Source organism: Bacillus cereus group sp. RP43 (genome assembly GCF_040459645.1).
GTDB lineage: Bacteria > Bacillota > Bacilli > Bacillales > Bacillaceae_G > Bacillus_A > Bacillus_A mycoides_C.
The window spans coordinates 461,373-517,693 of sequence record NZ_JARVHQ010000001.1; the positions used below are offsets into that span (position 1 = coordinate 461,373).

Consider the following 56,321-nt stretch of genomic DNA (forward strand, 5'->3'; position numbering starts at 1 on the left):
TTGCCCAGTAATGTTAGGTTGATCCGCTCTTACAGCTTGTTGCCTTTGTGCATAAGAGAAGAAAATCATCCCTGTAAATAGTGTAGCAATCATTACAATCATAACTATTGTTCGTTTCATCATCGTTCCCTCTTTTGTTTTCCATATGTACAAATAAATTGGGCAGAAAAAGCAGCCATTACCCATTATGCCACGTTTTCTGCCCAAAAATATACCGTTATTTTTCGCCCATATTATGCTTCTTATATTGTTGGTTATTACCTTGACGGCCCTTTTCCACACCGTGATTATGCGGACCTGCATTTCCCGTTACGCTTGCTGCGCTAATTCCAGCTTTTGAAGGGTTCTTCTTAAGTTTTGCCATATATATTCCTCCAGTTTCGTCAGATTATAAAAAGGAAAAGTGTATTTGAGTGAAGAAAATACATATATATAGCATGGGCAAATAAAAGAAAAATATTTATTTCAGAAAATTTTATCAATAAATATATTGCGAAAATTCAAACTGTATCATATATTTATTAGTAGAGGCTCACTCATTGATTGCGACTTATGTCGAAAAATTGAATGAGCATTCATTCAAGAATAGGGGGAGAATTGGATGTTCCAAATTAAAAAGGCTGCTGTTCTGGGTTCAGGCGTAATGGGTTCAGGGATTGCGGCACACTTAGCTAATATTGGTATTCCGACATTATTGCTTGATATTGTACCACCTGCGCTAACAAAAGAAGAGGAAGCGAAGGGACTTACATTAGAACATAAAAGTGTGAGAAATCGTTTTAGTAATACGGCTGTGCAAAAACTATTAAAGCAAAAACCAGCTCCTCTGACAGTGAAAGGAAATTTAGCACTGATTGAAGCAGGTAACTTAGAAGATGATCTTGAGCGTCTAGCTGATGTAGATTGGATTATTGAAGTAGTAGTTGAAAACTTAGATATTAAAAAGAAACTATTTGAAAAAGTAGATGCTGTTCGTAAAACGGGTTCTATTGTAAGCTCGAATACGTCAGGCATTTCAGTAGAAAAAATGGCAGAAGGTCGTTCAGACGACTTCCAGAAGCACTTCTTAGGCACACACTTTTTTAACCCACCACGATATTTAAAACTTCTAGAGGTAATACCGACGAAAGAAACAGATCCACAAGTATTAAGCTTCATGAAACTATTTGGCGAAGACGTTCTTGGAAAAGGCGTTGTTATCGCAAAAGACACACCAAACTTTATTGGAAACCGCATCGGTACGTACGGTTTATTAGTAACTCTTCAAGAGATGATAAAACGCGGCTATAGCATTGGGGAAGTTGATTCTGTAACAGGCCCACTTATTGGTCGTCCGAAGAGCGCAACGTTCCGTACATTAGATGTTGTTGGTTTAGATACATTCGTACACGTTGCAAATAACGTATATGAAAACGTACAAGAAGAAGAGCGTGATGTATTTAAAGTACCAGCTTTCATGCATGACATGCTTGATAAAAAATGGCTTGGAAGCAAAACAGGTCAAGGCTTCTTCATAAAACAAGGAAAAGAAATTTTAGAACTAAATCCTGAAACGATGGAATACGAAGCTCGCAAAAAATTAAAAGCTGCATCTATCGAGTTAAGTAAACAAGAAAAAGGTTTATCGAATAAATTGAAAGCGCTTGTATACGCGAAAGACCGCGCAGGAGAGTTGTTATGGAACATCATCACACCAACTCTTTTATACTCTGCAAAACTTCATAAAGAAATTGCTGACGATATCGTTGCAATTGACCAAGCGATGAAGTGGGGCTTCGGCTGGGAGCAAGGACCATTTGAAGTTTGGGATGCAATCGGCGTTGAAAAGTCCGTTCAAAAGATGGAAGAAAACGGCGTAGTTGTTCCGACTTGGGTGAAAGAAATGTTAGAGAAAGGTTTCACTACTTTCTACAAACATGATAACGGAGATAGCTACTATTACGATAATGGCGAATATAAGCTAATCGAACGTAATAAAAAGGCAATTTCTCTTAAACAATTAAAAGCGAAAAATGGCGTATTAAAGAAAAATAGCGGAGCGAGCTTAATCGATTTAGGCGACGGTATCCTTTGCTTAGAATTCCATTCGAAGAGCAATGCAATCGGTATGGATATTACGCAAATGATTAACTACGCTGTTGATGAAGTAGAAAAGAATTATAAAGGTCTTGTTATCGGTAACCAATCGAAGAACTTCTGCGTTGGTGCGAACCTAGCAATGATCTTAATGGAAGCACAAGATGACAACTACTTTGAAATTGAGTTGGTTGTGAAAAACTTCCAAGATGCAATGACGAAAATTAAATACTCTTCTAAGCCAGTTGTAGCAGCACCATATGGTATGACGCTTGGCGGAGGTACAGAAGTTTGTTTACCAGCGGCTAGCATTCAAGCTTCTAGCGAAACGTATATGGGCTTAGTAGAAGTTGGTGTTGGCTTAATCCCTGGCGGAGGCGGTAATAAAGAGCTATATATTAAACACTTAAATAAAATGCCAAACGGTGTAGAGTTTGATCTGCAAAAAGTTGCGAATAAAGTATTCGAATCTGTAGCGATGGCGAAAGTTTCTACATCAGCACAAGAAGCTGTATCGAACAACTTCTTAGGCGATAAAGACGGTATTAGTGTGAATGGTGATCACTTACTATATGATGCGAAACAAAAAGCACTTGCTTTATATGAAGCTGGCTATAAAGCACCAATCCGTAAAAAGATACCAGTTGTTGGTGAAACAGGATATGCAACTCTTGTACTTGGTGCAGAAGCAATGCATTTATCAGGTTACATTTCTGAACATGATCTTCACATTGCGAAGAAACTTGCATATGTCATTGCGGGCGGAAAAGTACCGTACGGAACAGAAGTTGATGAGCAGTATTTATTAGATGTAGAACGTGAAGCATTTATTAGCTTAGTAAGTGAGATGAAATCACAAGCAAGAATGCAGCACATGCTTGTAAAAGGAAAGCCATTACGTAACTAATAACGAGGGGAGATATCGTTCATGAGAGAAGCTGTCATTGTTGCGGGAGCAAGAACACCAATTGGAAAAGCAAAGAGGGGTTCATTAAAAACAGTTCGTCCTGACGATCTAGGGGCGTTAGTAGTAAAGGAAACGTTAAAGCGTGCGAATTATGAAGGACCAATCGACGATTTAATTTTCGGTTGTGCAATGCCAGAAGCAGAGCAAGGTTTAAATATGGCTCGTAATATCGGCGGATTAGCAGGGCTTTCTTACGATGTTCCAGCTATTACAATTAACCGTTACTGTTCTTCAGGTTTACAAAGTATCGCTTACGGAGCAGAGCGCATTATGCTTGGACACTCTGAAGCTGTATTATCAGGCGGAGCGGAATCAATGAGCTTGGTTCCGATGATGGGACACGTCGTTCGTCCGAATAGTCGCCTTGTAGAAGCGGCTCCAGAATATTATATGGGCATGGGACATACAGCAGAGCAAGTTGCTGTGAAATATGGAATTTCTCGTGAAGAGCAAGATGCATTTGCAGTAAGAAGTCATCAACGTGCTGCGAAAGCATTAGCGGCAGGGAACTTTGCTGATGAAACAGTATCTGTAGATGTGACATTACGCTCGGTTGGATCAAACAATAAACTGCAAGAAGAAACAATCATTTTCGCACAAGACGAAGGTGTAAGAGCAGAGACGACGCTAGACATTTTAGGTAAATTACGTCCAGCATTTAACGTTCGCGGTTCTGTAACAGCTGGTAACTCTTCACAAATGAGTGACGGTGCAGCATCTGTACTATTAATGGATCGTGAAAAAGCAGTGAGCGATGGCATGAAGCCACTTGCGAAATTCCGTTCCTTCGCAGTAGCTGGCGTACCACCAGAAGTAATGGGAATTGGCCCAATCGCTGCAATTCCAAAAGCGTTAAAACTAGCAGGATTAGAACTATCGGATATCGGCTTATTCGAGTTAAATGAAGCATTCGCTTCTCAATCGATCCAAGTTATTCGTGAACTTGGTTTAGATGAAGAAAAAGTAAACGTAAACGGCGGTGCAATTGCACTTGGACATCCACTTGGCTGTACAGGAGCGAAACTAACACTATCCCTTATTCACGAAATGAAACGCCGCAACCAACAATTCGGTATCGTAACAATGTGTATCGGCGGCGGAATGGGAGCAGCGGGAGTATTTGAATTACTATAAAAAAAAGTGCAGGTGGCTCGTTCAGAACAGGAGGGCGTTGGAAGCCCTGACGAAGAGGCGCTTTTTGCCTCACAGGAAGGGGTGAAACGACCGACTGTTCTAGCCACCGGAACTGGATTATAAAAAAAGTGTAAGCGGCTCGTTCAGAATGAGAGGGGGATGGAGCTTCAGACGTAGAGGCGCTCTTTGCCTCGCAGGAAGCAGCGAAGCCACCGAACATTCTAGCCGCTGGAACTGGATTATGAAAAAAAGTGTAAGCGGCTCGTTCAGAATGAGAGGGTGATGGAGCTTCAGACGTAGAGGCGCTCTTTGCCTCGCAGGAAGAAGTGAAGCCACCGAACATTCTAGCCGCTGGAACTAGATTATAAAAAGTGGAGGTGGCTTGCTCAGAACGAGACGCCGCCAATACAAATAATGGAAGCGACAAAGGTTTATAAAAAATAAAATTGAGAGCCAGCTTCTTTCAAAAAGAAAGAAGCGGCTTATGAAAATATGAAGGAGGAAATTTTCATGGAAAAAACAGTAGGAAATGCGGTTAAAGGCGGTAGCTTTTTAGTTGATGAGATTACGATTGATCAAGTGTTTACGCCAGAGGATTTTTCATCTGAGCATAAAATGATTGCAAAAACGACAGAGGACTTTATCGTAAATGAAGTTCTTCCAGAGCTTGAATATTTAGAGCAACACGAGTTTGATCGTTCTGTTCGTCTTTTAAAAGAAGCTGGGGAACTTGGTTTATTAGGCGCTGACGTACCAGAAGAGTATGGCGGAATTGGTCTTGATAAAGTAAGCTCAGCGTTAATCGCAGAGAAATTCTCTCGCGCTGGTGGCTTTGCAATTACTCACGGTGCTCACGTAGGTATCGGGTCATTACCAATCGTATTATTCGGTAACGAAGAGCAAAAGAAAAAGTATTTACCATTACTTGCAACTGGTGAAAAATTAGCTGCATACGCATTAACAGAGCCAGGTTCGGGATCTGATGCATTAGGTGCAAAAACAACTGCACGTTTAAATGCAGAAGGTACACATTACGTATTAAATGGTGAAAAACAATGGATTACAAACTCTGCATTCGCTGACGTATTTATCGTATACGCAAAAATTGATGGAGAGCACTTCTCAGCATTTATCGTAGAGAAAGAATATGCTGGCGTATCTACAAGCCCAGAAGAAAAGAAAATGGGTATTAAATGTTCTTCAACTCGTACGTTAATTTTAGAAGATGCATTAGTACCGAAAGAAAACTTACTTGGTGAAATCGGTAAAGGTCATATTATCGCGTTCAACATTTTAAATATCGGCCGTTATAAATTAGGTGTTGGTACAGTTGGATCTGCGAAACGTGCAGTAGAAATTTCAGCACAATATGCAAACCAACGTCAACAGTTCAAACAACCAATCGCTCGCTTCCCATTAATTCAAGAGAAACTTGCGAATATGGCAGCGAAAACATATGCAGCTGAAAGCTCTGTATACCGTACAGTAGGTTTATTCGAAAGCCGCATGAGCACATTATCTGAAGAGGAAGTAAAGGATGGTAAAGCAGTAGCAGCTTCTATCGCTGAATATGCAATCGAGTGCTCTTTAAATAAAGTATTCGGTTCTGAAGTACTAGATTATACAGTAGATGAAGGTGTTCAAATTCACGGTGGTTACGGATTTATGGCAGAGTACGAGATTGAAAGAATGTACCGCGATTCTCGTATTAACCGTATTTTCGAAGGAACGAACGAAATTAACCGCCTAATCGTACCAGGTACGTTCTTACGTAAAGCGATGAAAGGTGAATTACCACTTCTTCAAAAAGCACAAAAATTACAAGAAGAGTTAATGATGATGATGCCAGAAGAAGTAGGCGATGAGCCATTAGCACTTCAAAAATATTTAGTAACTAACGCGAAGAAAATCGGCTTAATGGTAGCTGGATTAGCTGCTCAAAAATACGGTAAAGCATTAGATAAAGAGCAAGAAATTCTTGTGAATATCGCTGATATCGTAAGCAATCTTTACGCAATGGAGTCAGCTGTTCTTCGTACAGAAAAAGCAATTAAAACAACTGGTCTTGAAAAGAATAAACAAAAAGTGTTATACACTGAAGTATTCTGCCAAGAAGCATTCAACGAAATCGAAGCAGATGCGAAAGAAACACTTATCGCAGTTGAAAACGGCGACATGCTACGCATGATGTTATCATCATTACGTAAATTAACTCGCCACACACCACTTAACGTAATTCCGAAGAAACGTGAAATTGCTGCGAAAATTTTAGAAGATGAGCGTTACACAGTTTAATAGATGAAAGAGAACCAGTAGCCTTGTGGCTGCTGGTTTTTTGTTGATGGATTCTTGAAAAGGATTGTTTTACATATGTATTTGTAAACAGCTTTTTTTCATGGAGGTAAAGGAGATGAATTTAATAAAGGTAGAAACAGTTCATCAAATCGCATTTTTACCGCGTCTATTTCCGATTAACTGTTACTTTGTCGAAGAAGAAACAGGATTAACGTTAATTGATGCAGCTTTGCCATTTTGTGCAAAGAAGATTCTAGAAGCGGCTCGAAAACTAGGAAAACCGATTACGAATATTGTTATAACACATGCACATGATGACCATGTAGGAGCGCTTGATGCTATAAAACAAGAACTGCCGAATGTTTCGGTCTATATTTCTGAAAGAGATGCTCGTTTACTTGAAGGGGATTTGTCACTGCAACTAGGAGAACCAGGCACGCAAGTAAAAGTGAGTGTGTCAAAAAGGATAAAGACGATTCCAGATATTCTTCTTCAAGAGGGAGATCAAATTGGTTCTCTTGTAGCAATTGCAGCTCCAGGTCATACACCGGGATCAATGGCGTTTTTAGACACGAGAAATGATGCGCTCATTGTTGGGGATGCATTTCAAACGAGAGGAGGAGTGGCGGTAGCAGGACAATTAAAATGGCTTTTTCCGTTTCCTATGTTTGGTACGTGGGATGCAGAAGTTTCATTAACAAGCGCTCAGAAATTGCTGGAGTATAAGCCGTCTATATTAGCGACAGGGCATGGGAAAATGATTAAAAATCCGTTAATGCAAATGCAACGGGCGATTGAAGAAGCGGAAAGGAATTTAACTAGAAAGAGCCTCAAATAGTTTTGAGGCTCTTTTTTGCTGGATGATATTATTTTGTGGGTTTTAAAAATGTGAATATAGCTAATAGGAAACCGAAAAACATAAATACAAAAGGGTCTTGGTTTGGGTTAGGTTCATAGCTATTTTGCACTTTTGTAAGAAAATCATGTGTCTTCATGTTTATCTCTCCTTTTATTCATAAGGTGTATTATGAAGTGAGGATCATGATGAGTAAGTAATTTTTATTTTATAATTATTATATAGAAATATAATACCTAAAACTATAGAATACAAAGCTTTCATAATATGTAAAATTACATATTATTCTTTTTGAAATTATTGTTATATTATCCTTATATTTATATTAAAGGATTTCATTAAGGTAAATGAAAAAATGGAGGAATAGTATGAGTAAAACAGTGTTGGAAGCGTATAGTGTGGAAAGAAGCATAGAGAATATAACATATAAAAATTTATTTGTAATGATAGCAAGTATTTTAGGGTTTCTATTAATGGGGGGATTATTCCTTGCTTTAGCCCTTGGAATTTTTGGAGAAGAGGTATTACGTGCTAATTTAGAGGGATATTATTTACTTCTATTTGATGCAGCTGTTGTTACTATTGTTTTATTTGCTTATAAACCAGTGCTTCATTTTATTAAGAACATTTGGGATGTATCTGTTTTAAAAAATGGGAAAACCTACTTGTATTTATTAATAGGTTTTATCATCATTGCATTCACTCAGTATGTAATGTTAGAGTTGTTTAGCTTTGAAAGTGCAGAGCAGCAACGAGATCAATTAGGGAGCTTAGGACTTCAAAATAGTCTACAAAGTATTATATATGTGTTAAGTGTTGCTATAATTACACCAATTAAAGAAGAAATTTTATATAGAGGTATTTTGTATCGATTTTTTGAAAAGAAATATAGTTTTCTAGTTGGTACCATTATTTCTTCCTTCATCTTTGGGATTCTTCATGGTGGTTTTCCGATTACGGCAATGATTATGGGGATTGTATTTGCTATGTTATATAAGAAAACACAATCTATTGTACCTAGCATCATTTTACATATTGTATGGAACCTACTTGTGAGTATAAGTATGATTGTTTCTTTATAAAATTGAATGAATATTTAGCAGAAAAGATGAATGGCCTAGCTATTCATCTTTTATTTTGTTTATATGTGGGAAAAGTTAATGAATACAATCCAAAAAGAACCAAATACTAATGATGAATGAACAAAGAAAGGCGGGTATGTTATATGCAAAATTTAACAGAGCTTGAAGTAGAAAACTTACGTCATTTAATTGGTGGACATGCGACGATTATTAACAAATTGGAACAGTATGCACAAGCTTGTACGGACCCACAGCTAAAGCAAATGCTTGAGAAGGATGCGCAAGATGCACGAAATACGAAACAACAATTAATGACTTTCCTAGGATAGGAGGAAGCGAAAGATGAATGAAAAAGATATGGTAAATGATTATTTAGCAGGATTAAATTCAAGTTTAACAAGTTATGCAAATTATATTTCTCAGTCTGATAACGAACAGTTACATCAAACGTTAATTCAAATTCGTAATCAAGATGAGATGCGTCAACGTAATATGTATGAATACGCGAAGCAAAAAAGTTATTACAAGCCGGCAGCACCTGCTAATCCAATGATTGTGCAGCAATTGAAAAGTCAATTAAGTGCGGAATAGTGTGATGAATGAAACGAGCGAATGGATTCGCTCGTTTTTTTGTTTGGTATATGTCAATAAATACATAATAAATATTTTTTCAGTTGTAACAAATATGACGAAAATTAAATATAACAATTCACAAAAAGGACAAAAACTTTGCTCAATATTTCACAAAGAATCCATGGTTTCTATCGTGAGAACCTCTATAATTAGGGGTGTAAAGAACGAAAGAAATAGACTACATGATCAATTAGGAGAGATTGCTATGAATAGAAACACAAGAAAAATTGCAATTATCGGTACTGGATTAGTTGGATCAAGCTGTGCGTATTCCATTGTAAACCAAGGGATTTGCGAAGAGCTATTGTTAATTGATATAAATCATGAACGTGCAGTTGGAGAAGCGATGGATTTATCGCACTGCATTAACTTTACAAATACAAGAACAAAAGTATATGCAGGAAGCTATGAAAACTGCAAAGATATGGACATTGTCATTATTACAGCAGGACCAGCGCCAAAACCTGGACAAAGCCGTTTAGACACTTTAGGAGCAAGTGCAAAGATTATGGAAAGCATTGTTGGGGGCGTAATGGAAAGTGGATTTGATGGCATTTTCTTACTCGCATCGAACCCAGTTGATATTATTACATATCAAGTGTGGAAATTATCTGGATTACCTAGAAATCGTGTGATAGGTACTGGTACATCACTAGATTCTTCTCGCTTAAGAACAATTTTATCTGAAATGTTACATGTAGATCCTCGTAGTATTCATGGGTATTCATTAGGAGAACATGGTGATTCTCAAATGGTTGCTTGGTCTCACGTAACTGTTGGTGGAAAGCCAATGCTGCAAATTTTAGAGGAACAAAAAGAACAATTTGGTGAAATAGATTTAGATGAAATTGTTGAGAAGACTGCCAAAGCTGGATGGGAAATTTATAAGCGTAAAGGAACTACTTATTATGGAATCGGAAATTCTCTAGCTTATATTGCTCGCTCAATTTTCAATGATGATCACCGTGTTATCGCTGTTTCAGCTATTTTAGACGGGGAATATGGCGAATACGATATTTGTACAGGAGTACCAGCAATTATTACTAGAGACGGTGTAAGAGAAGTTGTAGAACTAAACTTATCAGAAGAGGAAGAAAGTCGCTTTGCAAAATCAAACGATGTTTTACGCGATTATATGAAAACAATTGGTTACTAAATTATAGGAGAAGGTGAAACAAATGAAGGAATATATAATGTCTCGTGTGTTTAAAGCTTCTGCCGGAATAGCACAAGGTATTTTCGTATCCCTTGGAATTGGTTTACTAATCGAAAATATAGGAAGAATTGTTGATATCCCATTACTTATTACAATCGGAGTTGTTGCAAAATCACTTATGGCACCAGCAATTGGAGCCGGAATTGCTTTTATGCTCGGTGCAAACGGACTCGTAATTTTCTCAGCGATGGTAGCCGGAGCAATAGGGGCGGGTTCAATTTCAATTACTGAAGCTGGTCTCATCATTAAAACAGGTGAACCAATCGGTGCATTATTAACAGCGACTTTAGCAGTTTATATTGGTAAACGTTTAAGTGGAAAAACTGCTTTAGATATGATGCTCGTTCCATTTGCAGCGATATTAGGTTCTGGTTTAGTCGGTATTTGGTTAGCTCAAAATATTAGCCCAGTTTTAAATACAGTTGGAGCATTCATTAAAGATAGTTCAGCTGGTAGCCCATTTATCGCTTCTATCGTGATTGCTGTAGTTTGGGGACTGTTACTCATCTCTCCAGCTTCATCAGCTGCGTTAGCGATAGCGCTTAGCTTAGATGGTGTTGCAGGTGGTGCAGCACTTGCAGGATGCGTTGCTCAGTTTATTGGATTCTCTGTTATTTCAGCGAAAGAAAATAATTTAGGTGGCATATTAGCTCAGGCACTTTGTACTCCAAAAGTACAGTTGCCGAACATTACTAAAAATCCAATGATTCTCGTCCCAACTGTCGTCGCCAGTGCTATAGTGGGCCCAGTATCAGCATTAATTTTCCAACTGGAAGCAGGAAAAGAAATTGCAGGTCTTGGATTAAGTTCTCTTATCGCACCAATTAATTTAATTTCCAGCCAAGGATGGGAAGTTGTCCCAGCGATGATAATCACTTATATCATCATCCCAGTAGCTGTTTCTTATATACTTTACATTGCTCTTAAAAAAGCAGGTCGTATTCACTCAGGTGATATGACTGTACCGCAATCTTAATTTGAAAATATCCTTCACAAGAGAAAAAAGCAGACTGAGAAGCCACAGTCTGCTTTTTTACATTTTATCCCGCTATTTGCGGGCAGTAAAAATCCCACCTCAAAATTCGGCTGGAGCAAAGTAGTTAGGATGGGAGTCGGGCTGCCCGTAAACGCCCGATTGGTGAGGGCTGATAATCAGTGGGGGATGCCCCCACACTGATTATAGTTTCACTTTATGATTTTGTTTTACTGGAACGCGTACTGTTTCTTTTGCTAACAATAGTTGAACACCAAAGTATAGTACGCTTGCAAGCGTCATTCCAGAAATGGCGTCTACAAAGGCATGTTGCTTCGTAAATAATGTTGATAAAATAATAAGCGTTCCGAAGAAAGTAAGAATGTAATATTCCAAAGCATGCTGTTCTCTACGCTTAAAGGCAGCTAACATAATTACAAATGTCGTAAGGACATGAATGCTAGGGAAACAGTTTACCGGTTGATCAATACTATAAATATAGCGGACTAGTTCGGAAAATACGTCTGTTCCAACGACGGTTGGACGTGGTACAGTTGTCTGCCAAAAATAATAAATCGAAAAACAAGCAAGTTTTCCAAGAATTACACTACTTAAAGTGACATAATATTGCTTTCGATCAGCAAAACAGTAATAAATAAGTGCGCCGTATAAGTATGGAAACCAAAGTAAATAAGGAATAATAAATGCTTTCACAAATGGAATCCAATCATCTACTACAGTCGTGACATCTACTGCGTGAACAATAGATTTATTTAATACATCGTAAAGGGGACTTACGAGTACGAGTAGAAGTATATAACTTAACGGAATAAAAGATGAAAGTTTTAATTTCTTCATGACAATCTCCTATGTTTAGTAATGTAAATAAATTCAATTGATTATAATATAGAAACCCAAATTGGGCTATCGATTTTACTTACATTTTCTTGAATTTACCTTACGTTTTTGTCACTTGACTTAAAAGAGGGGGAGGCTGCTAAATGAAGCGTTCACTTTATTTCTTAGTTTTTATATTGTTATGCCTAGTGAGTACTGGGTGTGCAAATGATAATGAAGGAGAGACATTAGAATATAACGGGAGAGCACTCGTAATTGGAGTTGTTGGAGAAAAACCGAAAGATACGTTTAGGAATGTAAAGTTTGAAAATGTGAAGTTAGAAGAGATGAAGGAGAAAGCAGCAAAAGTTGATGGTTTTCTTGTCATGAAAGAATACTTTCAAGAAGCATCAAAGGAGCAGTATACGGACTTATTTTTATCATTAAAGAAGCCGGTATTTTTTGTCGGTCTAAAAGATCTGCCATACTTGATTTTTACTGAAAAAGATTTAGATTATGACAACGCCCCAAGGGACAGAGCTATGATGTATACACAAGGATTTGTAAATATGGGGAATCCTGAGGGACAATATTGGGGTATGGGATTATATAATGATACTGTTTCGGATCAAAATATTCATAATATGTATATCATAGTATTTCAAACAATTGCAGATTATTTAAGTCGATGATGAAGGAGCCTGTAAAAGGGCTCTTTTTATTTTTAAATAAACGCTTGTTTAAGAGGTATGTTCGGTAGGGGAAAAACCTATGTATTCCAATGGTTGAGGTAGAAAAACATGAAATTAATCAAACGTTTGTTTAAGATATATGTTCGGTATGAAAAAATATATGTATTTCAAAGGTTGAGGTAGAAAAATCAGAAATTAATCAAACGTTTGTTTAAGATATATGTTCGGTATGGGATGAGAAAAAAGTTTTAAAAAATTATATATTTATTTTTTCTTGATAAATGGCGGAAAAATAAGAAAAATTAGCAGGGTTATTAAAAATTATCACGAAATAAGTAAAAGTTTAGCGAATAATCGTTTGAAATAATAAAACGTTTTCTATATGATAAAGGTAAAGGTAAGTAAAAAAGTAGGTGAATTTATGACAGTAACATTTTATTCATATCCAAAGTGTGGCACATGTCAAAAAGCAAAGAAATGGTTTGAGGCAAACGATGTAGCATATGAGATGATTCATATTGTTGAAAATCCACCGTCAAAAGAAGATTTACGTAATTTACATGAGAAAAGTGAATTACCATTAAAAAAATTCTTTAATACAAGTGGAATGCGTTACCGCGAACTGGGTTTAAAAGATAAGTTAAAGGATGCAAGCGAAGACGAAATGTACGAGCTTTTAGCATCTGATGGCATGTTAATTAAACGTCCAATTGTAACAGATGGAACGAGTGTAACACTTGGTTTTAACGAAGAGCAGTTTGAAAGTGTGTGGAAAAAGTACCAATAAGGTATTTTTACATAATTAATACATTCACTGGAGGTACAGTCATGAGCATTCCAAATAATTTACGTTACTCTGAAGAACACGAATGGGTAAAAACAGAAGGTAATGCGGTTGTTATCGGTATTACTCATTTTGCGCAAGGTGAGTTAGGCGATATCGTATTCGTTGAACTTCCTGAAGTAGGTGCAACAATCCAAGCTGACGAGCCATTCGGAAGCGTAGAATCTGTTAAAACAGTTTCTGAATTATACGCACCTGTAAGTGGTAAAGTTGTAGCAGTAAACGAAGAATTAAGTGACCAACCAGAACTAGTTAACGAATCTCCATACGAGGGTGCATGGATGGTTAAAGTTGAACTTTCTGATGCAAGCCAAGTTGAGAAGTTATTAACTGCAGAAAAATATGCAGAAATGACAAACCAAGACTAATTATAGTCGACTAAAGGACAGCCTTTGTGCTGTCCTTTTTTATGTTGTGTTACATAATGAATTTAAAAACATATATATTAATTATTATGTAGGAGAACGTTTTTGAAAAACTTTTTTCATTGTTTAGCTCCAGCGGCTAGAACAGTTGGTCATTTCACTCCTTCACTTGAGGAAAAAGGCGCCTCTAGCTCAGGAGTTCCAATGCCCTCTTGTTCTGAGCGAGCCGCTTGTGCTTTCGATATTGTCCAGCTCCAGCGGCTAGATTGTTCGGTGGCTTCGCGTCTTCCAGAGAGGCAAAAAGCGCCTCTATGTCAGAAGCTCCATCCCCCTCACAATCTGAGCGAGCCGCTTGTGCTTTTCTTTTGTAAAAATAAACAGGAAACAACATGAAAATAACGAATATACTATATACTAAGTTAAAGGTTGTATAGTATATGGTGATCGGGTGATGACGTATGATTTATGTGGAAAAAGTCATTATTGTAGAAGGTAAATCGGATAGAAGAAAGATTGAATCTATTATTCGTGAACCAGTGGAAATTGTTTGTACAAATGGTACAATTGGTTTGTCGAAAATGGATGAGCTCATTGATCAGTTTTTTGATAAGGACGTATATGTGCTAGTGGATGCTGATGATGCAGGAGAAAAGTTAAGGAAACAATTCCGAAAAGAATTTCCGCAAGCAGAGCATATTTATATTGATCGCTCGTATCGCGAGGTGGCGACTGCACCTTCTTCACATTTAGCAAATGTATTATGGGGAGCTGACATTGACGTTTATACAGAATATTTACGGTAAGGAATGATAGAAGTGATTGATTGGACAGGTGCCGAAGCTACAGCCCTAATAGGAAATGAAGAAAAAACAGTGTTATATGTGTATACACCAATGTGTGGAACATGCCAATTAGCAAAGAAGATGTTGACGGTCGTTGAGATGACGATTGAAGATTTAAAAATTGGAATGTTAGATTTGAATTATGCCCCGCATTTAGCGAAAGAGTATGGGATAGAAAGTGTACCGTGTTTACTTATTTTTGAAAATGGGACACTGACGAAGAAAATATATGCATTTCATTCGGTTGAATATTTATATACGGAATTAAAGTAGGCGGCAAAGTTTTTGCCGCCTCGACATATTTCTTGGGAAATATGTCGACATGCGTGATAGATACAGTATTTGTCGAGCGAAAGTAACAGGATTGCTCTTTAATAAGAGGGAATGGTATGTAATAGAAAGTGATATGAGGGATGTGGTTTAGGATGAAATTATATTCTTTGCTTCAATCATTTGTAAATTACGCTAATGGTCAATATCATTTAGAACCGCTTTTAAGGCAAGGGGAAAGAACTGTTAATTTTCGTTTTGGAGATGAAAGCTGCTCGTTACAAATTTCAAGAGATTATATAGAACTTTTGAAAGAGGCGAGAGGAACGGAACAAATCGTTTGTTTAGAGGAAGAGGATGTACAAAAATTAGTGACTGGAAATATGAGGTTGCAAACGTTAATGAGTGATGGACGGGTACAATATTCTGGAACTTATCGAACGATGTTATTAGTTGAATCGATGTTTCATATATGTAAACCGATGTCAGTCGGGGCTTAAAATTCTGAAGTTTCTTTTTTTGCGAAAATTTCTGTTGACACGGCGTGTGGATATTGATACAATTCAATTCATAAAATATAGACAATTTCATAAATTATAAATCAGACGAAAATTTAATCTGATTTCTCTTATTAAGAGAGGTGGAGGGACTGTGCCCTGTGAAGCCCGGCAACCGTCAACTTATGTTGAAATGGTGCCAATTCCTGCAAAGCAAATGCTTTGAGAGATGAGAGAGAGGGATAGTGTTGTTATATACGCATATAAACCTTTCTGCTTCTCTAGAAGCGGAAAGGTTTTTTGTTGTTTGAATGCGGAGGACATTCAAATAATAAGAGGAGCTATAACGATGGACTACACGCATCAAAAATAAAAAAATGCGGAGTCTATCCAAAATTTTCAAGAAATCCAGCTCCAGCGGCTAGAATGTTCGATGGCTTCGCTTCTTCCTATGAGGCAAAAAGCACCTCTACGTCAGAAGCTCCATCCACTTCACATTCTAAACGAGCCGCTTACGCTTTTTAAACAAAAAAGGGGTGATACACCATGATTCTATTAGAGAATGTAAAGAAAATATATAAGGCAAAAAGCGGTGATGTCACTGCTGTAGATAACGCCAACTTACAAATAGAGAAAGGCGAAATATTTGGTGTTATCGGATATAGTGGCGCTGGGAAAAGTTCTTTAATCAGATTGTTTAATCAATTAGAGAAACCAACTTCTGGCCAAATTACAATTGCAAATCGTGTCATTTCAGCGATTACTGGAAATGAACTTCGTAAGGCAAGACAAGAAATTGGAATGATTTTTCAGCATTTCAACTTACTTTGGTCACGAACTGTGCGTGAAAATATCGCATTCCCACTTGAAATTGCAGGTGTCGATAAGGCGGAGAGAAGAAAACGTGTCGATGAGTTAATTCATCTTGTTGGATTAGAAGGAAGAGGAGACGCGTACCCATCTCAGCTAAGTGGTGGACAAAAGCAGCGCGTCGGGATTGCAAGAGCGTTAGCAAATAATCCACAAGTACTTTTATGTGACGAAGCAACGTCAGCACTTGATCCGGAAACGACAGATCAAATTTTAGATTTACTATTAGATATTAATAAGCGTCTCGGTTTAACAATTGTATTGATTACACATGAGATGCACGTTATTCGAAAAATTTGTAATCGAGTGGCGGTAATGGAGAAAGGGAAGATTGTAGAAACGGGTCCAGTACTTGACGTATTCCGTAATCCACAGCAAGACATTACGAAACGCTTTGTACAGCAGTTAACGGATTCTGAAGATACAAATGAAACGATTGAAAGTTTAATTGAAAAATACCCAGATGGAAAAGTAATTCGCTTGCAGTTTGTCGGTGAGGCTGTAGAAAGACCGGTACTTCAAAGATTAATGCAACGCAGTGATATAGAAGTTAGCATTTTGCAAGGAAATATCGCACAAACGAATAACGGTTCTTACGGAAGTTTAGTCGTTCATTTAAATGGTGAAGAAACAGCGATCCAGCAAGCAATAGAAGGAATTCATCAAGATCAAGTAGAGCTGGAGGTGATTGCACATGGATAAGTTAATCGCAAATGTTGATTGGAATCAAATGTTAGAAGCAACTGGTGAAACGTTATATATGACGGCAATCGCAGCACTTGCCACATTTGTTTTAGGACTTATTTTAGGACTATTACTCTTTATGACAGCGAAAGATAATTTATGGGAAAATAAAGCGATTAATACGGTGATTGGAGCGTTCGTAAACATTTTCCGTTCTATACCGTTCATCATTTTAATTATTTTATTAATCCCATTCACAAAGATTCTTCTTGGAACAATTCTCGGAGCGAGTGCAGCGCTGCCAGCTTTAATTATTGGAGCGGCACCATTTTACGCGAGAATGGTTGAAATCGCACTTCGTGAAATTGATAAAGGGGTAATTGAAGCTTCAAAAGCAATGGGAGCAAAAACAAGCACAATCATTTTGAAAGTATTAATTCCAGAAGCGTTACCAGCATTAGTATCTGGTATTACGGTAACGACAATTGCTTTAGTAGGCTATACAGCAATGGCAGGTGTTGTTGGTGCTGGTGGTCTTGGAACACTTGCTTACTTAGAAGGATTCCAGCGTGGAAATAACGATGTAACAATCGTTGCGACAATTTGTGTATTACTCGTTGTATTTTTAATTCAGTGGATTGGTGATAGTGTAACGACTCGAATAGATAAAAGATAATGAAAACAGGGGGATATTTCAAATGAAAAAATTATTACTTACAGCACTTATTTCAACTTCAATTCTGGGGTTAGCTGCTTGTGGCGGGAAAGATAAAGATGAAAAGAAACTTGTTGTTGGTGCTTCTAACGTACCGCACGCTGAAATTTTAGAAAAGGCAAAACCGTTACTTGAGAAAAAAGGAATTGAGTTAGAAATTAAAAAATTCCAAGACTATGTGTTGCCAAATAAATCGTTAGCGGATAAGGAATTAGATGCAAACTACTTCCAGCACATTCCATATTTAGAAAAAGAGATTAAAGATAAGAAATATGATTTTGAAATAGCAGGAAAAATTCATTTAGAACCGATTGGTGTGTATTCTCAAAAATATAAGAGCTTAAAAGAGCTTCCAAACGGGGCGACAATTATTATGAGTAATTCTGTTACTGATCATGGTCGTGGTTTAGCAATTTTACAAAAAGAAGGCATTTTAAAAATTAAAGACGGAGTAGAGCCAGTTAAAGCGACTCCGAAAGATATTGCAGATAATCCGAAAAACTTAAAATTCAAAACAGATATCGAGCCGGGTCTATTGCCACAAGTGTATAACAATAAAGAAGGCGACGCTGTTCTAATTAACTCTAACTATGCGATTGATGCGAAATTAAACCCAGAAAAAGATGCAATTGCAATTGAAGGCAGTGATTCTCCATATGCTAACATCGTAGCAGTTCGTAAAGGCGATAAAGATAAAAAAGAGATTAAAGCTCTTGTAGAAGTGCTGCATTCTAAAGAAATTGAAGATTTTATTAATAAAGAATATAAAGGGGCAGTTGTTCCTGTAAAAGAATAATCGTTTGAAGAAGGGCTGGTGTATGCCGGCTCTTTTTTCTAACTACATAACTATAGGGGAGAAGGGGACATCATATGAAAAAGATTATACTGTCAGTTGTTACAGCACTGTCTGTATTTACATTAGCTGCCTGCGGGGGGAAAGAGGAGAATAAGCTTGTCGTTGGAGCTTCTAACGTGCCGCACGCTGTTATTTTAGAGAAAGCACAACCGATATTAGAGAAAAAAGGTATTAAATTAGAGATTAAAAAATTCCAGGACTATGTGTTACTAAATAAAGCGTTAGCGGATAAAGAAATTGATGCGAACTACTTCCAACACATTCCGTATTTAGATAAAGAAATTCAAGAAAAAGGATATAAAATTGTAAACGCAGGAAAAATTCATTTAGAGCCAATGGGCATTTATTCTAAGAAATATAAAAGCTTAAAAGATTTGCCAGATGGCGGAACAGTTATTATGAGTAATAACGTTGCAGAGCGCGGACGTATGTTAGCACTATTGCAAAAAGGCGGAGTTATTAAACTAAAAGAGGGTGTAGATGTTGTTAAAGCGACAGTAAAAGATGTTGTAGAAAACCCGAAAAATTTAAAGTTTAAAACAGATGTAGAACCTGGACTTTCACCGAAGCTGTACGAAAACAATGAAGGTGATGCTTTATTTATTAATTCAAACTACGCAATTGATGCGAAATTAAATCCAACAAAGGATGCAATTGCAATTGAAGGATCAGACTCTCCTTACGCAAATATTATCGCAGTTCGTAAAGGTGACGAGAAGAAAAAAGAAATTAAAGAACTAGTTGAAGTATTACATTCAAAAGAAATTCAGGACTTTATTACTAAAGAATATAAAGGTGCTGTACTTCCGGTAAATGAATAAGTGCAGGAAAGGACTGGGAAATTCCTAGTTCTTTTTGCTTTATATAAATAAGAAGAAAGGTGTATCATATAAGGATGCAAGGGAAATACTTATATACATTTGTGAAAAAATTGTTACATTTTTTCAGCGTTTGCGATATCATTTTATTTGATATAAGATTAGAATGAGAATAAAATGAGAATATGAACGTTTTAGTAATTTTTAAAATGTATATATAGGATTAATGGAGGTATTGAGATGGCTGGTTCTACATTAACGGTTAAAGACTTACATGTATCAATTGATGGCAAAGAAATTTTAAAGGGTGTAAACCTTGAAGTAAAAGGTGGAGAAATCCACGCAATTATGGGACCTAACGGAACAGGTAAATCAACTTTATCTTCTGCAATTATGGGTCACCCAAAGTATGAAGTAACAGAAGGTAGCATCATCATCGACGGTGAAGATGTATTAGAAATGGAAGTAGACGAGCGCGCACAAGCAGGTCTATTCCTAGCAATGCAATATCCAAGTGAAATTAGCGGAGTAACAAACGCTGACTTCTTACGTTCTGCAATTAATGCACGTCGTGAAGAAGGCGAAGAAATTTCTCTTATGAAATTTATCCGTACGTTAGATAAAAACATGGAATTCCTAGAAATGGATCCAGAAATGGCACAACGTTACTTAAACGAAGGTTTCTCTGGCGGTGAGAAAAAACGTAACGAGATTCTTCAATTAATGATGATCGAGCCAAAAATTGCAATCTTAGACGAAATCGACTCAGGTCTTGATATCGATGCATTAAAAGTTGTATCTAAAGGTATTAACCAAATGCGCGGCGAAGAGTTCGGTTGCCTAATGATTACGCATTACCAACGTTTATTAAACTACATCACTCCAGATTTCGTTCACGTTATGATGAACGGTCGTATCGTTAAATCTGGTGGCCCTGAGCTTGCACAACGTCTAGAAGCTGAAGGTTACGACTGGATTAAAAAAGAATTAGGTATTGAAGACGAAACAGCAGAGCAAGAAGCGTAAGAGAGGAGCATAAACATGACAATCGGTACATTACCTTTCGATCAAGAAACAATCCGTCAGCGCGCAAGCGAAGTAAACGAAGCTGCTTGGTTGACTGAGTTCCGCTTACAAGCTCTTGCACAAGCAACTGAACTTCCAATGCCAACGCCTGATAAAACGAAAATTGACAAATGGGATTTTATCGGAAAAGGCGACGCTGCTAAGCAAGAGCCTGTAAGTTCTTTAACAGAGCTTCCAGAAGCAGTGAAAAACTTAATCGATGAAAATAACAGCGTATTAGTACAACGTACTGGTACAACTGCGTTCGTTTCTTTAGCAGACGAAGCAAAAGAAAAAGGTGTTATTTTTACAGACATCGTAACAGCTGCAACAGAGCATGCTGGACTAGTACAAAAGTACTTAATGAAAGACGGTGTGAAAGTAGACGAGCATCGTCTAACTGCACTTCATGCTGCATTAATCAACGGCGGTGCATTCGTATATGTTCCGAAAAACGTTGTTCTTGAAACTCCACTTCAAGCTGTATTCTTAGTAGACGGCGAAGAAGCTAACGTATATAACCACGTACTATTCGTAGCTGATGCGAACAGTACTGCAACTTATGTAGAAAACTACGTTGCAAATGAAAATGCTAAAGGTATTGCAAATATCGTAGCAGAAGTAATCGTAGAACAAGGCGCACAAGTGAAATTCGGTGCGGTTGATCTATTAGCAAAAGACGTAACAACTTACGTTAACCGCCGCGGCGTTGTTGGACGCGACGGCCGTATTGATTGGGCTCTAGGCCTTATGAATGACGGAAATACAATCTCAGAGAACGTTACGAACTTAATGGGCGACGGATCATATGCTGATACGAAAACAGTAACAATTGGCCGTGGTAACCAAACACAAAACTTTACAACTAAAGTTGTTCACTTCGGTAAACACTCTGAAGGTTGGATTTTAAAACACGGAGTACAAAAAGATAGTGCAACATCTATCTTTAATGGAATTGGTAAGATTGAACACGGTGCATCTAAATCAAATGCACAACAATCTTCTCGCGTTCTTATGTTAGATGAGAAAGCTCGCGGTGATGCAAACCCAATTCTTTTAATCGATGAAGATGATGTAATGGCAGGTCACGCAGCTTCAGTAGGCCGCGTAGATCCATACCAATTATACTACTTGATGAGCCGTGGGATTCCAAAACGCGAAGCAGAACGTTTAGTCATCCATGGATTCTTAGCACCTGTAGTAAATGAGCTTCCAATTGAAGGAGTAAAAGCACAGCTTGTTGAGGTAATTGAAAGGAAAGTTCGCTAATGAATATTCATGAAATACGCAAACAGTTTCCAATTCTTGATCAAAAAGTGAACGGCAAACAACTTGTTTATTTCGATAGTGCAGCAACTTCTCAAAAACCAATTCAAGTCATTGAAACGTTAGAACGTTATTATAAAGAATACAATTCTAACGTGCATCGCGGTGTTCATACGCTCGGTACGAAAGCTACCGACGCGTATGAAGGTGCACGTGAGAAAGTTCGCAAGTTTATTAACGCGAAATCAATGGAAGAGATTATTTTCACGCGCGGAACGACAACTGCATTAAATACAGTAGCGGCTAGCTATGGTCTTGAAAATGTAAAAGAAGGCGATGAAATCGTCATCTCTTACATGGAGCACCATAGTAACATCATTCCGTGGCAACAAGTTGCGAAGAAAACTGGCGCAACTTTAAAATACCTTCCGCTTCAACCAGACGGTACAATTTCTTTAGAAGATGTTCGTCAAACAGTTACAACGAATACAAAAATCGTTTCTATTATGCACGTGTCAAACGTACTTGGAACGATTAACCCTGTAAAAGAAATCGGAGCAATCGCACATGAAAACGGTGCAATCATGATCGTTGATGGAGCACAAAGTGCACCTCATATGAAAGTGGATGTACAAGATTTAAACTGTGATTTCTACGCATTATCTGCTCATAAGATGTGCGGACCAACAGGTGTCGGCGTATTATATGGTAAGAAAGAATTGCTAAACAATATGGAACCAATTGAATTTGGTGGTGAAATGATTGATTTCGTAGACTTACAAGAGTCTACTTGGAAAGAGCTTCCGTGGAAGTTCGAAGCAGGTACACCGATTATCGGTAATGCAATCGGACTTGGTGCGGCAATTGATTTCTTAGAAGAAATCGGTCTTCATAATATTGAAAAGCACGAACATGAATTGGCGCAATACGCTTTAGAAAGACTATCAGAAGTAGATGGCGTTACAATTTATGGTCCAAAGCATCGCGCTGGTCTTGTTACATTTAATATTGATGACGTACATCCTCATGATGTAGCAACTGTATTAGATGTAGAAGGCATTGCGGTTCGCGCAGGACATCACTGTGCACAACCGCTTATGAAGTGGCTGAAAGCTTCTTCTACAGCACGTGCAAGCTTCTATTTATATAATACAAAAGAAGAAATTGATACATTTGTTGAATCGCTAATCAAGACAAAGGAGTATTTCACAAATGTCATTTAATAATTTAGATACGTTATATCGTCAAGTTATTATGGATCATTATAAAAATCCTCGTAACCATGGCGTGTTAGAAGATAGTGTTACCGTTAACTTGAACAATCCAACTTGCGGCGATCGTATTCAACTTACGATGAAAGTAGAAGAGGGTATTGTGCAAGAAGCGAAGTTTGAAGGCGAAGGATGTTCAATTTCAATGTCTTCAGCTTCAATGATGACACAAGCAGTAAAAGGAAAGAAAATTGAAGAGGCTCTTAAGCTTTCTAAAATTTTCTCTGACATGATGCTAGGAAAAGAGTATGATGACAGCATTGATTTAGGAGATATTGAAGCATTACAAGGCGTATGCAAGTTCCCGGCACGTATTAAATGTGCAACATTAGCGTGGAAAGCGTTAGAAAAGGGCTTAAATGAAGATAAGTAATGTTAAAAGTTCCTAAAAACGAGGTTATATAAGGAGGGACACACCAACATGGCGAAGCAACTGCCAGATATCGGCGATTATAAGTATGGTTTCAAAGACAAAGACGTTTCGATTTTCCGTGCTGGACGCGGTTTAACAAAAGAGATCGTTGAAGAGATTTCACGTATGAAAGAAGAACCACAGTGGATGTTAGACTTCCGTTTAAAATCACTGGATAAGTTCTATGAAATGCCAATGCCACAATGGGGCGGCGACTTAAACGACTTAGATTTCGATGAAATTACGTACTACGTAAAACCATCTGAGAAATCGGAGAAGTCTTGGGATGAAGTACCTGAGGAAATTAAAGCGACATTTGATAAATTAGGTATTCCTGAAGCTGAGCAAAAATATTTAGCTGGTGTATCTGCACAGTACGAATCTGAAGTTGTATACCACAACATGAAAGAAGACCTAGAAGCTCTAGGAATCGTCTTCAAAGATACAGATAGCGCATTAAAAGAGAACGAAGATATTTTCCGCGAGCATTTCGGAAAAATAATCCCACCAACAGACAACAAATTCTCTGCATTAAACTCTGCAGTTTGGTCTGGTGGATCATTCATCTACGTTCCAAAAGGTATTAAAGTTGATACACCACTTCAAGCGTATTTCCGTATTAACTCTGAAAATATGGGACAATTCGAGCGTACGCTTATCATCGTAGACGAAGGCGCGCATGTACACTACGTAGAAGGTTGTACAGCACCTGTTTACACAACTAACTCACTTCATAGTGCAGTAGTTGAAATCATCATTAAGAAAGATGCATATTGCCGTTATACAACAATCCAAAACTGGGCGAACAACGTATACAACCTAGTTACAAAACGTGCGGTTTGTGAAGAAAACGCAACGATGGAATGGATTGACGGTAACATCGGATCTAAATTAACGATGAAATACCCAGCAGTTATCTTAAAAGGCGAAGGCGCTCGTGGTTTAACATTATCTATCGCGATTGCTGGTAAAGGCCAACACCAAGATGCTGGTGCGAAAATGATTCACTTAGCACCAAACACATCTTCAACAATCGTTTCTAAATCGATTGCGAAGCATGGTGGTAAAGTAACTTACCGTGGTATTGTACAATTCGGACCAAAAGCGAAAAACTCTCGTTCTAACATCGAGTGTGACACGTTAATCATGGATAACCAGTCTACATCTGATACAATTCCTTATAACGAAATCAAAAACGATTACGTTTCACTTGAGCATGAAGCGAAAGTATCTAAAGTATCAGAAGAACAATTATTCTACCTAATGAGCCGCGGTATTTCTGAGCAAGAAGCTACAGAAATGATCGTAATGGGCTTCATCGAGCCATTCACTCGCGAACTTCCAATGGAATACGCAGTTGAAATGAACCGCCTAATCAAGTTTGAGATGGAAGGTTCTATTGGTTAATATATAAAAGTGGAAGCGGCTCGTTCAGAATGTGAGGGGGATGGAGCTTCTGACGTAGAGGCGCTTTTTGCCTCATAGGAAGAAGTGAAGCCACCGAACATTCTAGCCGCTGGAACTGGATAATATATGTATGAAGAAAGCGCCCTGCTGTGCAGGGCGCTTTTTGTGTTGTGTATTCGGGTTCGGGCAGGGATACCAAGGTGGGTGTCTAACTAAATATATCAACGATTTTTCAAATATATCGATCATAACTCGGAATATATCAACGATTATTTCAATATATCGACGTTTCGACAAGGAATATCGATTTATCGACAAAGTAAGACAAAATAAATTCCTCATATACCCCCTCAACATTTTATATGAAAAGAGATCGACTAGTGGTAAGACAAAGATACTGACAAACTCTTCAGAGAATCCGCTAAACCACTCGGAAAAACCAAAAAACCCCCCTCTGTTAAACTTTTTGACAAACCCGCCAATCCCCAAATCAAGCGCTCCACTATCTAGAATCCTTTCGCACACTAGAAAAAACAAAAGTTTTCCATATTAAAAGGGCAATCTTTTGCTTTTTCTTATAATGCGAGTACAATGTAGAATAGCAAGAAAAGACGAAAAGTATTTACAGGATTATTGCGTACGTGTAGCGTAAATGGCAGTAAGGAACTGAGAGGAGGTTTTTTCTCTGAATATAAATAAAGAAACGATCATCCACCTTTATCATACAAACGATATACATAGTCATTTTGAAAATTGGCCGCAAATTTCTCGGTTTGTACTAGGGGAGAAAAAGCGAAGACAGGAAGCGGGAGAGTCCGTTTTAACTGTGGATATTGGCGATCATGTGGATCGTTTTCATAGTATTTCGGAAGCGACAAATGGGCTTGGGAATACGAAGCTTTTAAATGAGGCGTTATATGATTATGTAACGATCGGAAATAATGAAGGAATTACATTAGCGAAGGAGCATTTGAATCGTCTGTATGATGATGCTGGGTTTGAGGTGCTCGTAGCGAATTTATTTGAAAAAGAGGGTGTACGTCCGGCGTGGGCGAAGCCTTATAAATTACATACAACGACAGATGGGATTACGATTGCCTTTATTGGATTAACGGTAGCTTATCCAGAGTTTTATCATATGTTAGATTGGCATATTGAAGATCCAATCATCCATTTAGAGTCTATTTTAGAAGAAGTTAAGGATACAGCTCACATTACGGTTGTGCTTTCTCATCTTGGAAAAAGTATGGATGAGTATATGGCGGAGCATTATGATATAGATGTTATTTTAGGGGCACATACGCACCATTTATTTGAGCGTGGCGTTCTTGTAAACGATACTTTGCTTTGCTGTTGTGAAAAGTGGGGACATTACGTCGGTCACGTTCAGCTTACTGTGGATAAAGAGACGAAGAGACTGTTAAAAAAAGACGGTAGAGCGATTAAGGCAGAACGGTTAGGTGCTTATAGCGAGCCGTTATCCACAATTGAAATGCTAAAGGAAGAAAGTAAACAGATAATGGCTGAGCCTGTCGTTCATTTAAAAGAATCATTGCCAGTTGATTGGTTTAAGGAGACGACGTTTTCTCATATGTTGGCAAGTGCGCTTAAAGAGTGGTGTGATGCGGATGTTGGGATGGTGAACGCTGGTGTGCTTCTTGAGGGATTAAATGAAGGTGTTGTGACGCGCGGAGATATTCATCGAATTTGTCCACATCCAATTAATCCATGTCTATTAAAAGTACCAGGGAAAACGTTAAGAGAAGTTATTTTGAAAGCACGCCGCCCGAATATGGAGAATCTTGAGGTGAAAGGATTCGGATTTCGTGGGAAAGTAATGGGGAAAATGATTTACGATGGTTTGGAAGTGATTCCAGATATGATTCCGGGGAATAAAATTTTACTGGAGGATGTATTGATTAACGGCGAATCGCTGGAATTAGACCGTATATATACGGTAGGAACGATTGATATGTTTACATTCGGATACTTATACCCAGAGCTATCCACACTTTCTGACAAACAATATTATATGCCAGAATTACTTAGAGATGTGTTAACAGACATGTTGATAACTTATACATCTTCAGTCAAACTATAGGCTAGTTAACTTGTAACACTCATTTTTCTCTTGTCATAAAGATAAGAAAGAGAGGAGTGTGAACTATGGTTAATATAGAGCCAATTATAATTGATAACTATACGTTCATTGCTGTTAGCGTCAAACTTCCAAAGACAAATTTGCTAGCTGTAATGAGCGATAAAGGATATATTATGTGCGGTGCTTTAGATGTAGGTCTTCTAAATGAGAAATTAGGTGATCGAGGAATTATTGCTGGCCGTGCGGTTGGTGTAAGAACGATTGAACAGCTTCTTGAAGCACCGCTGGAATCAGTAACAATTGAAGCCGAAGCTTTAGGCATTCCGGTAGGCACAATCGGAAAAGATGCACTATTAAAAATGAGATAAGCATATATCGTCCCTCTTTCTTGCATAGAAATAATATAAGAAGGAGGGTTTTCTTATGAGCATATTTCGTTCGAAAAATTCGCGGTTTCGAAGGGGACCGATTTCCTTTCGGTATATACTGCTTATTTCGTTTATCATTTTTATCATAATGGTAGTTCAAGGATTATGGATTGTAAATAAAAGTATTCAGCCAACATTAATTAAGTATGGGGAAACAGAGACGCATAAAATGGCAACAGCAGTTATGACGAAAGCGGTAAAAGACCGAATTAATGAAGGGTTTGATGTAGATTCATTAATGAAAGTACAAACGGATAGGAACGGGAAGGTATCTACAATTGATTTAAATACAAAACAAGTAAATGAAATATTAACATCGACTACTGCATACATAGAAAAATATTTACAACAAGTAGAAAAAGGGGATACGAAAGCACTTGGTATTTTTGAAGAGAATGGGGTATCTATGTCAGTTCCTTTTGGGCGCATAACTGATAATGCGCTTCTTGGTAATATAGGACCGGATATTCCGATTAATTTTACGCCAATTGGTCATGTGAATACGGATATTAAACAGTTAGTTGAGCCACAAGGAATTAATAATACAGCGATCAAAATTATTATGGAAGTGGAAGTGACGTTACAAGTTATGATTCCGTTACGCACGAAAGAAATTAAGGTGAAGCAAAACATTCCGATTGCAACGCGCATCGTTCAAGGTGAGGTGCCTACTTATTACGGAAGTGGCGGGGTTGTTGTACCAGATAAAAAGAAAACGGATAGTTAGTGAATATAAAGTGAAACTTTAATCAGTGGGGGGCTTCGTCCCCCACTGATTATTAGCCTTCACCAATCGGGCTTTTACGGGCAGCCAGACCCCCACCGAACTTCTTTGCCTTCGCTGAATTTTGAGGTAGGGGTCTTACTGCCCGCAAATAGTGGGATAAAAAATAACCGTAGCAATTCGCTACGGTTATCGTTTTGTATTTGCTCGTTCTTTTCGTTCCCAAAGGCTTAAATGCATATATGGATCGAAAGCCCATTCTGTATAGCCATTGTCTTTATACATGCCGAAATGTAAGTGGGGCGGGAATTTTCCAGCTGTGCCAGGAGGACCATAACCAGTACTACCGACAAATCCGATTACTTTTCCTGGCTCGACAATTTGTCCGAGCTGTATTTCCTTAGAGAACCCGCCTAAATGAGCGTAATAGTGATAATTATTATGAAGGTCACGAATACCAATGCGCCATCCGCCAAGACGATTCCATCCTTTTGTTTCAATAACGCCATAGCAAGTTGATCGTACTGGTACGCCATATCCAGCAAAAATATCGGTTCCTTCATGAATCCTCCTGCCGCCAAAGCTTCTACCAGCACCGAAAGTACTACGGTAGCTATGATCACTACGAATTGGGAGAGGGAAAGCATTTCCTTCTAAATTAATACGTCCATAATGTTTATAAATTCGGGCGTATTCTGTAATTAATTCAACTGTTTTTGCACGTCTATAATATTCCCAAAGCATAATGTTAATATGGTCTTCTGACGTTCCTTGTTTCTTTAAAATAGTTGCTGCTGTATGCAGAAGATCACGGTCGTTATTTGAATTTGCAAATCCATCTTTGTCACCATCTAAACCCATTCCGCCAAATAGAGAAATCGTATGGGGGAGAGTATCGTTACTATTAACAGGTCCAGCCCATATTTCAGGTTTGAAATAAAGGGAAATGATGGCATCTGGTTTTTTCGGAATATCCTTTCTTACGCTCCGTATGTTTCTTTCGTATTGATCCATTGCAGCTAAGTAATACCACGGAATGCCTGAAGATTGCTCAGTTTCTTTATATAGTGCCATGCGCTTTTCATATATGCTTTGCTGATTATCTTCACCGTAAGCGATGTTTTGGTGGAGAAGAAAGCAAATCGAAAGCAAAAGAGAAATTTTTCGAAGCATGAAATAGACTCCTTTCACAACATCACTCTTTTTAGTGTGGGATATACGGAGTATTTCATTATAGGGAACGATTGGAAAAAATCTTAGAATCTTCATTTGAGCAAATCGCTTTCATACGTTAGAATAGATATGTTACATTGAAAGAAGCGAACACGGTAAACTATTTCATATTGTGCGGAGTTGATAACCATGACAAAACAAACAGAATATAAGCGCAAGCCCGAATGGTTGAAAATTAAGTTAAACACGAATGAAAACTATACAGGCTTAAAGAAAATGATGCGTTCTAAGAATCTTCATACAGTTTGTGAAGAAGCGAAATGTCCGAATATTCATGAATGCTGGGCTGTAAGGAAAACAGCAACATTTATGATCTTAGGTGCGGTTTGTACACGTGCTTGTCGTTTTTGTGCGGTTAAAACAGGCTTACCAACTGAGCTTGATTTACAAGAACCAGAACGCGTAGCAGATTCTGTAGTACAAATGGGCTTAAAGCACGTTGTTATAACAGCGGTTGCACGTGATGATTTAAAAGACGGGGGAGCAGCTGTTTTCGCTGAAACAGTACGCGCTGTACGTCGTAAAAATCCATTCACGTCTATCGAAGTATTACCATCTGATATGGGTGGGGTAGAAGAAAACTTAAAAATGTTAATGGATGCAAAACCAGATATTTTGAACCATAACATTGAAACAGTACGTCGATTATCTAACCGAGTTCGCGCTAGAGCAAAATATGACCGTTCATTAGAGTTTTTACGTCGAGCAAAAGAAATGCAGCCTGATATTCCAACTAAATCGAGCATTATGGTGGGCTTAGGTGAAACGAGAGAAGATTTAATTGAAGCAATGGATGACTTACGTGCAAACAATGTGGATATTTTAACTCTTGGACAATACCTACAACCATCTAAGAAGCATTTACCAGTTCTTAAATATTATCCACCAGCAGAATTTGCAGAGCTTAAAGAAATTGCACTTAGCAAAGGATTTAGCCACTGTGAAGCTGGTCCACTTGTACGTTCTTCTTATCATGCGGACGAGCAAGTACGTTCTGCAAAAGAAAAAGTGGCAGAAGCGAAATAAAGAAAAAAGAGAGCTAATGATTAGCTCTCTTTTTTCTTATACTCTAAAACTGTATTTTGACACGTTGATAAAATTCTTTTTAATTCTTCTGTGGATAATTCAATTGTAAATTCAGGTACACCAGGTGTGATTAAAACTTTCTTGTAAGTATAAATTGAACTGTCCACAATAATCGTTACATCTTGTGAATAACCGAAAGGAGCTACACATCCTGGCATGCAACCAGTCTCTTCTCTTAGCTCATCAGGAGAACAGAGAGATAAGCTTTCTCCTGTTATTTCTTTCATCTCTCCTCGGTTGAGGCGAGTTCCCTCTAACGTAAACAATACGTAATACGCCCCGGCTTTTGATTTTAAAAATAAGCTTTTACTTGGCGTACCTTGTAAGCCGAGCCTTTCACGAACGATTCGATCAGTCTCATAGTCAAGTACTGGTTCGTGTTCAAATTTTTCATAAGAAGCATTTGTTTTATGTAGTAAAGAAAGTACGTCTTCGTACATATTGAATGATACCCCTCTCTATGTTTACTGCAGCCTACCATATCTTCTCGCGGTGTCAACTGAATGTATTGGAAAGGGATATTACTTGGATGGCGCTTCCCATAATCGTTTTATGATAGATTGTTCATCAAGTGTAACTTCATAAATATCAGGATTCGTTAAAGTTTTCCATGTGTCAAAGCCAATAGTATGATCAAAGTGCTTTAAAATTAATGTGAGTAAGTTGCCATGTGTAACGAGTAATGTTGTGTCATGCTCTAGTTTTAAAACTTCCTGAATAAGTGAGATGGCGCGATCCATCGCTTGTTTTGTTGACTCTCCGCCCGAAAAGGCAATATCTATATTGGTAAAAGTGTATTCTAGTTTTTGAAGCCAATCATCCATTGAAACAGTGCTTAATATGCGTTCTGCTAACCGTTCATCTTCTTGAATAGATAAATTAGCTTGGAGGGCATATGGCCGAATAGAATCGATAGCTCGGACAAATGGGCTTGAAATAATATGTTCTATTTGTAGATGATTTTCTATGAGGAATGTAGCAAGGCTGTTTGCTTGGTCTCTTCCTACGTTTGTTAATTCGGCATTACGTTCTTGCCCAGTTGCTGAACAATGCCTGATTACAATAATTTTTTTCATATTTCATCCCCATCTTTCAAGTTGACGATATATACTTCGACAAATGTGGAAAAAATTCCTTTTTATTGGAAAGGGCATAGTGATCTAAGTATGTGGAAAAGTAATGTGGATAAATGAAAATTTGAGGTGCAATTATGAAAAAAATGATATGTATCGTATTCATGATTTGTTTTCTTACGCAATTGTCCACAACATATGCACAATCAAATCAAGAATTAGAATACCCGAGCAATCAAAATAAATCGTTTGTGAATGAAAATCTATTTTATGAACAGTTAGATAAGAAGGTCTATAAGGAATACAAAAATGCTTCGTATAGTGTTCGAAAGAAAATTTTATGGAAAGAAGTACAAGATGCAGAATTTACCTTCCGACAAAAAACAGCTGTCGGCTGTCGTAGTAGAGTGGTGATTCAAGATTCGTTTGTTCATCCAGATCGCCAAGTTTATTTTTTTGGTTCCTTTTCTCAAGATGAAGTAGATGAGTTTCATAAGTACATCGTTATAGATGCAGAAACAAAGAGGGAGCTGCGAGGGGGGAAAAGTTATCATCACTACGATAATCCATATAAAAAATAACCCACCAACTGGTGGGTTATTTTTACTCCGGCACACTCACTAATTTCTCTTTCATTTTACGAATAAGAATGAAACCACCAATCGCGAAGAGAAGAGTAATTCCTTCTGCTACAAAGATGTTAATCATTTTTGTTTGGTAAAGTGCTGCGAAAAAGTCTACAAGTGCGTGGAATAGTATAGCGTATACGAGGAAAATGTATTTCTTTTGTTTTACTGCGTATACGACAAGCATTGTAAAAGCAATTTGCAGAACGAGTGCCATAATTCTTTCTAAGCTACCAAGTAAGTATAAATAGGCAGGTTGCTCTATTAACAAGTCCTTGATATGGCTCAACTGTGGGTATTGTTCAACCATTTGAGCGAAGCTACCATTGTTAATAGATGTTGCAAAGGTAAGGGTTTGAAGCCCAGCGAATCCGCCGACTAAAATCGATTCAATACCGCCGTGCCCAATTCCGTACGCAAGACCGTCTTTATAATCTCGATATTTTTTCAGTAAGTAGTAAAAGGCAACGAAACGACCTAGTTCTTCAAAAATACCAGCAGTTAGTCCGCCGAAAATCGAAAAGATAAATGGGTTCTTTAAAAACTCAGCTGTTGTGGGATTACCACGCATGAATAATTGGAATGGTGTTTCGAGAATTTGGGTAAACCCGATAAAGATAAGGACACCAACGCCAACTATTTTCAAATTAATATTATATTTCTTACGGAAATAAACGAGTACAATAATTGGGACCAGAATCGAAACAATGAGTTGAAATATGATGCTGGCAATTACAGTATTTGAAACCATACTTTCACCGCTTTCTAATGTATGTACATATATATTATGCATGAAATGTAGGAGAATGTGGAGAGATGAATCTTTCAAAAACAAAATGAAATTTTTATTGACTCTAACGTTGCGTCATACTTTATCGTATGTATTAAGGGGGAGATACGCATGACAATGAGGGTAAAAGAAGTAGCTAATTTAGTTGGAATTAGTGTGCGCACACTGCATCATTACGATGAAATTGGGTTGTTAACCCCAGATGAGACGACAGAGTCTGGATATCGTCTGTATTCCAATGAAAATTTAGAAACGTTGCAGCAAATTTTATTTTTTAAAGAGCTTGGCTTCCCTTTAAAGAAGATTAAGGAAATTATCATGAGTCCTTCATTCGACCGCAAAGAGGCATTACAGCTTCATAAGAAAATGCTTCTTGAAAAGCGAGCTAGATTGGATAAAGTGATAGCGACGATTAATAAAACCATTCAGCATACAAAAGGAGAGATTGAAATGACGAATAAAGAGAAATTTGAAGGATTCGATTTCAGCCATAACCCATATGAAGAAGAAGCACGTGAAAGATGGGGAGATACAGCTGTAGATGAAGCGAATAAAACAGCGAAGGGTATGTCTACAGAGAAACAGGAGGAGTTTAATAATATTTATAGAAAGCTAGCAACACTTCGAAATGGAGCACCTGATTCTAAAGAGGCGCAAGAAGCAATTGGAGTATGGTACGATTACTTGCAAAACTTTGGTGAATATTCATTAGAGGCCTTTAAGGGACTCGGTCAAATGTATGTTGCTGATGAGCGCTTTACGAAAAATATTGATAAGTTCGGCGGGGGATTAGCTCAGTTTATGTGTGATGCGATGGAGGTTTATGCGGATCGTAAGAAATAGTAAAAAGGTGGAGGTTTTCTCCACCTTTTTATTTTTTTATCATATCATTTAAAGTTTGATCCCCCGTATTGTTCAAATGAGGATTATCGCTCATTTCACGTTTTAACATATCAAGACTTTGTTCATATTCTTTATCGTTTAAGCTACCTGATTGAAGACCTTGAATTTGAGAAATCAACTTTTGGTTTGTTGATACATATGCTTTATAATAGCGTGGGACGATGGACAAAGCTGTTTTATATACTTGATCTGTTACGAGTTTCGGATCCGTTGTGTTTGCACGGTATACAACGAACACTTCGTCATCGGTAACGAGTGTAGCGGCATTGGTGACGTCAGGAAGTTTGACTGTCATGCTCGTAATCATTTCTGCGACTTTCTCACGGTTAATAGTGCCTACTTGTTTGTTAGATACGTCATTCTTCTGTTTAGAAGAATAACCGACTCTCGTGAGTCTTGTATTTGTGTTTTCCGTATGATACATGTCGTTTTTGTTGGAAACAAGAACACGACTTCCTTCTTCACGCTCCATTTCGGCTTTATTAGTTGATTGGCAGCCTGCAAATAAGGAAAGAGTGAGAAGAGAGAGTATAATTTGCTTTTTCACGATGTATCACCTCCTTCTCCATAGCATGCACTAATTTTCAATTTTTTGTATTTGAAATTGTTGGTTGTTATGCTTTGTGATACGATAAAAAGAAGAATGCTTAGAGAGGAAGTTCATAATGGAGCAAAAGCAAGAGATTCATACTACGGTGAGCGTTAATAATGTTCAGTACGAAGTAATTAAAAACTTTCGTGACGGTTTTAGTGAAGAAGCATTTAAAGAGCGTTATGCAGAAATTTTAAATAAATATGATTATATCGTTGGGGACTGGGGTTATGAGCAACTTAGATTGCGCGGTTTCTTTGATGATAGTAATCAACGTTCGACATATGATACGAAAATTAGTACTTTATCAGAGTATTTATACGAGTACTGTAACTTCGGTTGTGCACACTTCGTATTACGAAAAGTGAAGAAATAAAAAAATCCTCTTACAATTGTAAGAGGATTTTTTCATAACAATTATACCAATTATGAGGAGGCTGTTTACTTGAAAAGTAAACAGCACCTCGGCAAATATAATTGTTTTTTTCGTATAGGCTTAATGAAACGGGATTACTTGTAAAGCAATCTAGGCGTATTCCTTTGTAGCCCACCTGTCTTGCTTCGCTTTCCCAAAAGGATAATAGTACTTTACTATATCCTTTTCCTTGCGCGAGGGGATGGATGACAAAAGAGTGGACGATAAGAAATCGTCCATCTGTTTCTGACCAATCAATTAGTTCGTATTCCGGAGATTGCCATTCGTTTAACACGACAGCACCAACGAGTGCATCATCCTCAAACAGGCAATACAGTTCACCTTGTTTTAAATGATAGGAAATATGTTCTCGCGACGGATAAGAATCATCCCATTGATAAATTTGGTTTTGTAAGAGTAATTCTTTGCATGCTGTATACATTACATCTAAGTTATTCAATAAATCAATCGTACCTTTTCTCACCGTTAACATGGGAGTCCTCCTTACAAACAAATTGAAATGTGATCACCTTCAGAAAGCGTTTTGTTTGGTTTCATTTGTTGTCCATTTAGTTGGATATACCCATTTTTAATTTTCTCCACAATGAGTGCACGGCTCCAATCTGAAATATATGTGGATAACACTTTATCAATCCTGTGGGAACCAAAAACGATGTCTAATACGATCGTTATTTCGGCTATACCACTTTCTTTGTATTGTGTAATGGAAATGGTAGTACTTGTTTCAGTTTGTTCTTGCTGAGTCATATTGACAGTTTCAACGTGATCAGTAAATGATTTATAAATGTGAAGCTTTTGGTTCCACGTATGATCTTTCGGACACTTATAAATTGCAAACCGGTATATATTTTTTCCGTTTGCGTTATGCCTGCGAATATTCGTATCAGTAAAAAGGGTAGTACGCCTACAATTTTTACAATATTTTTCGATTGTGGATAACTTATTTTCATATAAACTCCAAGAAAGTTGTACTTTCTGCATTTTCCTTCACCTCTTATATTAGTGGCAAAGGAACGTAATACAGCTATTTGGATGTCTTGTAGTATGAAGACATAAGAAGTAGACAAAAATAAAAAGAGGTTCCCCCAAGAGGAACCTCCGTAAACATCATACTACAGATGCGTTACGTTCCTTTGTAATGGGAATGGGCAGACTACTCCCTTGAAAAAGCACGGTGCTTTTTTGAGAGTAATGCTATCCAATTGCTGGTCCATTACAAAGTAAATGTTGGCATACGTAGATAACGTCCTTTCTATCCAAATAGATTTGTTTATAAGTATAACACAGAAGATTGAAAATTCAAAATTTAAATCGTAAAAAAACACCAGCTAAAATCGCTGGTGCACCAGATAAATTATATAAGTTCAAATAAAAATGAGCGTAATTCTTCTGCATTTTCTTCAGACATAGAAAATGCATGCTCTAAGTAGCCTGGTTCGTTTAAATCGTCAGGACCGATGATAGCAAATTTGTTGCTCTGCATATCAAGGACTATCGTTTTACCGTAATGACGATCGGAGTATAGAAGCGCTAAATCATGACGCTCATTTTCCCCCATAAAGCTAACGAAACGAGTTTTTGTAGCGACTGTATCGTCGTACAGAAAGAAACGTTCTTCCATACACATGGCTCCTTTATTAAATATCTAAGTTTAAGTGTGGCTTATGGTCTAAATGGTGGTGCGTTTTAATAAATCGTACCGTTCTTGTTTTGTAACGCATAACGATAGAATATGTTTCAGCTAAATCTCCACCTAGGAATTTCACGCCGTCTAATAACTCACCAGCAGATACACCTGTTGCTGAGAAGATTGCGTCATCACCAGATACTAAGTCATCTAACATAAGAAGTTGACGAGGATCTTCTAATCCCATTTCACGACAACGAGCTTCTTCTTCTTCGTTCATTGGAACTAAGCGCGCTTGCATTTCACCTTCAAGACATTTTAATGCTGCTGCAGAAATAACGCCTTCTGGAGCTCCACCAACACCTACGAATAAGTCGATACCTGTCCCAGGTAAAGCTGTAGCGATTGATGCACCAACATCTCCATCACCAAATAGTTTTACGCGTGCACCTTTTGCACGAACACGGTCAATAATCTCTTGATGACGTTCACGTTCTTGGATGATAACCGTTAGGTCACGAATTTTTTTATTGTTTGCTTCTGCTACAATTTCAATTGTTTTTTCAATTGGATCATCTAAGCTAATTTTACCAGCTGCTTTTGGACCAACCGCAATTTTTTCCATGTACATATCCGGAGCATGAAGAAGGTTTCCTTTATCTGCGATTGCGATAACTGCCATTGCATTTGCAAGGCCTTTCGCAACGATGTTTGTACCTTCTAATGGGTCAACAGCGATATCTACTTCTGGACCGTTACCTGTTCCTAGTTCTTCACCAATATACAACATCGGTGCTTCATCAAGTTCTCCTTCACCGATTACAACTGTACCTGCCATGTTTACTGAATCGAACATATCACGCATAGCTGTAGTTGCTGCATCATCTGCTTCGTTTTTCTTTCCGCGGCCCATCCACTGTGCGGATGCTAAGGCTGCTGCTTCTGTTACACGGACAATTTCTAGTGCGAGTTCACGTTCCAAGGTTGCATTCCTCCAATTTCAAAAATCATACAAATATAACTATAACAAATAACGAGGAAAAGGTGAATTCGAAAAATTGTCGATTTTTTCAGAAGAAAGCGTTACAATTAAAATGTAAATGCTTTAATTTCCAGGTAGGTGACATTCATGTACTTCGTAGACAGAAAGAAAATAGAACAAATGCTAGTATGTTTAGAACGAGCAATAAATACATTTCAAGAGAAAAAGACATATGAAACCGAGTTTGAATTTTACGCATTAGAGCGTATGTCGCATCTTATTATCGATTGTATATTAGATGTAGGAAATGCGATGATTGATGGATTTATTATGCGCGATCCAGGAAGTTACGAAGATATTATTGATATTTTAATGGATGAGAGAGTTATAAGTGGAGAAGAGGGAGCGCGTATTAAAGAGATTATTCTTCTTCGAAAAATGCTTACGCAAGATTATATTCAAATGAATCATGATGAATTATATAAGACGATTCAAAAACATATCGGCGTGGTAGAGAAATACCCAGCGAATATTCACAGTTATTTAGAAAAGGAATTAGGGCCTGTATCTGCATTTGTACCAGAATAATTGTGCTTATAAGATCCCCGGGAATTCCTTTGGGGATCTTATATTGTATATGAGAAAAGGGAGAAGGGCGAGTTATGGGGCAAGCACGTACGACGAAAGAAGAGATTGTACAATTGTTGAAGGTTAAGGGCGAGCATACTGTAGCAGAATTAGCCGAAGTTTTAGAAATTACGGAAATGGCAATCCGAAGGCATTTAAGTAATCTTGAGAAAGATGAGCTAATTTATTCAAAGATGCTAAGGCAGCATGTTGGACGACCAACATATTTGTATGGATTAAGTCAAAAGGGAGAAGATACATTCCCGAAAGAATATAAGCAGTTTGCTATTGAAATGCTAGATGATTTAGCTCGAATGGGCGATGAAAAAATACTTCGTTACGTTTTACAAGAGAGAACGAAACGAATGGAAGAGCAGTTGCAAAAGAAGATAAGCAATCAAAGTAGTTTAGCGTATAAAGTACAGGAAATAGCTGCTATTCAAGAGAAAAATGGTTATATGGTTCAAATAAAGAGAGATGGGGAACGCTCTTTCATACTTGAAAAGCAAAACTGTCCGTTAAAGGAAATAGCGGAGAAATTCCCACAAGTGTGTGAAGATGAAAAAGATATGTACAAGCGGTTATTTACAGGTGCAAATGTGAAGACGTTAACGAACATGTGCGTGGGCGATTGTAATTGTTCGTACCAAATAAAAGAGAAAAAATGAACGTTATGGGACGCTTTAGGGTAAAGCGTTTTTTTCTTTTGAAAAAGGGGTTAATATAAGAGTGGTATGATAGATGAGAACGTTAGCATAGAAGGAGAGACAAACAGATGTATAAAGGCTATTTAATTGACTTAGACGGTACAATGTATCGCGGTGAAGAGCAAATTGAAGAAGCAAGCGACTTCGTAAAAGCATTAGGGGAGCGCGGTATTCCATACTTATTCGTTACAAATAACTCAACTCGTAAACCAGAACAAGTGGCAGAAAAACTTGTTCGTTTCGATATTCCAGCGAAAGCGGAGCAAGTATTCACAACGAGCATGGCTACAGCGAACTTTATTTATGAGCGAAAACAAGATGCAACTGTATATATGATTGGTGAAGAGGGCTTACACGCTGCTCTTGTGGAAAAAGGATTTGAACTTGTGGATGAAAATCCTGATTTCGTCGTTGTTGGTTTAGATCGCGATATCACATATGAAAAGTTAGCAAAAGCATGTCTTGCTGTGCGTAACGGTGCAACGTTTATTTCCACAAATGGGGATATTGCAATTCCGACTGAGCGAGGGTTATTACCAGGTAACGGTTCATTAACATCAGTTGTTGCAGTATCAACAGGTGTAGATCCAATCTTTATCGGAAAACCAGAATCCATCATTATGGAACAGGCTTTAAAAGTGCTTGGCATAGGAAAAGAAGAAGCTTTAATGGTTGGGGATAACTACGATACAGATATTTTAGCGGGGATAAATGCTAGTATGCATACCCTTCTTGTCCACACTGGAGTAACAACTGTGGAGAAATTAACAGAATACGAAGTACAACCGACGCAAGTTGTGCATAACTTGACGGAGTGGATTGAGAAGATGTAATGAAATGCAGGTAACCGGAAAAGGTTGCCTGTTTTTTTATGCACAATTGCATATGTACTACAGTTATATAAAATGTAGAATTTATATGTATTGATATAAAAAGGGGAGGGAATAAGAGTGTACTGGATGTCATGCATTATGTTTGTTTTTGCATTATGTGTTTTGTTCTTTGTTCTATGGAAGATATATAAAATAAATGCAATGAAAAAAAGCGCGGGAAAACTTATTGCAACATATCCTCGGGTGAAACGACGTTGGATTGCATCACTTGGACCGGTGTATTTCATCGGACAATGTATGTATACATATGCTCAGTACGTAAGTGGCGATATTGATACAGGTGAACAGTTTCTCGTTCAGTCAGGTAGTTATGCTGTAGCAAGTTGTTTTATGACTTTAATAGCTATCCATCTGATTAAAAGTGTACAAATATATGAAAAAGGTGTAATAGACGGATTGAACTTTTATTCATACGAAGAATTAAAAGGCTATAAAACATCAACATGGGAAAATCCAAAAGAAAATATATTTTTATATCGCGGGCGAGAAAAAATAAATGACAATGTAAATTTACTTATTAGACAGGAAGATATGAATGAATTAGAAAGCATTCTTCAAAGATATATCCCGAAATTGATAATGAAATAAAAACTCCGGTTGTTATAACCGGAGTTTTTTTTATTAAAACGCACGATTCACTACGTCTTTAACTTCTTCAAGATATTGTTTACGCACACTGTCATCCACAGAAGGAACACTTGTATAGAATGTATGCTCAATTGTTTCAATGCCCGTAAATTCAAAAATACCAACATCCGCTGTTTTCTTCATTGCGTCAAACATACCGCCTGCTGTGTATGCTTCTTTTGTATTTCCCATTGTAGATAATAATAATCCTTTTTTACCGCTTAATAACTTTTCAATGCCATTTTCACCGTAAGCATAAGCGAAGCCGTGGCTAAATACACGGTCAACATATCCTTTTAAAATAGCAGGAAGTCCTGCCCACCAAACGGGGTAAATGAATGTAATGCTATCAGCCCAAGAGATATGCTCTTGTTCTTCTTTAATATCTTCTGGTGTATTTCCTTGAGAAAATGAGGTGAAATCGGAAGCACCTAATACTGGATTGAAATTTAATTCGTATAGATCACGAACGCGTACTTCATGCCCTTTTCCTTCTAATTCACTTTTTACAGTTTCTAAAATAGCATGGTTGAAGCTTTCTGTATTCGGATGTGCATAAACGATTACATGTTTCATTTTTCTTCCTCCTAATTGTGGATATGTGAATAGTTTTTATATATTCGTGTAACTATTATGGTTACTTTCGTTGCGAGAATCAACTTTTCTGACATGAGAAATAAAATGAAACTTTAATCGGTGGGTGGGCCATCCCGCACTGATTATTTGCTCATACTAATCGGGTACTTACTACCGGTTAATATAAATGTTAGTATGTGTCAAAAAAATACAAAATAGTAGGGGTTTTGCATTTTTGAATAGAATATATAGATTGGTAAATAGAGAGAGAAGGGGATATTAGGATGAATATTATTGAAATTGAAAGGTTAGAAAAATCATTTGATATTGGGGATAGTAAAGTAAAGATCTTAAAAGATATTAATCTTCAAATTCAAAAAGGAGATTTTGTTTGTATTATGGGGGCAAGTGGATCGGGTAAAACGACCTTACTTCAGCTGTTAGGTGGATTAGATATTCCATCGGTAGGTAGTATTCGAGTTGATGGTACAGAGATTTCAACATTAAAAGAAAAAGAGCTCGCTTTATTTAGAAGGCATAAAATCGGTTTTATTTTTCAACAGTTTAATTTAATTCCAGTGTTTAATGCGGAGGAAAATGTAGGGTTGCCTTTATTATTAGATAATGTTTCGCAAAAGAAGGCAACGGTGACAGCAAATCGTTTATTAGAGCTCGTTGGATTGAAAGGAAAAGAAAAGCATTTACCAGCACAGTTATCAGGTGGGCAACAGCAAAGGGTTGCGATAGCAAGAGCTTTTGCAAATGAGCCGGCTATTATATTAGCGGATGAGCCAACAGGGGCGCTGGATTCAGAAAATAGCAAAAATATTATTGCGGCACTTCGCAATGCATGTGATGAATTAGGGCAAACAGCTGTCATTGTAACGCACGATCCGTTCGTAGCGGCCCATGCGGATAAAGTTGTTTTCTTATTAGATGGTGAAGTGATTTATGAACATGCTGAAAGTAAGGGATGGAAATTTAGAAATATCCCGCAGCAAGTTACTCACATTCAAGAAATTATGAATCGTCACTTTAAAGTAGGAGGTAAAGGTGATGCGATGGGTAATTAAGTATGCGGTAAAATCGATGAAACAAAATTGGCTGCGAAATATGTTGATTGCCCTCGGTGCAGCTTTAGGTGTTATGTTAGCGACGATGTTATTACTAGGCAATCAATCAGTAGAGAAAAGTGTGAAAGAACAAGTAGTAAGTCGGTATGGAGATTATAATTTACAATTTGGCTATATAAAAAATGATATGTATTTAAATAATGAAAGTTTAAAAGGAATAGATGGCTTAGAAAATGCTGAAAAAATATCAAAAGTACTTATACCATACCCTTTTCCAAATTATAAAGAGTTATCGGGAAAACCGTCCTATTGGGGTGTTGAGCAAGACTCTCCAGAAATGCATTCTTATAAAATATTAGAAGGTCGATATCCGAAAGAAGGGGCTGAGGTAGCACTGACAAAAGGATATACAGATCGTGAAAATATACGGGTAGGAGATACAATTAAATTGCCATTCCCACAGCATGGAGAAAAGAACGTGAAAGTCGTCGGGATTTTAAATCCGCCGTTAATGGCAGCAATGGGGCATAGTGCTTATTTTCCAATCCGTTGGCTTCAAAAAGAATTAAATCTACCAAATCAATTCAATCTCGTTCAAGTGAAAGTACACGATGTAAATGTGAAAAGAGCAATTGCTCTTGATGTAAATAAGAAGATAGAAAATATAAAGGTAGATCAACGTACTTATGTCGATAAGGCATTTGAACGACTAAATGTAATGAAGCCGTTAATTTTTAGTTTAGGTGGTATTGCCCTATTTGTTGTATCCCTTTTAATAATGGGAAGTTTCTTCTTATCTGTTAGAAGTCGATTTAAGCAGTGGGCATTATTACGTGCACTTGGTAGTAACCCAAATCAAATTATATTAGTCGTTTTATTAGAGGCTTTATGCATCGGAGCGATTGGATCGCTAGCAGGGGTTCTTCTTGGAGCAGGTACGCAAACAATTGCAGCATCATTTATTAACAAATGGGTGAATATTGAGGGTGCAGGGAAAGCATCATTCTCGATTTCAGGTGAGATTTTATTCATTACGTTTTTACTAGGGATTGTTATGTCTATCATAGGGGCCATTATACCAGCTTTCATGGTTAGAAAGATTCCACCAGTTCAAGCACTTCGGCCAGGTCTTCCTAGTAATGAGAAAAAAGAAAAGAGATGGAGTGCTTTTAGCCTTAGCATTTTAATTGTTGGTACCGTTATTGGACTAGCAGGTAACGTATTAGAGCAGTATATCGGTTTTAATCCAAGTGCGATCGGAGCGCTTTTGTTTGCAGTTGGTTTGTTATTTGCGATTCCGTTATTTATTCGTATGATAGCACCAGTGATTGCAAAACCGTTTCAAATGATATTACGAATTGAAACGACGATTAGTAGCCGGAATGTAATTCGTTATCGGAATAAGGCAGCTGTGTCGGTTGCTATACTAGCATTCGGTTTTATGTTAGCGCTTGTTGGAACGATGTATGTAAATTCTATGTATGAAGGTATGAAAAAAGGATTACAAAAACATTTGCCAGCGGATTTAGTGATACGAGTTCCGGTAGAGTCGCAAGGAATAGAAACATTACCGTTTAGTTGGATGGAGAAGGTTAGAAAAATTGACGGTGTGGAATCGAGTGTTGGGAATGCGACTGACTTTACAGCAAAGCTTGTAAATTATGATTCTAAAAAAGCGAATCAAGAATGGTATGAATTTGTGAAAAAAAACAATTTTAACTATGATTCAATGGAAGTTGTAGGTAATGATATTGTAGCGTACCAGAAAGTAACAAAGGCGAAAGTGATTTCGGGACAAAGTTTAAATAAGCCATTACAAGATGGTGAAGGAGTCGTTACGAAAGAAACGGCTAATAATTTAGGGATTCAGTTACATGATACGATTGAAGTACAAGGGAAAGGAAAAGACAAACAAACGATTAAAGTCGTTTCGATTATTGAGCAAGGATTAAGGTTAAGAGGATCAGATATTATTGTGAATGAACAATGGGCCCGTGATAAGTTTCACGTGCAAGGATATGAAGCAATTCAAGTTATGACAAATTCTAATCAATCATTTGAAGCGATTAAGAAGCAAGTAAAACAAATTACAAATAATAAAGAGAACGTAGAAGTTATTAATAGCCATGATTTATTAAAAGAACAGGAGCAATTATTATCGCAAATGATGATGTTAATTCGTTTGTTAGTTGTAATTATTTTCATTATCTCTGGTATAGGATTAATGAATGCGATAGTCGCAAGTTTACATGAGAGACGTGCTGAAATTAGTATGATTCGTGCGGTAGGAGCTATTCCGAAGCAAATGAGACGGATTGTTTTATTAGAGGGAACTTTACTTGGAGCGATAGCTGGTTGTATAGGGATTTTTGGCGGGATTTTGTTTAGTTATATTGTGTTATCAAGCTTAGAGCTAACGGTTATTATCATTCCGTATAATCAAGTTTTCATATTAGCTCTAGCTAGCGTGATACTTGGAGCGGGGGCAGCAATGATTGCTTCATTACAATTAAGGAAGTTCAAATTAAGTGATACTTTAAAGGAGTTATCGGCATAAAAGATTGCTATACCCCGCTCATACAAAGAACAAAGAAAACAAATAAAATGATGACAATACCGATACCGAAGTTAAATACGAGAGTACTATCCATATATGTAACCTCCTTGTTTGAAAGTAAAAAGCACTCTGGCTGGAGTGCTTTTTACTATCCGAATCTGTCGCAACGAACACCGCAACGTGTAGAAAGGGAATAATGCGTTTAAAGAGTTATATTAATTTATGCATTAACTTTGTAAATGAGCAGGTCCTGCTCAGGTATAGAAAAAAAGACACTCTTTCAAGTGTCTTTCATGATGACAAAATGTGCCAATTGCTTGAGTTTGGTAAGACGTTAATTTTCCGGTTAACGATCTTTCTTAATCAAGAAGTGTAACAACAGCGATTCAAATAAATTTTAGCATTTTTTAAATAGGTGTGCGTATGTAATTATGCATATTACGATTAGAGGAGAATCAATCATGGAAAATGAATGAGTAAATATATATAGATTAGTAGAGTATTTGATAAGGAGCGAGATGAATGGATATACATAAGTTAACAGAGGAAGAAGCGAAAAAAATAAATATGTGGAAGTATGAAGAGCCGTATACGTTATATAGCTTTTCAGGAGATGCTGAAGTAATAGAAGAGTTACTAGATGGGACGTATTACGGTTGTTGCGGAGAGAATGGAGAATTCATCGGCTATTTTTGCTTTGGAGAAAATGCACAAGTGCCAGGGGGAAGAGATGCCAATTTATATAGGGGAGAAGATATAGTAGATATCGGACTTGGAATGAAGCCGGATTTAACAGGGAAAGGGATGGGGGAAATATTTTTTCAAGCGGGAATAGCATTTGCTACTAAGGAATTGAATTCGAAAATGTTTCGACTGAGTGTAGCGACATTCAATAAGAGAGCGATTAGGCTATATAAAAACATTGGATTTCAAGTAGGACCTCTTTTTTTGAGCCGTGGAAGAGAGTTTATACTGATGGAATATGAAAGGCCGTCAGTATGAAACTAACGGCCTAGAAACTTTATTCTGAATGCTCAGCACGGTGCGCTAAACGACTTGAAGCAGCGGCAGCGATACCGCCAACGATATCATCAAGGAATGTGTGCACCTTTCCAGTTGATTTATCATTTAAGTATTCTAAAATGCCTGGTTTTAATTTATCGATATATCCAAAATTCGTGAAGCCAATTGACCCGTATACGTTGACGATTGAAAGTGCGATGACTTCATCAATTCCATATAGTCCTTCATCGCGTTTTACGATATCTTGTAACGGCGCGCTTAACATTCCCTTTTCAGCAAGGACATCAAGTTCAATGCCTGTAATCAGTGCGTTTTGTACTTCTCGCTTTGATAGTACACGCTCAACGTTATAGCGACATTCTGACATCTCTAAATTTGAATGGTATTTCTTTTGAAGAAAATGAACAAGTTCAGCAATATCGTCAATTGTTACACCGCGTTCTTGTAATAGTTGTAATGCTCTTTCTTGTAGTTGATTTGAGTCTTTCATGTTTATCACCTTTTTTTCTTTTTAGTATTTGTATACGTTTCGTTGCTTTATCATGTGCATAGGAATGAAAGGCGAGCACAAGCTCATATATATAAAGAAAAACCATAGGTGGCGACTGCGATGATTCAGCATATTTATGAGCATTATCACATGCATGTTAAAGAATTAATCCCCCTTGGCCCCTATAAAAGCTTTTGGATTCGCAACAAAATTTATGTACTTGTTCCAATTGGAGAAATGGAGGAAGAAGTACTTGTAGAGATGAAAAAGCTCAGTGATTATATGAACCAGCAAGGGGATATAACTGTTTCGACTTTCGTTCCGACTATACACGGCTACTATGTAAGTGAGATAGAAGAAAAAAATTATTGCTTATTAAAAGGTATGCGTATGTTAGAGCGACATGCTACATCATTAGGAAGTGAGCTTTCTATATTCCATAAACGTGGCGCATTCTTTCCAGAAGAAGTTGAGCAATTAAGCCGCATTGGCGAATGGAAAGCATTATGGGAAAAAAGGCTCGACCAATTAGAAAGGTTTTGGCAATCGCAAGTGATGAACCATCCTTCAGACGTATTCGATCAATTGTTTATTGAATCCTTCCCGTATTACTTAGGAGTTGCAGAAAATGCAATTCAATATGTTGTCGATACAGAAATGGACGATACACCACAAATAACTGACGCAGCAACAATTTGCCAAGAACGATTTACACCTCTATTATGGCATCAAACGAAGCGCTTAAAACTTCCTTTTGATTGGGTATATGATCACCCAAGTAGGGATATAGCAGAATGTATTCGATATATGATGATAGAAAAAAAGAAAGATTGGGAGCAAACGGTAGTTCAATTCATTACAGATTATGAACGTAATTATTCGCTCTCTTCATTTGGTTGGCGCTTATTATTCGCAAGGCTTCTGTTCCCGCTTCACTACTTTGAAACGGTTGAACAATATTATCAAACAGGAAACGAAGAACAAAAAGGCATATATAGAGCTCGTTTAGAAATCATTTTACATGATGTGAAGCGCACTGAGCAATTTATGAATCATTTTTACGAGTCATTTCGTTTACCTGTCGATAAGTTAGGCATTAGGAAATTAGATTGGCTATCTTAAAAGTATAAAAAAGAGGCCAATTGAGGTCTCTTTTTTATGCTACAAAAGATACCCGTGTCTATCTTTATATAATAAGAAGCTATGCTCCTACTTTTTGATCTGTACATATAGTTAAAATAATGTGGTGTCTTTCAATTTTTTCATTTACCTTTTTTAATAATTCTTGTTGTATTTCTTTAAATAAAAATTGATAGCTCGTATTCCATGTCGGTATAACGGGTGAAAGACTTAATAAATATTCTTTTTTCTGTTCTAATTCTTGAATTGTTACAAAAGTACTCCCTATTTTTGGCATACGTCGTCCCCCCCTATGTTTTTCGCTTTATATGTGTGAACGATTCACTATATATTAATTATCGCATTTTTTGAGAAGGATTTCCAATTTTGTTTTATGATGTTAATAGTGTAGGGGAGTATGTCTTGTTTGCGTACAAAAAAAGAGACCAAATTTGGTCTCTTTTCTTAGAAGTAGCTTTGAACGAGCCGCTTCCGCTTTTAGATATTATCTAGCTCCAGCGGCTAGAACAGTCGGCCATTTCGCGCCTTCCTGTGAGGCAAAAAGCGCCTCTTCGTCAGGAGCTCCAATGACCTCCTGTTCTGAACGAGCCGCTTCCGCTTTTAGATTAAAATACTTGTTCTACTTCAATAACGCCTGGTACTTCTTCAAGTAGTGCGCGTTCGATACCAGCTTTTAGTGTGATTGTAGAACTTGGGCAGCTTCCGCATGCACCCATAAGGCGTAGTTTTACGATACCTTCTTCAATGTCTACTAATTCAACGTCTCCGCCATCGCGAAGTAAGAATGGACGTAATTTATCTAATACTTCTAGTACTTGTTCTTGCATATTTGGGTTTTCCATTTTTATCGACTCCTTTCATCAGTTTTATTATAATCAAGATAGAGGGGAAAATCTATTTTTTCTCTTCTTGTTTTATTGTCGAAATATTATATCGTGTGTACAACGTGTTTTTTCAGTATAGGGGTATGGAATAAGTTTGTAAAATGATGTGCTTATGTACTAAGACATCTGAATATACTGTTGAAACAAGAAGTGGGGGAGAAGAAATGGTTAATGTTCAAGTGTATGGGACGAAAGTAATTTGTGCGAGCTGCGTTGGAATGCCATCTTCAACAGAAACATTTGAATGGTTACAAGCGGCAATTGGTCGTAAATATGAGGGACAAGAAAATAAATTTAATTTCGAGTATATTGATTTTCAAGAAGAACAAGAAGATGAGGATAAAAAAGCATTCGCAGAGCGAGTAGTGGAGGAAGATTTATTTTATCCAGTCGTTCTTGTAAATGGAGAAATTGTTGGAGAAGGAAATCCACGTTTGAAGGATGTTTACGAAGAAATCGAGAAATATTTATAAATTAGGAAGCCTTTGCGAATTTGCAAAGGCTTTTTTATATGGAGGGATAGATGTGGAGAATGGAATAAAACATGCTTTACCAGAAGAAGTAAAGCAGTTAATGGAGCAGTACACAGTAGAATTAAAAGAAATTTTTTTGGACGAAAAAATAGTCGGGGTATACATTTACGGATCGATCGCGCTAGGAGCATTTCATATAGAAACGAGCGATGTTGATTTTGTTACGGTAATAAGTGATTCCGTGAATGAAGCTGAAAAACAACAAATTATAGAAGTGCATAAAAAGCTTAGTAAAAGTACGTTAGGTAAAAGAATGGATGGTATGTATATTCCTCTTGCTGACTTAGGGAAATACAATCATGAAATGAATGAGTACGTGTATTGTGCAGATGGTAAGGCGAATATTGGTCATTGGGACATTAATGCGGTCACATGGTGGACGTTGAAAAATCAAGGTATTACAGTTGCCGGGGGAGAAGCAGAAGACCTTCCGTTTCAAATAAAATGGGACGATGTAGTAAATACAATGAAATATAACGTAGAACATTACTGGAGTGAAAAAGCGAAGCGTCCCTATTTGTTTTTCATAGAAGAATGGGTAGAATCAGCGGTCGTTACGATGGGACGTATTTTATATACGTTAGATCATAAAACAATTGTTTCAAAAGATAGAGGATTGCAATACTTGTTAGAACGCTCAGCGAAAGAGTGGGAGCCTTTATTGAAAGAGGTAGAGCGAATGCGGCATAATCCAGAAGAAAAGCAAATGCTCTCAAGGTGGAGAAGGGCTGATATGACGAAGAGGTACTTGCTTCACTTAATTGAGACGTGTAGAGAGAAATGGTAGGGAAGAAAATGGACAATACAGTGGGGTGTATTGTCTTTTTTTACATTTGATTTGGTATATAATGGTTGGAAAGGTTTGATTATACTGGAGGGGATATGAGGGACACGGAATTAGTTATATATAAAGAAAAGAATTTACAAATGAGTATGATCGAAGTAATCAGTATTATAGTAATTATTTTTGGGGTAATGTATGGAATTGGTTTTTTGAACTTTTTATATGACTTCTCATTATATCCGTGGTATGTAAATCATCTCATTTCACTTTTTACATTTTTTGTGATTATTTTAATATATATACCAGCGAGAAATTACTGTTTACATTTAATAAAATCATTACAATTCAATAATCTTAAACATTATGTAACGATAGTAATGACGATGATCGTACTGCTCATATATCTTGCAGTATTAAATTTAGTTTTACCACATGGGCTTGGTGTGGGTGAGTCTAGTAGAGTGATAGAGCCTACTATAAGTGAAATCATTCTATACGTAGTTGTGCTCACAGTTCTTGCACCTATTTGGGAAGAAATTGTATTCCGAGGTATGTTTTTTATGAAATTATCTCAGCGCTTCTCTACACTTAGTAGTGCCGTTATAAGTGCTTTCATATTTACTTTAGGGCATCCCCTTACAGTAGGTAGTATTTTATATATTTTTGGTATAGGTGTATGTTTAGCCTACACCTATAAGAAAACAAATAATTTACTCGTTCCAATTGGGATTCATGTACTAAACAATGCATTTTATTTATTAGTAAATTTTCAACTATAAAAAGACGCCTTTTTGAAAAGAAAAGGGCGTCTTTTGTATTTTGTAGTAAGTAGAAAGGGGTTTACACGCATTGTGTAGAGGCGAGGTAATACAAAATATAGATAGTTTCATGTGAAACATTTTTATTATCAAATATACAAAATGATTAACTTAGTGTATTAAACATATCATTCATAAGTATTCTAATATATTTAAAAGTAAAATGAAATAATAAACGGGTAATTGTCGGAATATATTCGATTTCCGTTCAATTTTGTGAAATATATGCCCTTTTTGTTAGATTACTTCTTTTTATTTCTATAAAATAAATTGATGTAGAAATAAGAAAAGGATGATGTACGTGAAGGACACTGTTTTACAAGAAACAATTTCTCCGCAAGAATTACATAAAGTTGTTCAAAAGAATACAGCTTATTATGACTTTAAATGGGGCAAAGTAGAAAATCCAACTCAGGGGAATACATGGAATTGGGTAGCCTTTTTCTTCCCGTCTTTTTGGTTAGCTTATCGTAAAATGTATAAGTTATTTATTATACTTACATTATTATCGGTACCTAGTATATTTGTAGCCCCTTTTATAGACATTCCAGATGGGATTTTTTTATCAATTAGTTTAGTTTTTCAATTAGGAATGATGATATTTACTGGATGGCAAGGAAACCGTTTATATTATAAGCACGCTGTTCGTATTTTACATAAGGCAGAAGATACGCTTGATCATGAGAAGGCGTATTACTTACAATCAAAGGGTGGCGCTAGTGTAGCTGGTATGATTGGTTTACAAGTTGTAGTGGGGATAGTGTTTGGCGGGGCTATGTTCGGACTCTCGCTTTTACCAACTGAACCAAATATAAAAAATGTTGTTCGTTCAAGTGATGAAGGATTTACTTTAGAGGTTATGAATGATAATCCAACTTGGAAGTTTGTAAAGAAAGAAAAGGATTATGACGTAGTAGAGTTTACTGGTTATGATTATGAAGAGAAGAAAAACGTGAAAATTAAATTCGCTGTGTATTTCAGTGAAGATTATTTTGAATGGCAAGAAGTGTACGAAAATAATAAGAAGTTAAGTGAAGAAGAATTAGAAGAGTATCAAATTTACATTGAAGAAAATAGTTGGGGTTTCTAGAGAGAACTCGTTTATTTGGAAAAGAAGAATCTTGTGAAGGTTCTTCTTTTGTTTATTGGGGAAGACATAAAAAAACGCCATACTAATTGAAATTTTGTAAAATACAATAAAAAATGAGAATTTGAGGTAGGCTTGTCAATAACGTGAGACTATGGCAGTATAAAGAAATGCTATACAAATTTTATTTATCGACATGTAAAAATCCGATTTGATTTTTACGTATAAATAATGAACGGAGGAAATAGATTTATGGCTACTTTACCAAATTGTCCAAAATGTAATTCAGAATATACGTATGAGGATGGCGCTCTTTTCGTATGTCCAGAATGTGCCCATGAGTGGGGTCAAGAAGCGGAAGCTGAAAATAATGATGGTGCAAAAGTTGTAAAAGATGCGAACGGAAACGTTCTTCAAGATGGCGATGCTGTTACTGTAATTAAAGATTTAAAAGTAAAAGGAACTTCTTCAGTTGTGAAGATTGGTACGAAAGTAAAGAGTATCCGTCTAGTTGAGGGAGATCACGATATCGATTGCAAAATCGACGGTTTCGGAGCTATGAAGTTAAAATCACAGTTCGTTAAGAAGGCGTAAGATTAGCAAAGAAAAAAGACGCTCTGTAAGTAACTTACAGAGCGTCTTTTTTATGATTGTACTTCAACTTCTTTCAACTGACACCGCTTATTAAAGAACGTTTTATACCCAAGTTGCAAGAAGATAATAACAGAGAAAGCTGTACTTCCAGAAATACCAAGTATAATTGCGATTTGATATTGGATAGCTGTAAATGGTGATACACCAGATAAAATTTGTCCTGTCATCATGCCTGGAAGACTTATAATTCCCATTCCGACCATAGAATTGATTGTCGGTAAAATAGCAGAATCGAAAGCGTCCCGTATGAGCGGGGCAGCTGCTTGTTTTGGAGTTGCCCCAAGCATAAGTGCACCTTCAATATGGTCTCTTTGTGATTTCATGCTGCTTAAAAAGGTATTTGCCCCGAGGCAAATGCCTGTCATAGCATTACCGATTAGCATACCGGCAATAGGAACGATATACTGCGGAGCATACCAAGGATCGTGTCCGATAATAACAAAGATAAATAGTAGAAGAGGGCCAATTGATCCAGCAATCATGGAGAGGGCGGCTACTCGTTTTAATTCTTTTGACATTGGAATATTAACTCGTTTATAAATATTGAAAATCGCAAATGTAGTAATAGAAGTAATGAGAGCTATTGTATAAAACGGATTACTATTTTCAAATATGTATGTAAGGACATATGCGACTAGTACGAGCTGAATTGTCATACGTAATGTAGCAATTGTAATTTGTTTCTCACGCGGTATTCCTTTTAATTTCACAAGCCCGATTAAAATAAGGATGAAAATATATGCAGCTGCAAGTTGCCAAATTTGTAGTTCAATAACGCCCTTCAATTGATAGCACTTCCTTTCTAGTTGCACCATTTGTTTTACTAATTTCAATAATATCGTCTGCAATTTCTTCTGGAAGTTGTTGTGAGTGTGTAATGAAGATAACTGTTTTTTTCTTTTCTCTTGCGAGTATAGTAAATTGTTTCATAACGCGGCGTTCTGTATCACCATCTAGTGCCGAAGTTGGTTCATCTAATAAATAGACGGGCGGATCCATTAGTATAATGCGAGCGAAAGCAAGTCTTTGTTTTTCACCACCTGATAAAGAAGAGGCGTTATCTTCTAATTTTTTATCTAGGCTAACAGTCGTTAATGCGTCCCGCAGGGCATCGTCATTTGGAAATGGCTTTTCAGAAAATCGAAGTCCCATTAATAAATTATCTTTAATTGTTCCATCAAAAATAGGCGGAGTTTGTCCGAGCATGACAACTTCACGGCGTAATTGAATGGGAGGATAATCTAAAATAGATTTTCCGTTATATTCAATTGTTCCAGATGTTGGTGATTGTAAATCGTTTAACATGCGAAGTAATGTGCTTTTGCCACTACCACTTTCACCGATAATACAAGTTGTTTTTTCTTTTTGGATTTGTAAGTAAGGAATGTGTAGAATATCTTTATATTTGATGTCTTTTAATATAAACATAAATTGCTCCTTTCTGATTCTAGTTATATCGTATCAAAAAGAGAGAAAAATAGAAAAATAAAGTCTATTCAGAGGGAGTATCTTTTTCCTTTGTTTGCAGGATTAGATCGTCTTGAGATGGAAGTAGTTAGCTTCGTTAATAAGTTTAGCAAACGATCTAAGTCCTGACTAAAAGAAATGACTTTATCGTGAGCAAATCCATATTTTTCAACGAGGTGGATTAATTCTTTCTTTTTCACTTCTATTCGATTATTTAGTTTTGTTAAGTTCATAAGTGAATTGGAATACCTCCTATTATGTGTAGCATAAAAAATAAGACCGAACGCATTCGGTCCTAAAGAAAATAATAAAATGAAATAACTCTTACATATAGCATACACTTTCCATTGGTAATTTTTAATATTAAAATGGAAAAATTTGCGAATCTATATTGAGAAAGTTATTTTAAAAAATGAATAGAAAAAGGCTGTCTACATAGTAGACAGCCTTTAAAGTATTAACCTTTATGATATTTGTACATCCAAAGAAGACCGGATTTTAATAATCTCGGTACACGTCCCATTAATGGTTGATTTGCTAGTAAACCAAATCCATGTTTTTTACCAAGAGAGCCGAGAACACCTTTTAATTTTATAACAGGTAGTTCATCAGGTAGTGGTTCATTATTCCAACGTTTTAATAATATTTGGACAATTTGTTCTCCTTGACCTTCAGCAAGTTGAGCAGATGGTGCATGTGGAAGTGCTGCACAATCTCCTACAACATAAACGTGCTCGTTATTTGGAATATTGTGATATTTTGTTAAAACAACCCGTCCGCTACCATCTTGTTCAACTGGAAGGTTTCGAACAACTTCATTTGCTTGAATACCAGCTGTCCATACGATTGCATCACATTCAAGCGGTTCATCATGGTTGTATACAATGTTTGGTTCCACTTTTGTAATGTCAGAGTTTCGTATAATGGTAACTTTATGTTTTACAAACCATTCTTCTACGTATCTACTTAATTTCTCTGGATACGGGAATAAAATTCTATCTTTTCGATCAAATAAATAGATTTTTAAATCTGAACGGCTTTCGCGAAGTTCACTTGCCACTTCAACACCGCTTAAACCAGCCCCAACGACAGCTACTGTTGCATTTGGTTCTAAGCTATTTAATTGTTCATATGTCTTACGTGTTTGTTCAATTGATTGTAGGCTATGTGTATATTCCTTCGCCCCAGGAACGTTATGATATTTATCTTCACAGCCAAGCCCGATAATTAAATCATCATATTGAATCGTTTCACCGCCATCGAGATGAACGGCTTTCGTTTCGAGGTCAATATTTGTTATTGTGCCGTATTGAATATTGAGACGTGGGTGCTCAGGAAACGGTATGCGAATATGCGTTTCTGAAATTGTACCCGCAACTAATGCATAATATTCAGTTTTAAAGCAATGGTATGGTACTTTGTCGATTAATGTCACTTGTACATCATCTGGAAGTTGGTTGCTTGGAAGTAGCCGCTGCAGAATTCTCATTCCACCGTAGCCGCCACCCAGTATTACGAGGTGTTTCATGATGGATTACCCCTTTTCTGTTGAAATATCCCCTAATCATACAATTTTATATTAATAAAATATTTCGACTTTACTCAATCAAATTATATCGAATTTGTGAACAAATAACAATGCATGAATGAATACTCTGTTGTACAATAAGAAGAAAAGTAAAGTAAACTGTTTTCATTTCCTAGTTACTATTTACTATTTCATTATGAGTAGTATGTTATATAAAGAAGACTATCTATTATGAAGTGAAATAGTGAAGTAACTAAATAGTTTAGAATATATAACGAAAACAACAAGAAACAGCTTAGTTTTCTTCTTATAAATAAAGTGGAATGGTAATAAGTAGAGAGGGTTACTTATCCGTTTCGTAAATTAGGTATGCACTTTATACCTGCTAAAGTAAGTGGTAATTTGTTTAGAGATACAGGGGGGAGAGTTTTGATTAAACCATTAATCGAATTTTGTGTAGGTAACCTTGCAAGCGGTTCGCAAGCGGCTTTAGAAAAATTAGAAAAAGATCCTAATTTAGACGTAATGGAATATGGTTGTTTAGGATATTGTGGCATCTGTTTTGAAGGTCCATTTGCACTTGTAAATGGTGAAGTTGTACAAGGCACAACAGTAGAAGAACTTGTAAATAATGTATATGATTATTTGGATGAAAATCCAATGTTTTAAAGCGTTGCAAACAAGCAACGTTTTTCTTTTTTCATTTATTAGGAGTGTTGATTTCGAAAAAAAAGGCCCTTTTAGAAGGGCTTTTTTCTTACACGATTTGTGTAAGAACGGCTTATTGCCAAAACGCTGTCAAATATGAGAAACGGGGGACATTCGTATTGTGTTCTAAAAGCATGCATTTTATACTTGAAATAATAAATTATTTTTGGAGTGAATAAAAATGAGCCAATTTTCTTTTACAAAAATGCATGGTCTTGGAAATAGTTATATATATGTAAATATGTTTGAGGAACAAATTAGAGAAGAAGATTTAGCACTTGTAGCGGAAAAGGTTTCAAATATTAATACTGGTATTGGTGCAGATGGAATGATTTTAATTTGTCCTTCTGACGTGGCACCAGTAAAAATGCGCATGTTTAATAATGATGGTTCAGAAGGAAAGAGCTGTGGAAATGGTTTACGCTGCGTAGCGAAATATGCGTATGAGCATAAACTAGTAGAAGGTAAAGTTTTCACAATTGAAACGTTAGCTGGTATTGTTACTGCAGAAGTAACGGTAGAAGATGACAAAGTTACATTAGCGAAAATCGACATGGGGGCACCTCGTTTAACACGTGAAGAGATACCGATGCTTGGTGAA

Annotated in this window: 67 protein-coding genes and 1 riboswitch (2 of these 68 cut by a window edge); of the genes, 46 read left to right on the forward strand and 21 right to left on the reverse strand. The window is 37.0% G+C overall.

Annotated features, from left to right (window positions below):
• Positions 1-120, reverse strand: partial view of a D-alanyl-D-alanine carboxypeptidase family protein gene (locus tag QCI75_RS02275; protein ID WP_064476265.1) — the 5' portion only. The gene continues 720 nt to the left of window position 1, outside the view; 120 of the gene's 840 nt are visible here — the first part of the coding sequence; it begins with the start codon at positions 118-120; its stop codon lies off the left edge, out of view.
• 97 nt (positions 121-217) lie between these two features.
• Positions 218-364 (reverse strand): YuzL family protein, encoded by a 147-nt coding sequence (locus QCI75_RS02280; RefSeq protein ID WP_001096344.1) that lies wholly within the window; start codon positions 362-364, stop codon positions 218-220.
• Between the two features lie 237 nt (positions 365-601).
• Here QCI75_RS02280 and QCI75_RS02285 point away from each other — a divergent pair, with 237 nt between their 5' ends.
• The 4 genes from QCI75_RS02285 to QCI75_RS02300 all read left to right on the forward strand — a co-directional run bounded on the left by QCI75_RS02285 (position 602) and on the right by QCI75_RS02300 (position 7,310).
• Positions 602-2,983: a 3-hydroxyacyl-CoA dehydrogenase/enoyl-CoA hydratase family protein gene (locus tag QCI75_RS02285; RefSeq protein ID WP_353759927.1), complete on the forward strand. Its 2,382-nt coding sequence runs from the start codon at positions 602-604 to the stop codon at positions 2,981-2,983.
• 21 nt (positions 2,984-3,004) lie between these two features.
• Positions 3,005-4,177 carry an acetyl-CoA C-acetyltransferase gene (locus QCI75_RS02290; protein ID WP_001206332.1) on the forward strand — a complete coding sequence of 391 codons (1,173 nt, stop codon included), beginning with the start codon at positions 3,005-3,007 and terminating at the stop codon, positions 4,175-4,177.
• A 510-nt stretch (positions 4,178-4,687) separates the two neighbouring features.
• A complete protein-coding gene (locus QCI75_RS02295; RefSeq protein ID WP_000416287.1) occupies positions 4,688-6,472 on the forward strand; it encodes an acyl-CoA dehydrogenase family protein in 1,785 nt (594 codons plus the stop codon).
• 115 nt (positions 6,473-6,587) lie between these two features.
• Positions 6,588-7,310 (forward strand): MBL fold metallo-hydrolase, encoded by a 723-nt coding sequence (locus QCI75_RS02300; RefSeq protein WP_144505381.1) that lies wholly within the window; start codon positions 6,588-6,590, stop codon positions 7,308-7,310.
• A gap of 28 nt (positions 7,311-7,338) precedes the next feature.
• Here QCI75_RS02300 and QCI75_RS02305 read toward each other — a convergent pair whose 3' ends face one another.
• Complete coding sequence (locus tag QCI75_RS02305) at positions 7,339-7,467, reverse strand: hypothetical protein (RefSeq protein WP_272950250.1); 129 nt, start codon at positions 7,465-7,467, stop codon at positions 7,339-7,341.
• 229 nt (positions 7,468-7,696) lie between these two features.
• Between QCI75_RS02305 and QCI75_RS02310 the strand changes: the two genes are divergently transcribed.
• The 5 genes from QCI75_RS02310 (at position 7,697) to QCI75_RS02330 (ending at position 11,235) form a co-directional block, all read left to right on the forward strand.
• Positions 7,697-8,410, forward strand: coding sequence for a CPBP family intramembrane glutamic endopeptidase (locus QCI75_RS02310; protein WP_353759928.1), 714 nt, complete (start codon positions 7,697-7,699; stop codon positions 8,408-8,410).
• 143 nt (positions 8,411-8,553) lie between these two features.
• On the forward strand, positions 8,554-8,739 hold the full coding sequence (locus tag QCI75_RS02315) for a hypothetical protein (protein WP_002089398.1): 186 nt from the start codon (positions 8,554-8,556) through the stop codon (positions 8,737-8,739).
• Positions 8,740-8,752: 13 nt separating this feature from the next.
• Positions 8,753-9,001 carry a spore coat protein gene (locus tag QCI75_RS02320; RefSeq protein WP_002015950.1) on the forward strand — a complete coding sequence of 83 codons (249 nt, stop codon included), beginning with the start codon at positions 8,753-8,755 and terminating at the stop codon, positions 8,999-9,001.
• 247 nt (positions 9,002-9,248) lie between these two features.
• Positions 9,249-10,199 carry an L-lactate dehydrogenase gene (locus QCI75_RS02325; protein ID WP_483299450.1) on the forward strand — a complete coding sequence of 317 codons (951 nt, stop codon included), beginning with the start codon at positions 9,249-9,251 and terminating at the stop codon, positions 10,197-10,199.
• A 22-nt stretch (positions 10,200-10,221) separates the two neighbouring features.
• Positions 10,222-11,235: a PTS sugar transporter subunit IIC gene (locus tag QCI75_RS02330; RefSeq protein ID WP_002112681.1), complete on the forward strand. Its 1,014-nt coding sequence runs from the start codon at positions 10,222-10,224 to the stop codon at positions 11,233-11,235.
• 201 nt (positions 11,236-11,436) lie between these two features.
• Here QCI75_RS02330 and QCI75_RS02335 read toward each other — a convergent pair whose 3' ends face one another.
• Complete coding sequence (locus QCI75_RS02335; RefSeq protein WP_144505379.1) at positions 11,437-12,090, reverse strand: phosphatase PAP2 family protein; 654 nt, start codon at positions 12,088-12,090, stop codon at positions 11,437-11,439.
• Positions 12,091-12,233: 143 nt separating this feature from the next.
• Here QCI75_RS02335 and QCI75_RS02340 point away from each other — a divergent pair, with 143 nt between their 5' ends.
• From QCI75_RS02340 to yunB, 18 genes are all read left to right on the forward strand, one after another.
• The gene (locus tag QCI75_RS02340; protein ID WP_353759930.1) at positions 12,234-12,761 is read left to right on the forward strand and encodes a hypothetical protein; all 528 of its coding nucleotides are present in this window, start codon (positions 12,234-12,236) and stop codon (positions 12,759-12,761) included.
• A gap of 421 nt (positions 12,762-13,182) precedes the next feature.
• Positions 13,183-13,548 carry an arsenate reductase family protein gene (locus tag QCI75_RS02345; RefSeq protein ID WP_002129756.1) on the forward strand — a complete coding sequence of 122 codons (366 nt, stop codon included), beginning with the start codon at positions 13,183-13,185 and terminating at the stop codon, positions 13,546-13,548.
• 41 nt (positions 13,549-13,589) lie between these two features.
• The gene (gene gcvH / locus QCI75_RS02350; RefSeq protein ID WP_000026895.1) at positions 13,590-13,973 is read left to right on the forward strand and encodes a glycine cleavage system protein GcvH; all 384 of its coding nucleotides are present in this window, start codon (positions 13,590-13,592) and stop codon (positions 13,971-13,973) included.
• Positions 13,974-14,428: 455 nt separating this feature from the next.
• The gene (locus tag QCI75_RS02355; RefSeq protein ID WP_000640865.1) at positions 14,429-14,773 is read left to right on the forward strand and encodes a toprim domain-containing protein; all 345 of its coding nucleotides are present in this window, start codon (positions 14,429-14,431) and stop codon (positions 14,771-14,773) included.
• 3 nt (positions 14,774-14,776) lie between these two features.
• Entirely contained in the window at positions 14,777-15,085 is a 309-nt protein-coding gene (locus QCI75_RS02360) for a thioredoxin family protein (RefSeq protein WP_186320850.1), read from the forward strand.
• A 152-nt stretch (positions 15,086-15,237) separates the two neighbouring features.
• Positions 15,238-15,582: a hypothetical protein gene (locus tag QCI75_RS02365; RefSeq protein WP_353759931.1), complete on the forward strand. Its 345-nt coding sequence runs from the start codon at positions 15,238-15,240 to the stop codon at positions 15,580-15,582.
• 125 nt (positions 15,583-15,707) lie between these two features.
• Positions 15,708-15,815: riboswitch (SAM riboswitch) on the forward strand.
• Positions 15,816-16,125: 310 nt separating this feature from the next.
• Positions 16,126-17,151 carry a methionine ABC transporter ATP-binding protein gene (locus tag QCI75_RS02370; RefSeq protein ID WP_353759932.1) on the forward strand — a complete coding sequence of 342 codons (1,026 nt, stop codon included), beginning with the start codon at positions 16,126-16,128 and terminating at the stop codon, positions 17,149-17,151.
• Positions 17,144-17,809, forward strand: coding sequence for a methionine ABC transporter permease (locus QCI75_RS02375; protein WP_144505374.1), 666 nt, complete (start codon positions 17,144-17,146; stop codon positions 17,807-17,809). Before QCI75_RS02370 ends, QCI75_RS02375 begins: the two co-directional genes overlap by 8 nt.
• Positions 17,810-17,831: 22 nt before the next feature.
• Positions 17,832-18,644, forward strand: coding sequence for a methionine ABC transporter substrate-binding lipoprotein MetQ (gene metQ / locus QCI75_RS02380; protein WP_098777480.1), 813 nt, complete (start codon positions 17,832-17,834; stop codon positions 18,642-18,644).
• Between the two features lie 74 nt (positions 18,645-18,718).
• Positions 18,719-19,525, forward strand: coding sequence for a methionine ABC transporter substrate-binding lipoprotein MetQ (gene metQ / locus QCI75_RS02385; RefSeq protein ID WP_353759933.1), 807 nt, complete (start codon positions 18,719-18,721; stop codon positions 19,523-19,525).
• A 237-nt stretch (positions 19,526-19,762) separates the two neighbouring features.
• Positions 19,763-20,548 (forward strand): Fe-S cluster assembly ATPase SufC, encoded by a 786-nt coding sequence (sufC, locus tag QCI75_RS02390; RefSeq protein ID WP_016112396.1) that lies wholly within the window; start codon positions 19,763-19,765, stop codon positions 20,546-20,548.
• Positions 20,549-20,563: 15 nt separating this feature from the next.
• Positions 20,564-21,856: a Fe-S cluster assembly protein SufD gene (gene sufD, locus QCI75_RS02395; protein WP_353759934.1), complete on the forward strand. Its 1,293-nt coding sequence runs from the start codon at positions 20,564-20,566 to the stop codon at positions 21,854-21,856.
• Positions 21,856-23,076 (forward strand): cysteine desulfurase SufS, encoded by a 1,221-nt coding sequence (gene sufS, locus QCI75_RS02400; protein WP_353759935.1) that lies wholly within the window; start codon positions 21,856-21,858, stop codon positions 23,074-23,076. The genes sufD and sufS overlap by 1 nt, the downstream gene beginning before the upstream one ends.
• Positions 23,066-23,497 carry a Fe-S cluster assembly sulfur transfer protein SufU gene (sufU, locus tag QCI75_RS02405; RefSeq protein WP_002089369.1) on the forward strand — a complete coding sequence of 144 codons (432 nt, stop codon included), beginning with the start codon at positions 23,066-23,068 and terminating at the stop codon, positions 23,495-23,497. The genes sufS and sufU overlap by 11 nt, the downstream gene beginning before the upstream one ends.
• A 48-nt stretch (positions 23,498-23,545) precedes the next feature.
• Positions 23,546-24,943 (forward strand): Fe-S cluster assembly protein SufB, encoded by a 1,398-nt coding sequence (sufB, locus tag QCI75_RS02410; protein ID WP_070145358.1) that lies wholly within the window; start codon positions 23,546-23,548, stop codon positions 24,941-24,943.
• Between the two features lie 709 nt (positions 24,944-25,652).
• Positions 25,653-27,044, forward strand: a complete 1,392-nt coding sequence (locus QCI75_RS02415) for a bifunctional metallophosphatase/5'-nucleotidase (RefSeq protein WP_353761483.1) — start codon at positions 25,653-25,655, stop codon at positions 27,042-27,044.
• A 65-nt stretch (positions 27,045-27,109) separates the two neighbouring features.
• Positions 27,110-27,412, forward strand: a complete 303-nt coding sequence (locus QCI75_RS02420; RefSeq protein WP_070145356.1) for a YunC family protein — start codon at positions 27,110-27,112, stop codon at positions 27,410-27,412.
• Positions 27,413-27,467: 55 nt separating this feature from the next.
• The gene (gene yunB / locus QCI75_RS02425; protein ID WP_144505369.1) at positions 27,468-28,199 is read left to right on the forward strand and encodes a sporulation protein YunB; all 732 of its coding nucleotides are present in this window, start codon (positions 27,468-27,470) and stop codon (positions 28,197-28,199) included.
• Positions 28,200-28,385: 186 nt separating this feature from the next.
• Here the strand turns inward: yunB and QCI75_RS02430 are convergent, their stop codons facing one another.
• Positions 28,386-29,369 carry a M23 family metallopeptidase gene (locus QCI75_RS02430; RefSeq protein WP_144505368.1) on the reverse strand — a complete coding sequence of 328 codons (984 nt, stop codon included), beginning with the start codon at positions 29,367-29,369 and terminating at the stop codon, positions 28,386-28,388.
• A gap of 189 nt (positions 29,370-29,558) precedes the next feature.
• Between QCI75_RS02430 and lipA the strand changes: the two genes are divergently transcribed.
• Complete coding sequence (gene lipA / locus QCI75_RS02435) at positions 29,559-30,455, forward strand: lipoyl synthase (protein ID WP_000166376.1); 897 nt, start codon at positions 29,559-29,561, stop codon at positions 30,453-30,455.
• Positions 30,456-30,475: 20 nt separating this feature from the next.
• On the opposite strand, the gene QCI75_RS02440 is transcribed toward lipA, so the two are convergent.
• Entirely contained in the window at positions 30,476-30,955 is a 480-nt protein-coding gene (locus QCI75_RS02440; RefSeq protein WP_353759936.1) for a YbaK/EbsC family protein, read from the reverse strand.
• An 81-nt stretch (positions 30,956-31,036) separates the two neighbouring features.
• Positions 31,037-31,591, reverse strand: coding sequence for a histidine phosphatase family protein (locus tag QCI75_RS02445; protein WP_144505366.1), 555 nt, complete (start codon positions 31,589-31,591; stop codon positions 31,037-31,039).
• Between the two features lie 134 nt (positions 31,592-31,725).
• On the opposite strand from QCI75_RS02445, the gene QCI75_RS02450 reads away from it, so the two are divergent.
• A complete protein-coding gene (locus tag QCI75_RS02450; protein ID WP_144505365.1) occupies positions 31,726-32,169 on the forward strand; it encodes a hypothetical protein in 444 nt (147 codons plus the stop codon).
• A 22-nt stretch (positions 32,170-32,191) separates the two neighbouring features.
• Here the strand turns inward: QCI75_RS02450 and QCI75_RS02455 are convergent, their stop codons facing one another.
• Positions 32,192-33,007, reverse strand: coding sequence for a YhfC family intramembrane metalloprotease (locus tag QCI75_RS02455; protein WP_144505364.1), 816 nt, complete (start codon positions 33,005-33,007; stop codon positions 32,192-32,194).
• A 108-nt stretch (positions 33,008-33,115) separates the two neighbouring features.
• Between QCI75_RS02455 and QCI75_RS02460 the strand changes: the two genes are divergently transcribed.
• On the forward strand, positions 33,116-33,847 hold the full coding sequence (locus QCI75_RS02460) for a MerR family transcriptional regulator (protein ID WP_353759937.1): 732 nt from the start codon (positions 33,116-33,118) through the stop codon (positions 33,845-33,847).
• Positions 33,848-33,875: 28 nt separating this feature from the next.
• Here QCI75_RS02460 and QCI75_RS02465 read toward each other — a convergent pair whose 3' ends face one another.
• The gene (locus tag QCI75_RS02465) at positions 33,876-34,454 is read right to left on the reverse strand and encodes a YhcN/YlaJ family sporulation lipoprotein (protein WP_144505362.1); all 579 of its coding nucleotides are present in this window, start codon (positions 34,452-34,454) and stop codon (positions 33,876-33,878) included.
• 118 nt (positions 34,455-34,572) lie between these two features.
• On the opposite strand from QCI75_RS02465, the gene QCI75_RS02470 reads away from it, so the two are divergent.
• Positions 34,573-34,875, forward strand: coding sequence for a YutD family protein (locus QCI75_RS02470; RefSeq protein WP_000435944.1), 303 nt, complete (start codon positions 34,573-34,575; stop codon positions 34,873-34,875).
• Positions 34,876-34,885: 10 nt separating this feature from the next.
• Here QCI75_RS02470 and QCI75_RS02475 read toward each other — a convergent pair whose 3' ends face one another.
• From QCI75_RS02475 to glpX, 4 genes are all read right to left on the reverse strand, one after another.
• A complete protein-coding gene (locus QCI75_RS02475; protein ID WP_144505361.1) occupies positions 34,886-35,407 on the reverse strand; it encodes a GNAT family N-acetyltransferase in 522 nt (173 codons plus the stop codon).
• An 11-nt stretch (positions 35,408-35,418) separates the two neighbouring features.
• Complete coding sequence (locus QCI75_RS02480; protein ID WP_144505360.1) at positions 35,419-35,916, reverse strand: cytoplasmic protein; 498 nt, start codon at positions 35,914-35,916, stop codon at positions 35,419-35,421.
• Between the two features lie 373 nt (positions 35,917-36,289).
• Positions 36,290-36,556 carry a DUF3055 domain-containing protein gene (locus tag QCI75_RS02485; RefSeq protein WP_002124268.1) on the reverse strand — a complete coding sequence of 89 codons (267 nt, stop codon included), beginning with the start codon at positions 36,554-36,556 and terminating at the stop codon, positions 36,290-36,292.
• Positions 36,557-36,572: 16 nt separating this feature from the next.
• Entirely contained in the window at positions 36,573-37,544 is a 972-nt protein-coding gene (gene glpX, locus QCI75_RS02490) for a class II fructose-bisphosphatase (RefSeq protein WP_070145347.1), read from the reverse strand.
• 147 nt (positions 37,545-37,691) lie between these two features.
• On the opposite strand from glpX, the gene QCI75_RS02495 reads away from it, so the two are divergent.
• The 4 genes from QCI75_RS02495 to QCI75_RS02510 all read left to right on the forward strand — a co-directional run bounded on the left by QCI75_RS02495 (position 37,692) and on the right by QCI75_RS02510 (position 40,359).
• Entirely contained in the window at positions 37,692-38,132 is a 441-nt protein-coding gene (locus QCI75_RS02495; protein ID WP_144505358.1) for a DUF86 domain-containing protein, read from the forward strand.
• 74 nt (positions 38,133-38,206) lie between these two features.
• Positions 38,207-38,839 (forward strand): helix-turn-helix transcriptional regulator, encoded by a 633-nt coding sequence (locus QCI75_RS02500; protein ID WP_144505357.1) that lies wholly within the window; start codon positions 38,207-38,209, stop codon positions 38,837-38,839.
• A gap of 107 nt (positions 38,840-38,946) precedes the next feature.
• Positions 38,947-39,711, forward strand: a complete 765-nt coding sequence (locus tag QCI75_RS02505) for a TIGR01457 family HAD-type hydrolase (protein ID WP_098777466.1) — start codon at positions 38,947-38,949, stop codon at positions 39,709-39,711.
• A gap of 117 nt (positions 39,712-39,828) precedes the next feature.
• On the forward strand, positions 39,829-40,359 hold the full coding sequence (locus QCI75_RS02510) for an iron ABC transporter substrate-binding protein (protein ID WP_144505356.1): 531 nt from the start codon (positions 39,829-39,831) through the stop codon (positions 40,357-40,359).
• 33 nt (positions 40,360-40,392) lie between these two features.
• On the opposite strand, the gene QCI75_RS02515 is transcribed toward QCI75_RS02510, so the two are convergent.
• On the reverse strand, positions 40,393-40,974 hold the full coding sequence (locus tag QCI75_RS02515) for an NAD(P)H-dependent oxidoreductase (protein ID WP_144505355.1): 582 nt from the start codon (positions 40,972-40,974) through the stop codon (positions 40,393-40,395).
• A gap of 284 nt (positions 40,975-41,258) precedes the next feature.
• On the opposite strand from QCI75_RS02515, the gene QCI75_RS02520 reads away from it, so the two are divergent.
• The 3 genes from QCI75_RS02520 (at position 41,259) to QCI75_RS02530 (ending at position 45,606) form a co-directional block, all read left to right on the forward strand.
• Entirely contained in the window at positions 41,259-42,047 is a 789-nt protein-coding gene (locus QCI75_RS02520; protein WP_144505354.1) for an ABC transporter ATP-binding protein, read from the forward strand.
• Positions 42,031-44,604 (forward strand): FtsX-like permease family protein, encoded by a 2,574-nt coding sequence (locus tag QCI75_RS02525; RefSeq protein WP_144505353.1) that lies wholly within the window; start codon positions 42,031-42,033, stop codon positions 44,602-44,604. Before QCI75_RS02520 ends, QCI75_RS02525 begins: the two co-directional genes overlap by 17 nt.
• A 522-nt stretch (positions 44,605-45,126) precedes the next feature.
• Positions 45,127-45,606: a GNAT family N-acetyltransferase gene (locus tag QCI75_RS02530; protein WP_144505352.1), complete on the forward strand. Its 480-nt coding sequence runs from the start codon at positions 45,127-45,129 to the stop codon at positions 45,604-45,606.
• A 19-nt stretch (positions 45,607-45,625) separates the two neighbouring features.
• Here QCI75_RS02530 and QCI75_RS02535 read toward each other — a convergent pair whose 3' ends face one another.
• Positions 45,626-46,117 carry a phosphatidylglycerophosphatase A family protein gene (locus QCI75_RS02535; protein WP_002068093.1) on the reverse strand — a complete coding sequence of 164 codons (492 nt, stop codon included), beginning with the start codon at positions 46,115-46,117 and terminating at the stop codon, positions 45,626-45,628.
• 120 nt (positions 46,118-46,237) lie between these two features.
• Here QCI75_RS02535 and yutH point away from each other — a divergent pair, with 120 nt between their 5' ends.
• Complete coding sequence (gene yutH / locus QCI75_RS02540) at positions 46,238-47,239, forward strand: spore coat putative kinase YutH (protein ID WP_144505351.1); 1,002 nt, start codon at positions 46,238-46,240, stop codon at positions 47,237-47,239.
• Positions 47,240-47,318: 79 nt separating this feature from the next.
• Here the strand turns inward: yutH and QCI75_RS02545 are convergent, their stop codons facing one another.
• Together QCI75_RS02545 and QCI75_RS02550 are read right to left on the reverse strand one after the other, a co-directional pair.
• Complete coding sequence (locus QCI75_RS02545; RefSeq protein ID WP_002068096.1) at positions 47,319-47,534, reverse strand: hypothetical protein; 216 nt, start codon at positions 47,532-47,534, stop codon at positions 47,319-47,321.
• A 328-nt stretch (positions 47,535-47,862) separates the two neighbouring features.
• A complete protein-coding gene (locus QCI75_RS02550; RefSeq protein ID WP_000431179.1) occupies positions 47,863-48,099 on the reverse strand; it encodes a NifU family protein in 237 nt (78 codons plus the stop codon).
• A gap of 206 nt (positions 48,100-48,305) precedes the next feature.
• On the opposite strand from QCI75_RS02550, the gene QCI75_RS02555 reads away from it, so the two are divergent.
• The 5 genes from QCI75_RS02555 (at position 48,306) to phnA (ending at position 51,957) form a co-directional block, all read left to right on the forward strand.
• Positions 48,306-48,614: a YuzD family protein gene (locus QCI75_RS02555; RefSeq protein ID WP_000248590.1), complete on the forward strand. Its 309-nt coding sequence runs from the start codon at positions 48,306-48,308 to the stop codon at positions 48,612-48,614.
• Positions 48,583-49,461, forward strand: coding sequence for a nucleotidyltransferase domain-containing protein (locus tag QCI75_RS02560; protein ID WP_353759938.1), 879 nt, complete (start codon positions 48,583-48,585; stop codon positions 49,459-49,461). The genes QCI75_RS02555 and QCI75_RS02560 overlap by 32 nt, the downstream gene beginning before the upstream one ends.
• A gap of 95 nt (positions 49,462-49,556) precedes the next feature.
• Positions 49,557-50,237 (forward strand): CPBP family intramembrane glutamic endopeptidase, encoded by a 681-nt coding sequence (locus tag QCI75_RS02565; RefSeq protein ID WP_353759939.1) that lies wholly within the window; start codon positions 49,557-49,559, stop codon positions 50,235-50,237.
• A gap of 334 nt (positions 50,238-50,571) precedes the next feature.
• The gene (locus tag QCI75_RS02570) at positions 50,572-51,366 is read left to right on the forward strand and encodes a DUF2628 domain-containing protein (RefSeq protein WP_144508492.1); all 795 of its coding nucleotides are present in this window, start codon (positions 50,572-50,574) and stop codon (positions 51,364-51,366) included.
• A 249-nt stretch (positions 51,367-51,615) separates the two neighbouring features.
• A complete protein-coding gene (gene phnA, locus QCI75_RS02575; RefSeq protein ID WP_002112620.1) occupies positions 51,616-51,957 on the forward strand; it encodes an alkylphosphonate utilization operon protein PhnA in 342 nt (113 codons plus the stop codon).
• A gap of 50 nt (positions 51,958-52,007) precedes the next feature.
• On the opposite strand, the gene QCI75_RS02580 is transcribed toward phnA, so the two are convergent.
• From QCI75_RS02580 to QCI75_RS02595, 4 genes are all read right to left on the reverse strand, one after another.
• Positions 52,008-52,802: an ABC transporter permease gene (locus QCI75_RS02580; RefSeq protein WP_097809355.1), complete on the reverse strand. Its 795-nt coding sequence runs from the start codon at positions 52,800-52,802 to the stop codon at positions 52,008-52,010.
• The gene (locus QCI75_RS02585; RefSeq protein ID WP_144508494.1) at positions 52,786-53,445 is read right to left on the reverse strand and encodes an ABC transporter ATP-binding protein; all 660 of its coding nucleotides are present in this window, start codon (positions 53,443-53,445) and stop codon (positions 52,786-52,788) included. The genes QCI75_RS02580 and QCI75_RS02585 overlap by 17 nt, the downstream gene beginning before the upstream one ends.
• 68 nt (positions 53,446-53,513) lie before the next feature.
• Positions 53,514-53,717, reverse strand: a complete 204-nt coding sequence (locus QCI75_RS02590) for an aspartyl-phosphate phosphatase Spo0E family protein (protein ID WP_144508495.1) — start codon at positions 53,715-53,717, stop codon at positions 53,514-53,516.
• A 224-nt stretch (positions 53,718-53,941) separates the two neighbouring features.
• Positions 53,942-55,012 (reverse strand): NAD(P)/FAD-dependent oxidoreductase, encoded by a 1,071-nt coding sequence (locus QCI75_RS02595; protein ID WP_144508496.1) that lies wholly within the window; start codon positions 55,010-55,012, stop codon positions 53,942-53,944.
• Between the two features lie 429 nt (positions 55,013-55,441).
• Between QCI75_RS02595 and QCI75_RS02600 the strand changes: the two genes are divergently transcribed.
• Positions 55,442-55,681 carry a YuzB family protein gene (locus QCI75_RS02600; RefSeq protein ID WP_025149573.1) on the forward strand — a complete coding sequence of 80 codons (240 nt, stop codon included), beginning with the start codon at positions 55,442-55,444 and terminating at the stop codon, positions 55,679-55,681.
• Between the two features lie 220 nt (positions 55,682-55,901).
• Positions 55,902-56,321, forward strand: the 5' portion of a protein-coding gene (gene dapF, locus QCI75_RS02605) for a diaminopimelate epimerase (RefSeq protein WP_070145330.1). The gene runs 447 nt beyond the window's last position; 420 of the gene's 867 nt are visible here — the first part of the coding sequence; its start codon is at positions 55,902-55,904; its stop codon lies off the right edge, out of view.

Coding starts and splice junctions, on each gene's coding strand:
- QCI75_RS02475 (WP_144505361.1), bottom strand. CDS start 35,407: ATGTTAACGGTGAGAAAAGGTACGATTGATTTATTGAATAACTTAGAT.
- sufB (WP_070145358.1), top strand. CDS start 23,546: ATGGCGAAGCAACTGCCAGATATCGGCGATTATAAGTATGGTTTCAAA.
- QCI75_RS02565 (WP_353759939.1), top strand. CDS start 49,557: ATGAGGGACACGGAATTAGTTATATATAAAGAAAAGAATTTACAAATG.
- sufD (WP_353759934.1), top strand. CDS start 20,564: ATGACAATCGGTACATTACCTTTCGATCAAGAAACAATCCGTCAGCGC.
- QCI75_RS02330 (WP_002112681.1), top strand. CDS start 10,222: ATGAAGGAATATATAATGTCTCGTGTGTTTAAAGCTTCTGCCGGAATA.
- QCI75_RS02470 (WP_000435944.1), top strand. CDS start 34,573: ATGGAGCAAAAGCAAGAGATTCATACTACGGTGAGCGTTAATAATGTT.
- QCI75_RS02550 (WP_000431179.1), bottom strand. CDS start 48,099: ATGGAAAACCCAAATATGCAAGAACAAGTACTAGAAGTATTAGATAAA.
- QCI75_RS02440 (WP_353759936.1), bottom strand. CDS start 30,955: ATGTACGAAGACGTACTTTCTTTACTACATAAAACAAATGCTTCTTAT.
- QCI75_RS02280 (WP_001096344.1), bottom strand. CDS start 364: ATGGCAAAACTTAAGAAGAACCCTTCAAAAGCTGGAATTAGCGCAGCA.
- QCI75_RS02450 (WP_144505365.1), top strand. CDS start 31,726: ATGAAAAAAATGATATGTATCGTATTCATGATTTGTTTTCTTACGCAA.
- QCI75_RS02480 (WP_144505360.1), bottom strand. CDS start 35,916: ATGCAGAAAGTACAACTTTCTTGGAGTTTATATGAAAATAAGTTATCC.
- QCI75_RS02570 (WP_144508492.1), top strand. CDS start 50,572: ATGTACGTGAAGGACACTGTTTTACAAGAAACAATTTCTCCGCAAGAA.
- QCI75_RS02420 (WP_070145356.1), top strand. CDS start 27,110: ATGGTTAATATAGAGCCAATTATAATTGATAACTATACGTTCATTGCT.
- QCI75_RS02315 (WP_002089398.1), top strand. CDS start 8,554: ATGCAAAATTTAACAGAGCTTGAAGTAGAAAACTTACGTCATTTAATT.
- QCI75_RS02340 (WP_353759930.1), top strand. CDS start 12,234: ATGAAGCGTTCACTTTATTTCTTAGTTTTTATATTGTTATGCCTAGTG.
- QCI75_RS02560 (WP_353759938.1), top strand. CDS start 48,583: ATGTTTACGAAGAAATCGAGAAATATTTATAAATTAGGAAGCCTTTGC.
- QCI75_RS02355 (WP_000640865.1), top strand. CDS start 14,429: ATGATTTATGTGGAAAAAGTCATTATTGTAGAAGGTAAATCGGATAGA.
- QCI75_RS02285 (WP_353759927.1), top strand. CDS start 602: ATGTTCCAAATTAAAAAGGCTGCTGTTCTGGGTTCAGGCGTAATGGGT.
- QCI75_RS02290 (WP_001206332.1), top strand. CDS start 3,005: ATGAGAGAAGCTGTCATTGTTGCGGGAGCAAGAACACCAATTGGAAAA.
- QCI75_RS02555 (WP_000248590.1), top strand. CDS start 48,306: ATGGTTAATGTTCAAGTGTATGGGACGAAAGTAATTTGTGCGAGCTGC.
- QCI75_RS02530 (WP_144505352.1), top strand. CDS start 45,127: ATGGATATACATAAGTTAACAGAGGAAGAAGCGAAAAAAATAAATATG.
- metQ (WP_098777480.1), top strand. CDS start 17,832: ATGAAAAAATTATTACTTACAGCACTTATTTCAACTTCAATTCTGGGG.
- QCI75_RS02360 (WP_186320850.1), top strand. CDS start 14,777: ATGATAGAAGTGATTGATTGGACAGGTGCCGAAGCTACAGCCCTAATA.
- QCI75_RS02320 (WP_002015950.1), top strand. CDS start 8,753: ATGAATGAAAAAGATATGGTAAATGATTATTTAGCAGGATTAAATTCA.
- QCI75_RS02445 (WP_144505366.1), bottom strand. CDS start 31,591: ATGAAAAAAATTATTGTAATCAGGCATTGTTCAGCAACTGGGCAAGAA.
- lipA (WP_000166376.1), top strand. CDS start 29,559: ATGACAAAACAAACAGAATATAAGCGCAAGCCCGAATGGTTGAAAATT.
- phnA (WP_002112620.1), top strand. CDS start 51,616: ATGGCTACTTTACCAAATTGTCCAAAATGTAATTCAGAATATACGTAT.
- yunB (WP_144505369.1), top strand. CDS start 27,468: ATGAGCATATTTCGTTCGAAAAATTCGCGGTTTCGAAGGGGACCGATT.
- QCI75_RS02455 (WP_144505364.1), bottom strand. CDS start 33,007: ATGCATAATATATATGTACATACATTAGAAAGCGGTGAAAGTATGGTT.
- QCI75_RS02505 (WP_098777466.1), top strand. CDS start 38,947: ATGTATAAAGGCTATTTAATTGACTTAGACGGTACAATGTATCGCGGT.
- QCI75_RS02500 (WP_144505357.1), top strand. CDS start 38,207: ATGGGGCAAGCACGTACGACGAAAGAAGAGATTGTACAATTGTTGAAG.
- QCI75_RS02590 (WP_144508495.1), bottom strand. CDS start 53,717: ATGAACTTAACAAAACTAAATAATCGAATAGAAGTGAAAAAGAAAGAA.
- QCI75_RS02295 (WP_000416287.1), top strand. CDS start 4,688: ATGGAAAAAACAGTAGGAAATGCGGTTAAAGGCGGTAGCTTTTTAGTT.
- QCI75_RS02310 (WP_353759928.1), top strand. CDS start 7,697: ATGAGTAAAACAGTGTTGGAAGCGTATAGTGTGGAAAGAAGCATAGAG.
- yutH (WP_144505351.1), top strand. CDS start 46,238: ATGATTCAGCATATTTATGAGCATTATCACATGCATGTTAAAGAATTA.
- QCI75_RS02525 (WP_144505353.1), top strand. CDS start 42,031: ATGCGATGGGTAATTAAGTATGCGGTAAAATCGATGAAACAAAATTGG.
- metQ (WP_353759933.1), top strand. CDS start 18,719: ATGAAAAAGATTATACTGTCAGTTGTTACAGCACTGTCTGTATTTACA.
- gcvH (WP_000026895.1), top strand. CDS start 13,590: ATGAGCATTCCAAATAATTTACGTTACTCTGAAGAACACGAATGGGTA.
- QCI75_RS02345 (WP_002129756.1), top strand. CDS start 13,183: ATGACAGTAACATTTTATTCATATCCAAAGTGTGGCACATGTCAAAAA.
- QCI75_RS02430 (WP_144505368.1), bottom strand. CDS start 29,369: ATGCTTCGAAAAATTTCTCTTTTGCTTTCGATTTGCTTTCTTCTCCAC.
- QCI75_RS02595 (WP_144508496.1), bottom strand. CDS start 55,012: ATGAAACACCTCGTAATACTGGGTGGCGGCTACGGTGGAATGAGAATT.
- QCI75_RS02305 (WP_272950250.1), bottom strand. CDS start 7,467: ATGAAGACACATGATTTTCTTACAAAAGTGCAAAATAGCTATGAACCT.
- QCI75_RS02585 (WP_144508494.1), bottom strand. CDS start 53,445: ATGTTTATATTAAAAGACATCAAATATAAAGATATTCTACACATTCCT.
- QCI75_RS02335 (WP_144505379.1), bottom strand. CDS start 12,090: ATGAAGAAATTAAAACTTTCATCTTTTATTCCGTTAAGTTATATACTT.
- QCI75_RS02495 (WP_144505358.1), top strand. CDS start 37,692: ATGTACTTCGTAGACAGAAAGAAAATAGAACAAATGCTAGTATGTTTA.
- QCI75_RS02535 (WP_002068093.1), bottom strand. CDS start 46,117: ATGAAAGACTCAAATCAACTACAAGAAAGAGCATTACAACTATTACAA.
- QCI75_RS02375 (WP_144505374.1), top strand. CDS start 17,144: ATGGATAAGTTAATCGCAAATGTTGATTGGAATCAAATGTTAGAAGCA.
- QCI75_RS02365 (WP_353759931.1), top strand. CDS start 15,238: ATGAAATTATATTCTTTGCTTCAATCATTTGTAAATTACGCTAATGGT.
- QCI75_RS02485 (WP_002124268.1), bottom strand. CDS start 36,556: ATGGAAGAACGTTTCTTTCTGTACGACGATACAGTCGCTACAAAAACT.
- QCI75_RS02325 (WP_483299450.1), top strand. CDS start 9,249: ATGAATAGAAACACAAGAAAAATTGCAATTATCGGTACTGGATTAGTT.
- sufU (WP_002089369.1), top strand. CDS start 23,066: ATGTCATTTAATAATTTAGATACGTTATATCGTCAAGTTATTATGGAT.
- sufC (WP_016112396.1), top strand. CDS start 19,763: ATGGCTGGTTCTACATTAACGGTTAAAGACTTACATGTATCAATTGAT.
- QCI75_RS02300 (WP_144505381.1), top strand. CDS start 6,588: ATGAATTTAATAAAGGTAGAAACAGTTCATCAAATCGCATTTTTACCG.
- QCI75_RS02460 (WP_353759937.1), top strand. CDS start 33,116: ATGACAATGAGGGTAAAAGAAGTAGCTAATTTAGTTGGAATTAGTGTG.
- QCI75_RS02515 (WP_144505355.1), bottom strand. CDS start 40,974: ATGAAACATGTAATCGTTTATGCACATCCGAATACAGAAAGCTTCAAC.
- sufS (WP_353759935.1), top strand. CDS start 21,856: ATGAATATTCATGAAATACGCAAACAGTTTCCAATTCTTGATCAAAAA.
- QCI75_RS02545 (WP_002068096.1), bottom strand. CDS start 47,534: ATGCCAAAAATAGGGAGTACTTTTGTAACAATTCAAGAATTAGAACAG.
- QCI75_RS02370 (WP_353759932.1), top strand. CDS start 16,126: ATGATTCTATTAGAGAATGTAAAGAAAATATATAAGGCAAAAAGCGGT.
- QCI75_RS02520 (WP_144505354.1), top strand. CDS start 41,259: ATGAATATTATTGAAATTGAAAGGTTAGAAAAATCATTTGATATTGGG.